Source organism: Halalkalibacter sp. HAAS-P014, assembly GCF_056619965.1.
Genome location: NZ_JBWQTV010000003.1, coordinates 115344 through 173014, shown reverse-complemented (window position 1 = coordinate 173014; position 57671 = coordinate 115344). Strand labels below are relative to the sequence as shown.

Sequence of the window (57671 nt, the reverse complement as noted above, 5' to 3'; positions counted from 1 at the left end):
GCATTTCATACACCTCATCTAAAACAAATTAAGATATTATTTTCTAGTACAACCTTTCCTCTTAAACGTATGCATGAGTAAGTAAAAACATGTCCATATTCGCAACTTATATATAACATCGTGTGTATAGGCTATTGAAGCTAGAAAAAAATCAATTGTTTTAGATTTTTTCAAAGAACTTATTTCGTAGCTGCATGCTCGTTCCCACAAAAAAAGCCGACTCATTAATAAAATGAGTTGACTTTTTTTTAAGATTTTAAGTTTTTGACGGCCTGTACAAACCGTTGTCCACGCTCCTCGAACGTCTTATACTGATCCCAACTTGCACATGCTGGTGAAAGTAGAATGATATTACCTGAATCGGAATTTTCAAAAGCCTTCGAAACCGCCTCTTCCATTTGCTCGGTAAACACAATTGTCTTAACATTTGCTTCTTTTGCAGTTTTGGCGAGTTTATTTTTTGTTTCTCCAAACGTAATAAGTGTTTTAACATTAGCAAAGTATGGTCTTAATTCATCAAATTCATTTCCTCGATCTAAGCCACCAGCTAACAGAACAATTGGTTGATTAAATGCTTCTAAAGCTTTTTGGGAAGCTAAAATATTCGTTGCTTTTGAATCATTATAAAAACGTCTTCCTTTGAATTCTGCAACAAATTGCAAGCGATGTTCAACACCACTAAACGTTTTTAGTACATGTTCAATCTGCTTTGGTTTTGCTCCCATCGTTAAAGCAGCTCCCATTGCAGCTAAAATATTTTCAAGATTATGGGCCCCAGGTAACACAATAGCTTCAATTGGGACAAGTGGTTGTCCATTATAGCAGACTGACCCATTCTGAATACACAGTCCTTGTTCCAACACCTTCTTAACTGAAAATGGAACCAATGTTGCCTTACTAGACTGTGCAACTTTTTCTACATACGGGTCATCAACATTATAGACCAAGTAATCATCTTCCGTTTGATTAGCTGTAATTTTCGCTTTTGCTAAACCATACTCTTTTTTTGTCCCATGATAATCAAGATGGGCATCAAATAAATTTAAAAAGACGCTTACTTTTGGTTGAAACTTTTCTGTACCCAACAATTGAAAGCTTGATACTTCTAGTACCATGACATCATCTTCCGTTGCTTTTTCCGCAACTTCACAAGCAACTGTTCCAATATTTCCTGCGATAAGAGGGGTACGCCTACTCTGTTTTAGCATTTCATTAATTAGAGTAGTAGTTGTTGTTTTGCCATTTGATCCAGTAATGGCCACTATTTCAGCTTCACTTATCAAAGAAGCAATTTCAACTTCCGTTACAACAGAAAGTCCTCTATGTAAAGCTTCAACAACAAGTGGGTTTGAATACGGTATACCAGGATTTTTGACAATTAAATCTAAAGAGTCATCTATTAATGATAATGGATGATGGCCACAAATAACTTGAATTCCTAGACGCTCCAATTCTTTTGCTTGCACATTTTCCTCATAAGGCTTTGAATCATTAACCGTTACATTAGCACCTAGCTTTAAGAGCAACCTTGCTGCCGCTTCTCCACTCTTTGCTAAGCCTAAAACTAAGATATTTTTACCTTTGAACTGTTCAATTGATTTCATTTACAACCACACCTCTAAATAAATTCCGATAACAGCTAGTATCATTCCAACAAACCAGAACGTTACAACAACACGCCATTCAGACCATCCCGAAAGCTCATAATGGTGGTGCAATGGACTCATTTTAAACACTCGCTTCCCTCTTGTTTTAAAAGAGATAACTTGGATAATAACAGAGAGTGTTTCAATGACAAAGACTCCACCAATTAAAACAAGCAGTACCTCCATTTTGGTCATGATTGCGATTGCTGCGATCGCTCCCCCTAATGCTAAAGACCCGGTATCTCCCATGAATACTTTAGCTGGGTGTGCATTATACACAAGAAAACCTAATACAGCACCTACAATTGCCGCACTAAAAATTGATACATCAATATAGCCAGCGTGCCAAGCAAGAACAGCAAATGCACCAAAAGCAATTGCCCCTGTTCCAGCAAGTAGACCATCTAAACCATCCGTTAAGTTAACAGCGTTGGAAGCACCCACAAGCATGATAATCACTAAAGGCAAATAAAACCATCCAAGATCAATCGAAATGTTTGTAGCCGGTATTGAGATAGCCGTCGAAAAATCCATCTGAATTAGACCAATATAAAAAAGAATCGCAATAAGTAATTGTCCAGCTAATTTCTGTTTAGATGTTAATCCCAAATTTCGTTTTAAAACCACTTTTATAAAATCATCTATAAAACCAACTATTCCAAACCCAACAGTAACTAGAAGCAATAATAAAATTTCTTGACTGAAAGATAAAAAGCGTAACGAAATAAATATAGTGGTTGCCAATACTGTAAGAACAATAACAATGCCTCCCATTGTCGGCGTACCACTTTTCTTTTGGTGTGATTTTGGACCTTCCTCTCGAATACTTTGCCCAAATTTAAGCCTTCTTAAAAAAGGAATAAATAATGGGGACAGGAGGACAGCAACTAGAAATGAAGCCAGTAAAGTAAGAAGTAAGACACGCTCTAACATCACTGATCATTCCTCCTTTCTAATACGAATGAGCTATTCATTTTTGTATATTTGATTTTTTATTAGGAAAGACACATAAATGTCTTTCCTATTTAATTTTCTATAACCATTGTTATCATCTAAGTGTAATTTATATGTCTTTGAATTTCCTAGAAAATAATAACTAATTAACTAGATGTTATTGTTTTTTAAGAAGGATTATGTTTGAGGCGCTCTTGAATCCCTTTTCGAGCTACTTCTCTATCGTCAAAATGAATTGTTTGATCACGTAAGATTTGGTATGTTTCATGGCCCTTTCCAGCAATTAAAATGATGTCATCTTTATGAGCTTCCTTCATGACTTTTTTAATTGCTTTTTCTCGGTCAATAATCACTTCATACCTACTTCCGTTAACACCCGCAATCATATCTTGGAGAATGTCCTCCGGGTCCTCTGAACGGGGATTATCAGATGTGAAAATGGCATGATCTGCATATTGTACAGCAATTTGTGCCATAACTGGACGTTTTGTCCGATCTCTGTCCCCTCCACAACCGACGATGGCAAATATACGCTCTTTTGAAAATTCCTTCACTGTTTTCAACACATTTTCTAGGCTGTCTGCAGTATGAGCATAATCGACAATGACTGTAAAATCCTGTCCTTCGTCTACTGTTTCAAATCGTCCCGCTACTCCTTTTACAGCTTCTAGACTAGCTTTTATGGATGCTAGTGACACACCTGAAACCAACGCAGCAGACGTTGCTGCAAGAGCATTATACACACTGAACATTCCGATCAACTGTAAAGAAATCGTCTCTTTTTCTCCGAAGGCAATCAAGTCAAACGTTGTACCAGAAGGGTTGATTTTAATATTCGTAGCCATGATATCTGCTTTTTCCTTTACGCCATATGTAACAACATCAACAGTTGTTAAGCGCGCTAGCTCTTCAGAAGCTGGATCATCTAGATTAAGGACAGCTACTTTACTTGAGAACGTGTTACCAAGCTGAGCAAATAGTAATCCTTTAGCATGTAAATACGATTCCATTGTCTGATGGTAATCCAAATGATCTGGTGATAAATTAGTAAAAACCGCAACATCAAAATCACAGCCCCGTACTCGACCTAAATGAAGCGCATGTGAAGAAACCTCCATCATTGCCGTTTCAACATTCTCATCCACCATTTCTTTAAACAACTTCTGCAAAGGTAATGATTCAGGGGTTGTATTTTTTGTATCAGACTGGCTTGAACCAATTTTGGTATACATCGTTCCAATTAAACCTGTTTTCTTATTGGCATTTTGCATAATTTGCTCAATCAGATGCGTTACAGTTGTTTTACCGTTTGTGCCCGTCACACCAATCAAGTGAAGTTTTTCTGTCGGGTTACCATAAAAGTGACAAGCTAGCTTAGCCATTGCTCGCGATGAATCCGGAACAACTATTACTGGAATTGATACAGGAAGAGGGCGCTCAGCTATAATCGCGACCGCCCCTTGGCCCTCCGCCTGTTTTGCATAGTCGTGTCCATCAACTGTATATCCTTTAATACAGAAAAAAACAGTTCCCTCTTCAACTTTCCTAGAATCCATCTCAATAGATAGAACCTCAGGGTTGATATCCAATTTATTTGTTTGAAACCTTAGTGGTACAAGGAGCTCTTGTAACTTCATCATGTTAATAACCTCTCAATCCATCCATTCACCATAATAACTTTTTTAAAATACCTTCATTATTTTAGACGTTTTGTCCTTATTTGTCACCCATATAAAGTCGGATTGTTGAACCTTCTTCTACTTTTATACCTGGGTCTGGAGATTGTGCTAAAACGTAGTTGCCTTCCCCTTCAGCTTCTACCTGCAGCTCGTAATACGATTCATGAAGCTCTCGCTTTGTCCGACCAACTAAATCCGGAACTTCAATTAATGGGGTATCACTCCATGTCATTTCTTTTTCTACTTGCCCATCACGTTTCTCTACACCCATTGAAATTAAACTATCTCCGATAATATTCCCTACAATTGGAGCCGCAACAATTCCACCAAATTGCAAGGTATCTTTCGGATTATCAATGGCCACATAAACAACTATCTGTGGGTCATCAGCAGGAGCAAAACCAATAAATGATACGATATGATTATTTTCTAAGTATCTTCCATCTTTGGCTTTTTGCGCTGTTCCCGTTTTTCCACCGACGCGATATCCATCAATATAGGCTCCTTTACCTGAACCAAGTGCAACAACATGCTCTAAGGCATAACGTACTTCTTTTGAAGTCTCTTCAGAAATGATCTGGTCTTTTAATATTGGTGACTGACTATCTACAACTTCCCCTGTTAAAGGATCTACCCATTCCTTAGCTAAGAATGGTTGATAAAGATAACCACCATTGACAGCTGCTGAAACAGCTGCTACTTGTTGAATTGGAGTAACTGCTACCCCTTGACCGAATGCCGTTGTAGCTTGTTCTAACGGACCAACACGATCTCGATCAAACAATATTCCAGTACCTTCACCTTGTAAGTCAATTCCAGTCTTCTTACCAAACCCGAAATCTTCAATGTAATCAAACAAACGATCCGTCCCTAATTTTTCACCTAACACAACAAATCCAGGGTTACATGAGTTTTGAACAACTTCTAAAAAGGTTTGATGACCATGTCCACCTTTTTTCCAACATCTTAAGTTTCTGCCCGCTACTTCAATATACCCAGGATCATTGAATGTGTCTTTCTCTAAGTCAACTTCTCCCTCTTCAAGTGCTGCAGCGAGTGTAATGATTTTAAATGTAGATCCCGGTTCATATTGCATCCAAACTGGCTTATTTTGATTGTAAATTTCCGGGGGAACGTCGCGAAAATTTTCCGGATTATAGTGTGGCCTGCTGCTCATTCCTAACACTTCCCCTGTGTTAGGATTCATTGCAATCGCAATTGCTCCATCAGGATTATAAGTCGCCTCAGCAATATCTAGCTCTCTTTCTATAATAGTTTGGACTTCGCTATCGATCGTTAATCGCAGATCAAGTCCATTTACAGGAGCTGTATATTCATCTGCCAAGTTTGGCATCCGGTTCCCTTTTGCTGTGGAGAAAAACGAAACATACCCACTTTCACCCTTTAGTTCCTCGTCATAGTATAGTTCAAGTCCTGTCAATCCTTGATTATCAATTCCTGCAAAACCTAATACATGGGAGAGATAACTACCGAATGGATAATGTCTTTTACTATCTTCGGCGATATACACTCCAGCTAAACGTAGTGATCGTACCTCACTAGCCTTCTCTTTTGTCACTTTTCGTCCTTCAGGATTAATCCGAACGATCGATTCATTTTTCGTTACATATTCATACGCTTTCTGATGATCCATATCCAATACCGATGCAAGTTTCTCTGCGGTGTTAACTGGATCTTTAACTTGCCTTGGAACTACAAGAATGGACGGAGCACTTACGTTCGTTGCTAGTACAACATCGTTCCGATCACGTATCTCACCCCGTTTTGCTTCAAAGGGAACATCTCTGCTCCAGGAATCCTCTGCTCTGTCCGTTAACCAATCACCTAGTGCAAACTGGACATAACCTAACCTCAGTGCAATGATCAAGAAGATAGCAAGTCCAAAAAAAAGGACAAGAATTAGTCTTTTTCGTACTGTCACGTTAGAAACTCGCACCGTAATACCTCCCGCATACTTTCAGTGCCGCCAACTTTAGACGGGCCTACTTAAACGTATGCTTGTACGCTATTGGTTAGAACAGCCGCAACGGTTTCTCTAAAGACAACTATTCGCCTACTTGCTCATCTTCCTCAAGTTCCTCATCCTCTTCATCAACCTCGCTAATTACGCGAGGTTGATTTAGCTCCACTACTAAATATTCTCCCGTTTGGAATTTCGTTCCTGGTTCAACACTTTGTTCGATTACAAAGCCATTCCCAAAAAATGTTGGGTTCAGTTCCATTACTTGTGCAAATCGACGAACATCACGATTCGACCAACCCGTAAGGTCAGGCATTTCAAACGTTTCGCCATCTGTTCTAATAAACAAGCGTTCACCAGGCAATAACCCCCTACCACTTAACGGTTGTTGGGCTTCTACCTTCGAACCTTCTCCTAAAATTACTATATCAATATCCTCTTCAATAGATTCTTTAATCGATTTTGTTTTCTCTCCTATATAGTCATCTGTTTGGAAACCTTCTTCTGTTTGTTCCACAACCTCTTCTACAGTTGGAGTTATATTTAAATATTGCAAACTGTGTTGCATAATCGTATTAAAAATCATCGATGTTGGTTTTGAGCCCGATTCATCTAAAGCTAGTTTTGGTCGTTCTACAGCTACATAAACAATTACTCTCGGGTCCTCTTTTGGAGCCATACCTAAAAACGAGAAGATATTTTCTCCATGGCCTCGAATATAGCCAGCTCCATTTGGATCATTGATTTGTGCTGTTCCTGTCTTACCAATTACATTAAACCCTTCTAAATAATATGGATGACCAGTACCTGCAGAATCGGTAACAACCCCCTCTAATAGATCCTTTACTTGAACTGCCGTTTCCTTAGAAATTGGTTCACTAACCAACTCAGGTTCATTTTCGTGAACCACATCATCTGTATTTGGATCAACGATACGGTCAATTACATATGGCTTCATCATTTTTCCGTCATTTGCTATAGCTGTTGCTGCTTGAATTTGTTGAATAGGCGTCACAGCCGTACCCTGACCATACGCAGTAGTTGCTGTATCTACACGACCATTTCTCGCAAGTAAACTATCTGCCTCGTTCGGTAAATCAATCCCTGTCTTTTGGTCAAATCCAAATCTGTGTAAATAATCATAGAATGTCTCTGGACCCAACTTCTCAAGGGCTAACTTAACCATAGCAACGTTTGAAGAACGATAAAACCCTTCATCAAACGAAATACTTCCCCAACCTCTTGCCTCGTTATGGTCTCCAATTCTACGATCTGCTACTTCAATCGTACCAGATTGATAGTGTTCTTCCCCGTTATAGACCCCTTCTTCAATCGCAGCTGCAACAGTAAACATTTTCGTTGTGGAACCTGGTTCAAATCTGTCTGAAATCGCATAATTTAAATAATTGGTAATTTGTTCATAGTGGTTCGGGTTAAAGCTAGGACGATTGCTCATAGCAAGGATTTCGCCCGTTTTAGGATCAGCAACAATCGCGATCATTTTCTCAGGGGTATATCGTTCCTCTACTTGAGTCATAACTTGCTCAAGAGCCGTTTGGATATTAGAGTCCAATGTCAAATAAATATCATGACCATTTTTAGGAGCTGTAATATGCTGCTTCGGATCTGGTAAAGGAAGCCCTTTACGATCCCTTTGGTAACTTACTGACCCATCTTCAGCTTCCATTAATTCATTTAAACTTAACTCCAATCCCATTCGAGGTTCTCCAGTATTACGTTCAGTAAAACCAAGAATATGTGATGCGTACGTTTGTTTCGGATAATAACGTCTAGACTCCTCTCTAAAATAAATTCCATCTAGCTCTAATTCACGAATTTCTAATATTTGTTCATATGTTAAATGTCTTGCTCCTTGACCTAACTCAATTTGAAACTTGCCACCTGCTTGTCCATCCGTTAATGCTTTAGCCAAAGCATCTTCAGACATATTAATATGTGGTGCAAGAAGCTCGGAGGTTGCATCAATATCGTTTACATAGCTTTGATAACCTTCATCCAACACCGCATAAACACTATATGAATTCACTTCTTGAGCAACAGGACTACCCGTTCGGTCATAAATCGTTCCCCGAACTCCTTTGATAACTTCAGTTTGAGTCCACCTTGCTTCTCCTAATGCCTGAAGATCTTGCCCGTTAATTTCTTTTGTCGTTTGAATGTAAATTACTCGTCCAAGCAAAATCAAAAATATGATAATCACACATACCATTAGCATAACGGCGCGTTTATTTGTAACCGATCGCTTAATTTCCACTCTTTTCACCTCTTTATAACTATGCCATAAATGAGACCTTATTGCAGCTATATAATGTCTCGTTTCGAGCGAAAAAACTAGCTCAAAAATTGAACTAGTTTTGCACGACCTTTACCTTATTGTCATCAAGAGTCATTCCAAGCTCCTCCGTTGCTATTTGTAAAATGCGATCTGGTGCACTTAATTCCACAACTTGTAATGATAGACCGTCATTTAATTCCTTTTGTTGATTGATCGTTTGCTCTAAATGGTACACTTCTTGATTCGCGCTATATAAAGTTGCGTAGTTGTGTACGATAAAACCTAGTACGATAAAAGCAAAAAAAGAAACCAAACCAATAATCGCCTTTTCCCCTACCGTTATCTTATGGCGAATAAGCCTAACTCGCGTTTTTGTTTGAACTTGCTTCTGTTCCTGCTCTTGAAATTTACGAGCCACCATACTCATACTATACTCCCCCTTAGCCTTTTTCTGCTATTCGCAGTTTCGCCGACCTTGATCGATTGTTCTGTTCCAATTCTTCATTTGAAGCAACAATAGGTTTTCTTGTAATTAATTTAAGTATTGGCTCATACCCTTCCGGTATAATTGGTAAGCCTGGTGGAAGATCTGGCCCTTTACTTTTCTCTCTAAAAAATTCTTTACATAACCTGTCTTCTAACGAATGAAATGTGATAACAGAAATTCTTCCACCCTTCTTCAGGAGAGCAATCGAATCTTCTAATGCTTCTTCAAAAGCCCCAAGTTCATCATTTACAGCAATTCTAATTGCTTGAAATGTTCTTTTGGCCGGATGTCCACCTGTACGTCTTGCTGGCGCCGGTATAGCTTCCTTAATAATTTCAACTAGTTGCCCTGTCGTCTCAATAGGTTTCTGGTTTCGATGCGCCTCTACTTTCCTAGCAATTTGTTTTGCAAATTTCTCTTCTCCATATCTTGAAATGATCTGAACAAGTCTTGCAAAAGGCCATTCATTTACAACATGAAATGCTGTTAACTCTGCCGTTTGATCCATCCTCATGTCAAGTGGAGCATCTTGATGATAGCTAAAACCTCTTTCAGCTTCATCTAGTTGAGGACTTGACACACCTAGGTCGAACAGTATCCCATCTATTTTTGTAACCCCTAATTCATCAAGTTTATCCTTCATATAACGAAAGTTGCTTTTAATTAGAGTTACCTTTCCCTCATAAGGCCGTAACGTTTGTTTCGCATTTTCCAACGCTTTATCATCTTGATCAAAAGCATATAAATGCCCATCACCGTTAAGCTGTGAGGCAATTAGAGAAGAATGTCCCGCTCCACCTAATGTACAATCAACATAGATTCCATTTGGATTAATGTTGAGCCCATCGACTGATTCCTTTTTTAACACTGTAATATGATGAAACATTCCATTACCTCCAAAAACACTCCTAAAAATCAAAATCCACAATATTTTCAGCTATTTCACTAAATGATTCTTCTGATTCAGCAAAGTATTCTTCCCAAATTGATTTACTCCAAATCTCCACTCGATTAGAAACACCAATTACAACGCATTCCTTATCAAGCTTTGCATATTCCCTAAGTGGAGAGGCTATATTTACTCTCCCCTGTTTATCTAATTCACATTCAGTAGCACCAGAGAAGAAAAAACGGGTAAAAGCTCTGGCATCTTTTTTTGTGAAGGGTAATGTCTTCAGCTTGTTCTCAAGCTTTTGCCATTCATCCTGTGGATAAACAAACAAGCAACGATCAAGACCTCGGGTCACAACAAAAGACGAGCCTAAATGATCCCGGAATTTAGCCGGAACTATCATACGACCTTTCTCATCCACGTTGTGGCGATATTCACCCATAAACATCGCTAACCCAACTCCCCCCACTTACTACCATTAAGTTACCACATTCCCCCACTTTACACCACACTAAATTTTCAATTTATCCACATCAAAAAAACCCTGCCAATAGACAGGGTTTTAATTATCCACATTTCGACGGAAAAACGTAACAATTATTTACAAATACACAACTTTGTGTATACTGTTCACCGACATATTTGTTGACAGCAATCGTCTAAATCCATCCTCACCAATGACATTCATCAACAAGATCGGATGAAATATGCGTTCTTGTGGCTTACTTAACGGAGAAAGAAAGTTACCAGCTTCTGTGAATTTTGAAAGAGTATACTCATGAGTTTGTCGAACGAAATTTTCCATTTTCTTTTCCATGAACTTTATTTGATTTTCTATTATGGTTACGTTTTTTTCACTCAACTGAGCTAAGGTAGGATCCATTTCGGATGCTAATTCCCGTAAAGGCGTATAATGATAGAGAATCGCCTCTCTAACTTCTTCTACCACTTTATTAACAGGATACTCATTTTCTTCTTTCAACCATTTCTCTCGCACTTCTTCCATTTGTCCTTTTAAGAATGGTTCGATGTCATGATTTTCTTCTTTTAGCCATTTATGAATGAAAGCTGGAACAAACGTCAATTGAATTCGTGGAATGACTGGTGGCATTTTCATTTCAAAGTGCGAAAATACATCTTTAAGAGTTGCCCAATACAGCAATTCACCAGGCCCGGAGATAAAAGCTAACACAGGCAATAACCATTCCTGCATCAAAGGCCTTGTAACAACATTATTGCTAAATCTCTCTGGTGTTGCATAAAGAATTGCTAATAATTCTTGTTTTGTATAGGTATAGTCGGTACCCTTTACTGTAAAAACACCTTGATCATAATCTAGCCTTCTCCGTTCTCCATTGACTTCTAGAAATAAGTGGGCATTCAAGTTATCAGTATCAATGGGCTCACCATATCCAGCCTTTGTAAAGGATATTGCCCCTTGTTGCTGAGAAGCTTGCACATACTCAACATCGTGTATCAAACGATCAAAGTACTCTACTTCTAGCTTACGTACTCCAGGGTCATGCGCGTCTAAAAGCAACAACCCTTCCTGACCAAAAAACCAGTTCATTACATTTCTAAAAAAATCAACGAACGTAACTGCATGCTCTTGAAAATACGATAACTTCTTAAAAATAGTCTTTGTATAGACCGTTTCAGGCAACGAAGCAAAAATCTCGTTCAACCATTTTTGTATTTCGACTTTATTTAGCTGTAAAGAAGAAGCAGATGATACCCTTAACGAGTCATTATACATGTGCTTTTTCCACAATCCAGCTTTCTCTTTGTAGACAAAACGAATCTCATCGACGTCGTGATCTTCACCAGCAATCCAAAAGATCGGAACGACAGGGACATTGAGTTTCTCTTCTTGTTGTTTAGCTAAAATAACGATAGACATTGCTTTATAGACAGTATAGAGAGGCCCAGTCAATAAACCAGCTTGTTGTCCTCCAACAACCACAACGGAATTTGGTTGACGAAGCTTTTCAATTTGATTGTGCGCCTCTTCTTTGTAATTAAGAGTCGAATGAACATTTAAGAAATAGCTTGCTAATTCCTCTCGTTTATACGTTTGCATTTGTAGGTGATCTACCCTTTTTTGGAACTTATCCGGATCATTATATGTATAATCAAAAAATGATTCACTTACCTTATTGCCACTGACATACCGATTCATAAACCCGTCGTCAGTTAGTAGGTCAATTTCCGTTACCTTCATATATAGACGTCCCTTCAATTACTAAATTCTCTTTCATCATAGCAAAGTATGGGGTAATGACCAAGTGATACGAACTTTTTTCAACTGAAAATTCTTAAAATTAAAGCGAACCCACTTAGTAGAAGGTAGATCACAAAGAACAACAGAAAGTTAAAGCGCCATATCCCCTTAAATAACTTACGAACATGAATATCTCCAGAGACCTTCCAATGGATCCAAGTAAATAACAAGGCAATACAGAAAAAGGTTGCGAGGATAATCCAAAGCAAAGACTGATTCCAAAGTTCGATAATAATAAAATAAACAGCCAGCATAAAAAGAATCAATGTCCAATCAGACGCTCGCCTCATAGACTTTGATTTATTCTTTGATATTTTCACAGACGTTATATAAATGAGATACCAACCTAATAACGGAAGGGTCACTATCGTAGCAATGATCCAAGCCACCATATTAATCATGAGTGAGCACCCCCTTGTCTTTTTCCTTGTTTCTTTGTTCGTTTGCTCGGATTCCTTCATATAGGAAGGTTAGAATTGGAACGTCTAGTTGCTTTTCTTCAGCAGCTCTTATCAGGAAACCGATAATGCTATCTATTTCAGTTTGCCGATTATTATTTAGATCGACTAACATTGAAGAATAATTATTGGCTGTATTTTTGCAAACCACACATACATTGTTCCACATTTCATTAACATCTTGATCTATAATTACTTGCATAACTTCTTTAAATGCGAGCTTCATAAGTTTGTGATAATGGTTGTTCTCTAACAAATCTCCATTGCGTATTCTAAACATAGCAGTTAATGGATTAATGCAAGCATTTATAATTAGCTTATTCTGAAGCATTTTGCTCCATTCTTCCTTTTGATGGATAAGAAAATTAGGATCTGTTATAGATTTAAAAGCAGCTTGGACCAATCCATCCTTTTTTTGCACATAACTCCATTTTAAACTCCCAACTCCAGTATGCCGAACTGTATTGTCATTCTTACGCAGGGCACCGTGTTCCATTATCCCAACCGCGATCTCAGGAATCGTTATTTCAGAAAATAATTCAGTATGTGCCATCCCATTTTGCAAAAAAAGTACAGACTTGATATCAAGTCTTAATAACCGAATCGTACTTAAAAGTCCTTTTACTTGATATGATTTCACTGCTACAATCATTAAATCAATCGATTCTGAACGTTTTAAGTCCATTAATGCTCTTACACGAACCTTTTGCTTCTCCCTCCCACCATCTTCATACTGTATATGTAAACCATTTTCTTGTACCTCCTTTGCTTGAGTAAGGCGATTGGTAATCATCAAAGGAGAACATCCTTGTTTTGTCAGATAAAATGTGGTTAACATCCCAATTGAACCAGATCCAATAATTACTATATTCACAATTAATACCCCTTGTTTTTTATAAAATTGTACCACACTCTCGGGCAAATCTTCTCAAAAAAATGTAATCAGCATCATTTCTAAAGTGCTGAATTTAAATCCAAATCACAGAGTTAAATATTACTGTGAAAGGATATTCGCTAATTTTTTAACTAAAAACTTTTCTCAACAAAAAATTGAACAAATATAAGCGTTCTCATCAGAAATGTAGTAAAATAGATTTGACTATGCTAGTAAGGAGGACATACTAATGAACAATTATGAAGTTAAGCGTTTACTTGTAAATTATAAAACGTTAGAAGAATTTAAAAACTTCCGTGAGTATGGCGCGGCTGAACTTTCAATGAAAGGTGATTTAGAATCAAATATCATTGAGAATGATAGCGAATCACCGTTTTACGGTATTTATTATGGGAATAAACTGGTAGCCCGAATGAGTTTATATCGCATTAGTGGAAAGTATGACCGTTACTTCGATCCTCCACAAGATTATTTAGAACTATGGAAACTAGAAGTATTGGAGCCATATCGTAAGAAAGGCTACGGTGAGACACTGGTTCGTTTCGCAAAATCATTTAAGTTACCAATAAAAACAAATGCTAGACAAGGTTCTAGTGCTTTTTGGGAACACATGGGATTTGAAGCTGCTACGTATGATGCTACTAGAGATCGTGGCGAAAGTCCTTACGTGTGGTATCCAGAAGGTGTTCATGAGCAGGTAGGAGACCAAGAACCCATTAATGTAGAATCGGAAGAAACAATTAACTAACATTACAATCTATAAAAAGGAAACACACACATGAAATTCATGTGTGTGTTTCCTTTTAAGAACTCCGTACGCTTTAAATAGACAACTTTCTAGCTCGATCCATAATAGACAACAACGAACGGTAATCTTCTGCCATTACTTTTTTCTCTTCTTTTACTTTTTCTAGTTGTTCCTTTAACATTGCATTTTCTTGTTTTAATTGTTCTATCTCTTCTGCAGGCCTATATTCTTTCACTTTTTCATGATAATTTGCTAAAAATGATAAAACCGACTCCATCGTTAAAAAGGTAGCTTGCTCTTGTGTTTGTTCTGACTCCACCTTCTCGTCTCTAACTTCTTCTGTAAACGTTGTTGACGGTTCGGTAATTTCATCACTAGTCTCTTCTTTCCACTCATCCTCAAACTGTGGTTGTTGCTGCTTCTTCCCTTTGGATCGCTGTTTTTTAGCTAACGCAATAGCGGATTCATACTTTTTTCTAATCGCAGAGTTCCACCTGAATCCACATGCTGCACTCGTCCTAGATAACCTCTCTCCAACTTCTTCAAAAGCGGAGAGTTGTGTACTGCCTTCTCGTATATGTCTAAGAACAACTTCAGCTAATATTAAATCTTCATCAGTGCTCCATGCATCTTGGCGAATCGTTGTCATAGAATCCCTCCTTAAAATCTCATTTACTTAATCATATGCATCTACTAGAGTAGAAAGACTCAAATTTGTAAAAAGAAGATATTTTCTTCCTGTTTTGAAATAGATTATGTTCTAGTATTCAATTATTACCGATTTTTCGATAACTATTCACTAGACCAACTAGAGCGACTGACACAAAAAGGAGACTGCCAAATACGGTCTTTCAACCTTTCTAACAGTCTCCTCTGCGTATTTGTTTGTTTTTTCTTTCAATTTAAGGTGATATACAAAAAGACGAAGAGAAATCTCTTCGTCTTTTTGTACTTATTCAAATTACTTGCTGATCACATCTTGGCCTTTGTAAGAGCCACACTCTTTACAAACACGGTGAGCAAGTTTTAATTCTCCACACTCAGGACATTTAGTCATACCAGGTACTGCTAATTTGTAGTGAGTACGACGCTTATTTTTGCGAGTTTTAGATGTTCTTCTAAATGGTACTGCCATCATTCCCACCTCCTTAAAAAATCTATAAAACCCAACTTCTATTCACTTTAGTTGGTTGTATGAAATGAAGGCCCGATCGGTGCCGGTGCTTCGATTTTCCTAATTCTTATCAAAAAACTTTGCTAAATCTGCTAACCTTGGATCGATTCGATTTTTACGATCTTCCTCTGTGATTAGCTCCCAATCTTTCCCTGCTGGTGGAGCAAGACGTTCCGCTTCAGTCTCCGCATACACTTGAATTGGTATTTCAAGAAGTATCCGTTCCTTTATAACCGGAAGCAAATCAATTGTTTCATCTTCAAGAAAATGAATATCATCATGTTCAACATCAGCTGTAACATAATCATTTTTCGGATGAAATTGTTCTGTTATTGAAAGGTCAATCGGAAATTTCACATCAGCCAAAGTTCTAACACACGGAAGAATTAACTCACCGGTAATAGACAATTGAAATGTAATCATAGAACCAGAATATTTAACATCGCCTTTTACCTTTATAGGAGATATCGACCTAATGTCTGGATTCATTTCTTTCAGGCTTGTTAAATCTACTTCTTCTTCAAATGTAAATGGTTTTCGTTTCGCAACCGACAATTGCTGTAATGACCATTTCATTTCTGATCACCTCTAAGACAACAAAATTAAGTATAGCTCTACAACATTTGATTGTCAACCTTTTTTCTTTACACTCTACATTCAAATATTGTAGCTAGTACTTGTTTAAAGCATGACGTTTATTGTAGCATGTCATAAAAGAAGAGTAAAGAAACTCTGTACATAAGAAATAACGTTTCAAAATCAATAAACAATTAAAAAAGTTAAAGGAGCTGAATTACAAGTGAAAGCAGTCGGTATAGTTGTTGAATATAACCCTTTTCATAATGGACATTTATTTCATGCTACAAAGGCAAGAGAAATAACAGGTGCAGACATAGTTATTGCTGTCATGAGTGGATCGTTTTTACAAAGGGGCGAGCCAGCCATTGTCTCAAAATGGCAGCGAACAAAAATGGCTCTCGCGAACGGAGTAGATTTAGTCATCGAACTTCCATATCCTTATTCTACCCAAAAAGCTGAATTATTTGCCACTGGTGCCATTTCCCTTTTAGCTGAAATGGGCGTAAACTTTATTAATTTTGGTAGCGAGTCAGGCAATATAGAAGAATTTAAAAGTTTGATTTCTTTTATGGAAGAAAATGAGTCAGCCTTTAACCTTTTAGTGAAAGAAAAAATGAAATTAGGGCTTAGTTACCCTCGTGCTACTTCCGAGGCTTTCAGGCAACTAGATCCTGATTCAACGATGCTCTCCCTAAGTGAACCAAATAACATTCTTGGTTTTCACTATATAAAAGCGATTAAAGACCAAGGATACTTTATTGAACCTACGACTACCCTGCGCCACAATGCGCATTACCATGACGAAACTGTACCGAAAGAATCTATCGCAAGTGCTACAAGCATACGACAGGCAATTTCAAAAAAAAACTTAGAAGATATTCAGCATGTTATGCCAAAGGAGACAATTCAACTTCTACAATCTTACCATCAAACCTTTTCACTTTATCATACTTGGGAACACTACTTTGATTTATTACAATATCGTATACTTTCTACTCCTATTGAACAGTTACGTCTAATTTATGAGTGTGAAGAAGGTCTTGAATACCGTGTTCTTGAAACAAGTAAACGCTCAAGTTCATTTACTGATTGGATGCACCAACTCAAAACAAAGCGTTATACATGGACTAGGTTGCAACGTCTAGCCACTCACATCTTAACTAATACAACAAAGTTGGAAATGAATGAGATACTACAACAAAAACCAACATACATTCGTTTATTAGGGATGAACAAAGAAGGACGAGCTTTTTTAAACCATACTAAAAAAGACCGTAACACTCCAATTGTTACTAACTTAGCAAAGTTGGACAGTGTTGCTGCAAAAGTCGAAGAAAGAGCTACAAATGTCTATTTAACACCACTCGATAAAAAAATGCGTCTGGATCAAATACGGCAGGAATTTTCAAGGTCGCCGATTCAACCCTAATGTCAGTTTTAAAGCCTGACTCTACACTACGTACAGAATCAGGCTTTTGAATTTATCGTATATTTGGTAACTCCTCTAAAAAAGCTAATGCCTCCTGAAAAGAATCAACAGGAACAATTTCCATGTCTGTCCCTATGTCTTTTGCCGCTTCAAGTGCTTCATTGTAATTTGAATCAATAGCTCCACCTTCATTGGGGACCAAAAAGTACTCAGCTCCTGCTTTATCTGCTGCGATTACCTTTTGACTCGCTCCTCCAATTCTGCCAACAATTCCTTCCTCATTAATAGTTCCTGTTCCTGCAATATTATATCCTTTTGTAATATCAGTATTTATCAATTGATTGTATATTTCCAAGGCGAACATGAACCCTGCAGAAGGGCCACCAATTTGACTTGTGTCAATGGTCACATCAGGATCAAAGGCAACTTCACGATCAGTTATTGGAGCTGACACCCCAATGCCTACCTGATCTTTGGGTACATCCATTTCTTCCGGGAATGCAGCAAAACCAATTTCTATTTTCTTCTCATGTCCATCGCGCAAAACGGTTAATTGGACGGTGGCAGTTCCATCCATTTTTTGCAATTGCTCAATTAACTGTTCTGCTGTTAACACTAATTCATCATCTACTGCTATTATATGGTCCCCTCTTTGTAAGAGCTCATGTGCAGGCATACCTTCTATTAACGTTGTTACTAAAACCCCTTTATATTCATATTCAACTTCCTTACCTGCTGCTTCATAGGCAACAATTTTGGCAATTTCTTGTGAACTAGTCATAGCCATTAATTGACGGTGGTGGTAATCTTCATCGGTTTCTCCTTCGTAACGAATCTGTTCTTCAGGGTAAATCATTCGATATGGACTTAAGTGAGCCCATGCATAAAAGAAAAGATTTGCTTTCCCCATCTGCACTGTTGTTAACATAAATGACCCCTTTTCGTCTGTATAACCACCTTCCACTTCTATTACCTCATCTAAAACTTTCGCCCCTCCCGGTTGTGAATAGTAGTAAGGCAACTGAAAAAAGTGTAGAAATAGCAGTAAAAGAATGAGGAAAACCCACCTTTTTTTAATCATCAATCCGTTCATCTTTTTTCTCCTTCCAACTTGCAATACAACTTTTGATTTCATTTAATTTTTCCCTAGTCGCCTCTTCCCCACGCTTGATTAAATTTTCTGCTCCTGAAAAGTCAAGGGAACTCGAATGTTTAACAATTGGACGAATCATAACTGAGCTATCAATTTCTTGCACCCTTACCATTTCTCTCGACATGATGTCCATACTTTGCATAATAACGTCAAAAATCGTATTCAGTTCTGGCTCTGTTTGAAAATTCGAGACATCAACTGCAATTGTAACATCCGCTCCCATTTCTTTCACTACAGAAACAGGCACACGGTCAATAACTCCCCCATCTATTAAAAGACGCTCACCGACTTTTTCCGGAACAAATATACCCGGTATTGAAATACTTGCTCTGACAGCTGATGCTACATCTCCTTTTTTTAAAACTACTCTCTCCCCATTTTTTAGATCCGTAGCAACGACTGTAACAGGTGGATTAAGTTGTTCCATGCACTTCCCTTTTGCAAGCATTTTTATAACTTCTTTCGCTCTTTGCCCAGCGACAAACCCTAACTTAGGAACAATAAAATCGATAAAATACTTTCTTCTAAAAAGTGTCGCGAATTGTTGCAAGTTAGCTGGAGAATGCCCAACACCATACAAACTACCAACTAGAGCTCCCATACTACTGCCTGCTATAAAATCAATTGGAATGTTTTCCTCTTCTAACACTTTCAATACACCGATATGAGCAAAACCGCGAGCTCCTCCAGAACCAAGTGCAAGACCTATTTTTGGTCGATCTTCCTTCATTCTATCCTCTCCTCACAATTTTTACCTATCTCAATCTAAATCATATGGTCTATTACGAGCTTGTATACGTATAGTTATATTATGGACATGTTCATTCCGACTTTACATATGAGGAGGCCGCTATTCAATGCAATTATCAATGATAAAAACACTCACTCTCGCTCTCATGAGCATTATATTAGCAGCCTCGCTAATGATTTACCCACAAGAAGCTCTTGAAGGTTCAATTAGAGGACTGAAAATTTGGTGGGAAGTTGTATTTCCGTCACTATTGCCATTTTTCATTGTATCAGAGCTTTTAATTGGATTTGGTGTCGTAACATTTATCGGCGTATTACTTGAACCTTTAATGCGTCCACTTTTTCGTGTACCAGGAGTGGGAGGATTTGTATGGGCAATGGGGCTGGCGTCGGGGAATCCAGCAGGTGCTAAAATTACTGCACGCTTACGACAAGAAAATAAATTATCAAGAATCGAGGCAGAACGCCTTGTTTGTTTTACCAGTTCATCAAACCCACTTTTCATTTTTGGTGCGATCGCAGTCGGTTTTTTTCATAATGCGGCACTTGGGATTCTTCTTGCTCTTGCTCACTATGTAGGGAACATATTTGTAGGACTCATCATGCGATTTCACGGTCTAAGGGAAGAAGCGACAAGCCCACCTCACAAACCTAAAGTTAGTGGAATTATTAATGCATTTAAAATGCTCCATGAAGAACGCATTCGAGATGGTCGTCCAATTGGTCAACTACTAGGTGATGCTGTTCAATCTTCAGTCCGAACACTACTGATGATTGGTGGTTTTATCATCTTATTTTCTGTTTTAAATAAAATTTTAAGTTTAGTTGGTATCGTTGCGCTCTTAAGTTCACTTTTTTCTATTATTCTTGCTTTCTTCCAGTTACCAACGGAGTTGAGTTCGTCACTCATATCAGGGTTATTTGAAATGACTCTTGGTGCACAAATCGCCAGTGAAACACAATCTGTTGGGTTATTGGAACAAGTTATTGTAACGAGTTTCATTCTTGCCTTTGGTGGTTTTTCTATTCAAGCACAAGTTGCCAGCCTTCTTGCAGAAACCGATATTCGATTCAAGCCGTTCTTCATTTCGAGATTAATTCATGGTTTTATCGCTTCCGTTCTTATCTTTATATTATGGAAACCCATATATCTTAATCAACAACAAACAGGAACTGACTGGCAAGTTATACCTGTTTTTCTGATGGATCAATCGAACACATGGCTCTCAAACACGTGGAATATCATTATTCAATATGGGTCATTATTTACACTCATCATGCTTATTTTGTTTATCCTTCTATCAGCTAAGCAAGCACTACAAAGAGCAAAATAAGGGGACTAAAAGAGGCTGACATCGACTGTCAACCTCTTTTAAACTTCTTTTTTAACGCTTTTGCTACTACTTCGGGGACAATATCTGAAACATCGGCGTCATATTTTGCTACTTCTTTTACTATACTTGAACTTAAATAAGAATAATGATTATTCGTCATCATAAAAAATGTTTCTATTTCAGGACCCAATTTTTTATTAATGGAGGCCGCTTGCATCTCATACTCAAAATCAGACACAGCTCTTAAGCCACGAATGATCGTATTCGCTTTCTTTTCCTTCACGTAATCAATTAATAAACCATTAAAAGAATCAACTTCAACGTTTACAAGATCTTTTGTTGCTTCCTGCAAAAGAGCAACTCGTTCCTCTACAGAGAACATCGGCTCCTTATTTCGATTATGAAGAACTGCAACGATTACTTTATCGAAGACAGAAGCTCCTCTTCTTATTATATCAAGATGACCTAATGTCACAGGATCAAAACTACCAGGACAAACTGCAATCGAACTCATTCCGTCACTCCATCCTTTCTATATGTATATATTGAAATCGTTGTATCACCATAAGTTTCGGTTCGAGATTTCACTCCACTTCCTATCTCGTTAGGTAAGCTAACTGAGCTTACATGTTCACAAACTATCATACCACTTTGCTCAAGTAAGTTGTAATCGAATATAATACTTACCTCGTTTATAATATTTTGTTTGGCGTAAGGAGGATCTAAAAATATAACAGAAAAGGATAGTTCACGTTTTATCAATGCTTTAAGTGCCCTATTTGCATCATTCCGATAAACCTCAGAACGCTCTTCAAAATGACAATGCTTTAAATTCACTTTAACGGTTTCAAGAGCCTTTCTGTTTTGGTCAATAAAAATAGCTTTATCAATTCCTCTACTAAGCGCTTCTATTCCTAAGCCCCCACTACCTGCATAAAGATCTAAAGCCATTCCTCCATTAAAATAGGGACCAACCATATTAAAAATTGATTCTTTCACTTTATCAGTTGTTGGCCTTGTTGAAGTTCCTGGTACAGCCTTTAATGACAAGCCTCGTTTTTCTCCTGATATAACTCTCACTATGCCACCCATCCTCTTTTCTAGATAATCCCTTTTATCCTATCATAAGTATCTCTAAAAAAGCATGAAGAAAAACACCTCAAAGATACTTTTGATTAAAATTAAAATTTTTCTAACCTTGATGTATGCAAACAGAAATTTATGGTCATACTTTCAACTAGTAACACTCTAATGTGTTGCTACAACCGCGGAGAAGGCTTACGTTTCCCCATAAGTTCTTCCTCCGGTTTCTCCTCTCCCATAGCCTCATGACATACATTAGTATGTTGTATGGGCACCTCGCAAGGGATTCCTTGCGGGGGTTTTTTTTATAATACTTCGCACTCGACAAGTTCTCAAATTCATGCTACATTTCATTCGTATTCCATAGAAAGAGGGTTTTTAATTATGATTCAACGATTTATACTCTTAGGTGAAGGGTACAATGATTTATATGAATTGCTTGAGCTTGCAAAATCGAATCAATCTAGGGTTCATATGCTATTGCGCTTAGATACTACAATCAACAATATAGAAAGAACCTCTCTGGCAGTAATTTTACAACCTGCAGCACCTGGAAAAATGATGCCTATTTATTTATGTTTAGAAGGCATTCATAATCCAGATATCAAACCATCTGAACGATATCGGTTATTTGAAACATTATCAAATGAAATCGAAGAACCAATTCACAAACTTGAAGTAAAGCCTTCAAACCAATTTAAGGAAAACGAATTATATTATCATTATTTGATCGGTGTACTTCGAATGAACCGTTATATTCCTGCACTGCATTAACCATTATTTGACCTATACTTCTATTTTTAAAAACAATACATAACTAAACGCCGACGAGCCCCAAATGTTTTAGTAGAACACTTGGGGCTTGTCGTTTACATTTGAGAGGCAATCTCTTCGTTCTTTCTCCTTTGTTGTTCTTGTTCAAACACTTTATTTGAAATTGGTAAAATTTTAAATTTAACAATAAAAATATTGACTAGTAGGAAAATAGTACACACAATAAATAAACCTCTTATTCCAACCCCTGATACAACTAGACCACCTAAAATAGGCCCCAACATATTCCCCAAATACATTGCACTATTCGAGAATCCATATGTCCTACTCTCCATTCCTTGTGGTGCGTGAAGTCTAATCAGTGTGTTTGCTGCTGGTAACAACCCTCCTAAACATAATCCAATAAAAAATCGTAACAAAACTAATTGCCATATTTCAGTCACAAAAGCTTGTGGTAGTGAAAAAAGTGCAACACCTAAAATGGAATACAGTAAAACCTTTTGGGCTCCTTTTTTGTCACTTAACTTTCCTAAATAGGGAGAAGTCAGCATATTGGCAAAGCCCATTACAGAAATAACTAATCCAGCATAAAAAGCAACCGTCGCTGGTGAAGTTAACTCTTCGACAAATAACGACAATAGTGGATTTACACCCATTACAGCAAATTGTATAAAGAAAATAGCAATAAATAATGACAAGAGTGGCTTCCTATTTGTAATCATACTAAACTCTTGAACAGTACTTGTTCTCTCCTTAGCTTTAACAGGGGTAAATTGTTCTTTCACAAAAAAGAAAACAACCATCGTCGCAATAAAAATACAAGCTCCGGTAATTAAAAAGACTGTTCGATACCCGAAATTTTGTGCTAACACTCCCCCTATTAACGGTCCACAGATAGAACCTGATACTGAACCAGACTGCAACAGACCAAGCGCATATCCAACTTTTTCTTTAGGCGTGTTGGTTGAAACTAATCCTATTGAAGCAGGAATAAATCCAGAAACTACTCCATTTAGCAGGCGTAATAGAAGAAGAGTAATTGGACCCGTTGCAAAACCTGTTAAACTTACAAATAAAGCCATACCAAATCCAGAGCGTAAAATCATCATTTTACGTCCGTATTTATCACCCATTCTTCCCCAAAAAGGAGAAAACAAAAAAGCTGTTAGGAAATTAGCACCAAAAATAGCACCTGCCCAAATACTTAGTGTCTTAGGATTATCGACTCCTAACTCCTGTAAATAAAGAGGTAAAAAAGGAATGATCATTGTCATTGCACTGATGACAAGAAATTGACTAATTACCAGGATCCATAAATTGCGTTTCCAGCTAACCACGTTACCACTTCCTTTACTTCTAGATCCATTATATGTTTCGCCAAACGAAATAATCAAACGCGAAAACTCGATCTATAGACGATAAACCTGCAGAAACATATGATCTCTTGCCAATTGCTCGATTTTTCATAAAAAAAAGACACTCGTTCGGTTGCTAATTAGCAGCCTACTTAAGTAGCCTTAAATCCCCATCTTATAATCATACTCTTTTGCTTTATCTGGCTTTGCATTTTGGAATTCTGTTTCAATAAATGGTCGCATCGAAGGTTTCACATCACGAACAAAAGGAAAGGTATGTAACTTTTTTATTGTATCATCCACTTTTTCTTGATCGCAGTAAAAAATGACATATTTCATTTTCTTTGATACATAGTGAACATTCCCAAATCGACGTAGTTGTCTAGCAAATTTTAACGATGTTAGCCAAACAGCTATTCCTTGTCGCTTTCCATTTAGCATATAATGTTCTCCTCCTGAATAATCTTTTATCAATTCAGTCTAGCATGTTCTACCTTAACCATCAATAGTGCACGTTCATCTTTAGTTTAAGTATACTTTTATACCACACCTAATTAAAAGAAGAGAAGCTCATGCTTCCCTCCACACTAACTACAACTGCACCCTCCACCAGTGCCACAACCCCCACTGCAGGACATATTGTCGAAAAAAGGATTGCCAGTAGGAACTTTTATTGTTTTAGATACTGCCCGAGCTAGTATTTCACTAATTTCGTTCAATAATGACTCAAGCTCTTTCTCCGCTTGTTTAAAGTCTGAAACACTTGGTGTTAGATCAACCTCGCGTTTGACTTTCCGTATATTAGTTGAAACTTTATCGTAATCTGGATGATATCTCCCGAAACGTTGTACTTCTTCATATTGGTCCTTTAATTTAGTAAACTTTTGAATTCGCTCTTGTGCTTTCGAATCGGCTTGCAGCTCTTTCTTAGCTATCAAATATTGCTGATAGGTCTCAGATTGAATTACTGCTTGTCCAAGTTCGCTTGCTTGGTCAAGCAACTCAAAAGTTGTCATAGTTGCGAGCATTACTCACACCTCCTACCAATCAGTATAGCACACCAAATCAAAATTCGATAACTTCTTGTTTCTTAACTATATATGAATGGATGCTGGTGTATTGACTTCAATGTGACTATATTGTTTTAGTTCTGATGTTAATTTAAGTAATGCTGCATCTTTTTGTTTTGCTTCAATCATTATGTCAACGTGGTCAACTGTACCTTTAATCATCTCAAGAAAATTATAAAGCCTATCACTATTAATATAATCATGATGTCGCCTGTCCTTCTCACCTTCTTTAGGACTCGAGATGTGAATTTTAACAGGTAGTGGACTACTTTTCCATAAATTAACTATCCGTTCCCAAATTAGAAGAAGATCAGATGATTTTTGATAAACATCAAAATGATGAAGGTCGAGAATGACTGGTACATCTAACTTTTCTCCTAAGTATAATGCATCTTCAATTGTGTAATTAAGATCATCATTTTCAATCATTATCATTTCTTGGATTGGCCTAGGTATGTTAGCGAAATTGGAAATAAACTGCTCTAACCCTTCTTCCCTCCCTGCCTTTTTACCACCAATATGGAGGACACAACGATGGGTATGATCAATTCCCATGCCCTTTAATAATTTGTAATGCATTATAAGTGTACGTAATGACCGTTCTAAAATGTCTTTTGACCGATTATTTAACACAACGAAATGATCGGGGTGGAAATCTACTCTCATTTTGTTTTTCTTTATAAATTCTCCTAATTCCTTTAAAACCGAAGCAAGTGACCGTTCGAACTTCCATCCCTGTGTCAATGGGTGGTTAGCCAGTGGAATAAGCCTGGATGACATACGAAAAAAACAAATATCATGTGCTTTATTGTGCTTTAATAATCTAAGACAATTATTTAAATTGGATGTAGCAATTCTCTCTAATTTGCGAATGCCAGCATCATGATCGGCAATTTTTTCGAATTGTTTAGCTGTCATCGTTTGGGACGGAGATGCATTGGATAACAATACACTCATAGCTACATACCCTAAGCGAATTGAACACTGGTTGTCCATGTTGACTTCCCTCCAAACTTTGTCTATAATTCATTCGTCTTATTTAAATGTATGAAGAGAAAGGTGCGTGAGTAATGAAGATTGTTACATTTAATCCTTTCAGAACAATTGGCATGCCAGGAATAAAATATGTTAAACCTGAACGCATGTTTGAACTGGAAGAACGAAAAAAAATTGAAGAAGCTGACGTTTGTTTATTCCCTGAAAATTGGCAAGTTAATGCCCTTATGTATGGAATGAAAAAAAAGATATTTCCAAGTATTCAATCTATACAAATGGGTTTTAACAAGATTGAGGTAACTAGAGCCCTATGGAGCGTTACCCCTAATCATGTACCCAAAACACTCATTTTAGGGCGCAATCATGATAATATTAATCGTGTTTTTGCAGAGTTTCCTTTTCCTTTTGTAGCAAAAGAAAATCGAAATTCTATGGGAAAAGGTGTCTTTCTAATCGAAACTCACAAACAATTTCACGATTATGCTGAGAAGAACGAGTACTTCTACATTCAGGAATATTTACCAATTGATCGAGATCTACGAGTTTGTTTTGTTGGAGATGATGTCGTTACTGCTTATTGGCGTATTAATGAACGAAATACATTTCGAAATAACGTCGCACAAGGTGCCCGTATTTCCTTTGACAACATTCCAGAAGAAGCCATCGAACTCGTTCGTACAACAGCTCGCAATTTAGGGATTAACCACGCTGGTTTCGATGTAATTTCCGTTGATGGAAACTTTTACTTTTTAGAATTTAATACACTCTTTGGAAACCAAGGGTTTCAACAACTTGGAATATCGATAGAAAAAAACATTTATGAGTATCTTCAAAATAACATCACTAAATTGTAACAACAAATGATTCTTCCAAATTCTCATAAGGCGTTCGATCATTCTTCACAACGACAACTTTTATTTCATATTCCCCTAAAGGTAGATCTTCAATGAGAAAAGCGGGTTGAAATAATGTGTCAACATGCTCTCCGTTTATATAAAGTCGGATATGCCCTTCTCCATCTTGATGGAGATTTCCGACTTTTTCTTCTTTAAATTGAAACCGATTGAGAAAACACTCAATAAGCACATCATTTTTTCTTACTTCGTGATGAATTGTTAATTTTTCTTGCGTTTTAGTTTGAACAGTTACGACACCAGTACTTTGAAGAGGGACGACCTGAAATCGCTGTAATGAGTCTAGCTGACTCGCACAAACATTAACAGGTATAAAGAATAATATTAAACAGGTTAAAAAGACAATATGCTTATGCATCCGTTTCCTACTCCTCTATCAATTTATATAAATAGGTTTCCTCCAATCAACTCTTTTATTCATCAACAATTTTATAGTAAATACAAAAAAGACCTGTCAACATTTATTGAACAGGTCCTTGTGATTCAGCCCCCATTGCTTGCCCCTTTAACATCTCCATCATCATCATAATGAGACCGAGGGAATTTTGCACTTTTTCTACGCGTTGGGGTAAAGTACGGCCATAAAATTGGTTGGCTTCCTTTTCTAATGTGACGATTGAGTTCGGATCTCTTGTTAAATGTCGATACCACTTAGGGTGTTGTCTTATATACTGACGTAAATCTGGCCTCTCGTGTAAGAACTGTTGAATATCTGCTCTCATATAGTTCCTCCTCACATTTCATTAATCGCGTCGAAAAGAAAAGGGATGTTCTTGTTGATTTTGAGTAGGTTGATCAGAAGGCTTCTGAAATGATTGGATAACATTTTGAATATTTGAGAGGACCGCACTAAATTGTGTCAAATGATTTTGCACATCCTCAACATTCATTCTTTTAACAAGTCCCATAATTTGTCCAAAAGCATCTAGTGCACTATTGGTCGATTTCTCCTCTTTTTCATTGCCTTCATCATCACTAACTTCAATGTCTTCGTTAGTTAAATACGTCTTCCAATGCTCATGATCGTCTCCAAACACGCTCCATTCTTCAAATAATTCTTGGAGTGTCTTTCTTTCCTCTTTCACTTCTTTTAATAAGTTTGGGTTTCTTTTCATAAATTTCTTAAACTCTTGCACGGAAGGATGTAACCCCTGTCTTTGTGTCATTTATTTCACCTTCCTTTTAATTTTCTTTATAATAGCTTACACAAATGCCCAGTCCAATGTTCCCATTTCAACAAAACAGTTTGCCTTGTAAGGTAATTTTGCTACAATATGTAAGATTAAAATAAAACAGGAGGATTTTTATACATGCTCAATACAACTCATAACATCCTAGATAAAACAAATCAATTTCTTTCCAACGCAACTGAGGAAGAACAGGCCTTAGTTTCAAATATTTTAGATAGGTTACTAAAGAAACAACAAGGCTCTTACAATACGTATTTAACAGCGATTACCGGAATTAAACATCATCTTCTTGAAAATGATCATTATGAAGTTACTATTCCCATTCAGCCCCTTATTGAAAATGGGTTAAAAATAGTTCATGGAGGGGTTATAGCTACGCTTCTAGATGAGACAATGGGCTCAATGGTGAATCAATCCCTACCAATTGGTTTAGCAGCAGTAACATCAGAAATGAATATCCACTATATTAAACCTGGATTAGGTGAATATTTACAATGCAAAGCATCGGTGATCCATAAAGGGAATAAGGCTTGGGTAACAGAGGCTAAGGCATATAACGAAGACGAAAAACTAGTAGCCATGGCTACAGCAACTTTCTTTGTTATAAAAAAAGACCGAGAAAAAGGTTAATCTTTCCTTTTTCTCGGTCTTTTTAGCATTGACAAAATTATAATTGCCAAGGAGTTAAAAAATTCTGCGTGAAGTGTTCTCTATATACTCCTACTCCTAAATGACTAAATTCTTCATGTAACAAATTCACCCGATGCCCTTCGCTATTTAACCATCCTTCTACAGCAGCTAAACCATCGATATATTTCGCAGCTATGTTTTCACCAGCTAACATAAAAGGTACATCACCGTTTTTAAAGCGATCACCTACTTCACCAAATGTCGGAGATGTATGGGAGAAAAAATCATTTATACTCATATCTTTGCTATGAAGATAAGCAACATCTGATACTGTCTCGTCCCATTCAAAAGGTTCTAGACCGTGACGATTCCTTATAATATTTGTATAATCAAATATTTGCTTAGCATTGCTATCTTCAATCTTTTCCCACTCCTCATTCGTAAAAGACGGTTGTGTTGGTGGTTCTCCTATATAAGAAACTGAATATGGTCTTTTCCTTATTAACACTTCACTAGCTAACAATCGCATACTAGATAACTCCTCTGTATGTGTATCAAAATAAAATTGGACCCATATATCTTCTATTTTTCCTAATGGTCTCATTTTGACATCCTCTCGCGTCAATTCAAACTGATACATTCCACCTGTACTAGATGTTACATCAACACGTTCCTTAAATTGAAGGAGTTCGTTTATTTCACTGTACGTCTTACCTAATGATAACTCTTGTCCTCGTATATCTCCAGTTAAGAATGCTGTCACAACCTCCCCATCTTCAATACCAATTTGCATATAAGAATCATCAATTGATTGATAGATCCACCATTCATAACCATATGCAGATAAATCAATTCGATCAGGTTCCCCAAATTCTGCTTTAATGTCATTTACAGAGATCCCTATAAAATGTTCATGACTTGCTAGTTGAATTGGATCATCCTCTGTTACTTTCTCTTCTACTATGGAATAGACTTCTTCACTAGATAGAATCTCTTCCTCTTCCAAGACAGGTTGTTGAAACCACTCATTTATCTCAACCTCGTATACACTTTCAAAAATAATAATAGAAATAAAAAGTATCATACTACCGATTATCACATGCTTTTTTTTCATATTAACCCCTCTTTCCAAACCTAGAAGTTCCTTTCTAAGAAGTGGTGCTATTTCCTCCTCGATCCCTTATAGTAAAATTCGAAATTCACTATGTCATTTCCTTTAACTAACTATGTAAGGTTCTGTCGCTTATAACAATAAATCTGTCGAAGGTGAAATTATCCATAAAAGTTTCATGATTAATCCATTGCAACTGAAGACATTTCATACTATCATAAATAGAGTACATATATGATGAATTGGAGGCGTATTCATAGTGAAATTTGAACATATCGAGCTTGCAGATAAAGAAGTGAAATTTGAAACATTTCGTCACGCTGCGGAATCAATTGGCTTTGTCCATGCTGGTCAATGGGATTATCAACGAGTAACATTAGATTACAAAATCGTTAACCAAGGGGATGTATATTACCTTAGGGTTCCAGCTTATGCGATAAAAGGCGATATCCCAAAGGAAGATGCAATCGTAAAACTTATGCCACCTATGCTTGGTAAACATTATTACCCCCATGGTGTAGAGTACGACGGCGAAGACTTCCCTCAAGCTATTATTGATAAGTGTAATAATAAACTAGAGTTACTTAAGAAAAACATCGAAACCAATTAATAAATAACACAAAAATAAGACAACTAGGCTATTATCCTTGTTGTCTTATTTTTGTGTTATTTTCTCTCTTTAATAATGATAACTCTTAATGAATCATCACCACCACGTACTAACTCAAACCGTAATTGTCTTGAAACCTTGTTTTCTTCACCATACTCAAATAATGTAACAACTTCATTTACATCAGCATGAAACTCTCCCAGTTCATCTTCATATACAGTCAGAACTTCAAAATCATTGAGTTCTTTCGTTATACGCTCCCCATGCAAGTCGCTTATATAGCGCCTTACTGAATGGTAGTAACTATTATTAGTAATCAAATATGGTTCCAATAAGTTAAAATCGCCAGTATTAACCGATTCAATCATTTTTTCTTTATACTCTATCAAGAAGTTAGCTACTTCTTCACTTTCTTCAGCGTTAAGTGGAGTTAATTGCTCAGGCTCTGACGAAGCACACGCTGCAAGAGAAAGGAAAAGTAGAAACGATAGTATATAGCTTAATTTATGCATTCTTACGCCCCTAAATATTATTTTGATTAGACTTTATTATAGCATATTCAAACTAAAAAGAGGAAAAGAGTCATCTTTTTGTGATCGACTTCAATGAATTTGACCCTTTAACCTGTTCATCTGATTGCGTTCGTAATATAATAAAAGGAGTACTTTTTATGAGAGAGGAGTCTCAAATTGACAGCACTAATGACAAAGCGCAGCTTAATTATCATCTTAACCATTATTGCAATCGTAATTGCAGCTTATTTTATATTACCTGTTTCGATTCCACTTATTGTCGCTTTTGTAACAGCACTTATTTTGACACCAGCAGTAAACGCTCTACATAAACGAGCTAAGATAAAAAGAAATATTGCCGTAATGATTGTTTTTACTTTATTTGTATTCTTTATTGGATTAGGTGGTTATTACATAACAACCCAAGCAGTTACACAAGGAACACAAATTGTTGAGAACTTACCACAATACGTAAATGATCTTAACCGTGCTTGGCTGAATTTTCAACGAACCCTAGAAGATGAGTATGCAAATCTTCCACCAGACTTAGTACACGAAATTAATTTACATGTAACAAATGCTTTAAACTCATTTAGAACAACGATTGCAGAGCGAAATATTATCAATGATGCCGCTTCAATAATTACTAGTATTCCCGGATACTTAGTGACATTTGTTGTCTATCTCATTGCTTTATTTCTTTTCATGCTTGAACTACCATCTTTAAAATATAAAATATTTACGTATTTATCTGATCGTACGAAAGATAAAGTTAACTTTATGACTTCGCGATTAACATACGTTATTTGGGGGTTTTTCAAGGCTCAATTTTTAGTTAGTATCATAATCTTTATTGTCTCATTGATAGGATTGTTACTAATTGTTCCTGAATATGCCCTCTTAATGGCATTTATTATTTGGCTGATTGACTTTATCCCTATAATCGGTTCTATCGCTATTTTAGCACCATGGGCTATTTTCCAATTAATCGCTGGAAATATGAATATCGGTACTCAATTACTTATTCTTGCAGCTGTTTTACTTATCATTCGTCGGACAGTTGAGCCAAAGGTTATGGGGGAACAAATCGGTTTGTCTCCACTTGCTACATTAATTGCAATGTATATTGGTTTAATGTTATTTGGAGTTATAGGCTTTATCGTTGGCCCTCTTATTGTTATCGCATTTACTTCTGCTAAAGAAGCAGGAATCATCAAACTAAATATAAAGATTTAATTTAAAAAGAACTTGGTCAAAATATGACCAAGTTCTTTTTAATAATATGGAGAAATCATAATATAAACAACAACCCCTGTAAAACTAACATATAGCCATATAGGCATCGTCCATCTAGCTATTTTCTTATGCCTCTCATTTTCCATGTTCCAAGCCCTAGCAACAGATGTTAAAGCAAGTGGAACAATTACAGCTGCTAATATAATATGTGTGATCAATATGAAATAATAAACCCCTGCCATGAAGCCTGTCCCCCCATAAGGAGTTGAAGCAGACAAAAAGTGATGTGCTACATAAGTGACAAGAAATAAAGTTGTTGTAATAAATGCTGCGTATATAAAACGACGATGTACAGTTACATTCTTTTTCAGTATCGCAATAAGAGCACCAACTAAAAATAAAAACGTAAAACTATTAAAAATCGCATTCATCATTGGTAGAATTTTAACATCGAATGCAGTGAAATTGTCTACTCCTGGTAAACCAGCTAGCAATGCAACTAGTCCATTTATAATAATCGTAATTATTATAATTGCAGGCTTATAATTTCTCTTTTTAAAAGAGTTATTTAGAACACTTTCGTTATTGGATTGGTTCATTTCATCACGCCTTTACATAAAATTCATACGTATTTATTATACACCAATCACACCAAAAAAAGAGTAGCCCCTCTTTACAATCTGTTGAACAAATTTAACCATTAACAAAATACAAAATCGTACAAAATACAGCTTTTTTTCCAGAAAAAAAGAAGAGGATGATTCTAATCATCCTCTTCTTGAGCTATATTAGTATTTTGTAATACCAAGTAGCAACATTAATGCTGCAATGGTTGGAACGGTAACAAAAATACCAGAGATCATAAATGCCGTTGCCCAACCGTGATCCTTATCTTTTAGATGCATAAAGAAGATCAACTGTAGCGCAAATTGAATTGCAGCTAAGATCAGAATAAACGGAATTGCAAAAGACCGTGGAAATATACCTGCTCCGACAGCTAAAAACGATAAGATCGTTAAGAAAATCATTAAAGCAAACACAACTACTTGCTTACGAATTTCTTTACTTGTCTGACGTTTTTCTTCATCTGTCATTGCACTTTTCTCAAATGGTGTACTTAAGTTATCTGCCATCTATTAGCCCCCCTTATACTACTCCCATAAGATATACAACCGTGAAGATGAATACCCACACGACGTCAATGAAGTGCCAATATAAACTAGCCACATAAAATTTAGGAGCATTCGTTAATGTAATGCCACTTTTATTGTAACGAATAAGTAGGACAATAATCCAAGACAAACCAAAAGCAACGTGGGCACCGTGTAAGCCGACAAGTGTATAGAATGATGACGCAAATGCACTTGTTGTATAACCTAAACCATGATGCACATACTCATAGAACTCATAGATTTCAAAACCTAAGAATGCTAAACCGAGTAATACTGTAATCCACATCCAAATTTTGAAAGTCCCAAACTTGTTTTTCTTCATCGCAAACATAGCTAGAACACTTGTCAAACTACTTGTTAAAAGTATCATTGTCATAATGAAGACAAGTGGTAGATGAAACATCTCTTGAGAAGAAGGTCCATCAGCAATACCATTACGAAGCCCTAAATACGTTCCAAAGAACGTTGCAAATAGAATTGTTTCACCACCAAGGAAGAACCAGAAGCCGAGAAATTTGTTTTTACCTTCTAATGTAGCTCTCTCCGGATGAGAAGGAAGCCCCTTTGAAGTATCTACATGACCCGCCATATCTTAGTTTCCTCCTTTCTTAAGATCTTCTTTTACTTTCTCAACTGGAACGTAGTAGCCATGATCTTCTTTCACTGAACGAACAAACATCGAACCAAATGTAATTACTAGACCACCAATTGCAACGATCCAAGGGTTAATAATAGGATTATCCATGTTCATCATAATGAAACCAAACCCTGCAAAGAAAAGACCTATAGAAATAATTATTGGTAGAATTGAACCATTTGGCATATGAATTGGTTGAATAGGTTCAGCCGGCTTCATAGTCCCATCACCATGTACTTTCTCATAGAATAAAGGATCTAGTGAGCGCACTTGTGGTGTTTGTGCAAAGTTGTACTCTGGTACTGGAGTAGGTGTCGACCACTCAAGAGTACGAGCATCCCATGGGTCAGCAACTGTAACACGCTCACCTTTAAATGCTGAATAGATAATATTAATCACGAGAATAATTACCGCTGCAGACATGAAGAATGTTCCAATTGTACTAATAAAGTTAAATGCATCTAACCCTTGGTCGCCAAGATACGTGTATACACGACGTGGCATACCCATAAGACCTAATAAATGCTGTACGAAGAACGTTAAATGGAAACCGATATAGAATACCCAGAAAAATAACTTTCCAAGTGTTTCATTTAACATGTGTCCAAACATTTTTGGATACCAATAGAAAAGTCCAGCAAATATCGCCAATACAATACCACCAACAATTATGTAGTGGAAGTGGGCAACAACAAAGTATGTGTCATGGTAAAGATAATCTACTGGTGCCATTGCAAGCATGACCCCTGTTACCCCACCAAGAACGAATGTTGGTACAAATGAAGAAGCAAATAACATTGCTGTATTGAATGTTATTTTTCCTCCCCACATCGTAAAGAGCCAGTTGAAAATCTTAATACCTGTAGGAACAGCAATCGTCATTGTTGCAATCGCAAAGATAGAGTTCGCTACTGGTCCCATACCTACTGTAAACATATGGTGAGCCCATACCATAAATCCTAAGAAAGCAATAATCATTGTTGCAAATACCATTGCTGTATAACCAAATAGACGCTTTCTTGAGAATGCTGGTATAACCTCTGATATAATACCAAAAGCTGGTAATACAAGAATGTAAACTTCTGGGTGTCCAAAGATCCAGAAAATATGTTGCCATAAAACTACATTACCACCCATACTCGTAATAAAGAATTGTGCATCGAATATACGATCTAACATTAAAAGCGCTAGACCAGCAGCAAGTGGTGTAAATGCGAATAAAATTAATGTAGATGAAATAAATGATGTCCAAACAAATAATGGTAGGCGCATCATTGTCATTCCAGGTGCACGCATATTAATAATTGTTACTAGAAAGTTAATAGCAGAAATAAGTGTACCAATACCTGATACTTGCAAGCCTAGCACGTAAAAGTCAAGACCTATCCCTGCGTAATCACGACTTGATAGTGGTACATATGCTGTCCAACCAGCATCTGGTCCCCCACCAAAGAACCAACTCATACTTAGTAACAACCCACCTGATAAGAAAATCCAAAAACCAAGTGCATTGACAAATGGGAACGCAACATCACGTGCTCCAATTTGCAATGGTATGACATAGTTCATAAATGCAAATAATAACGGTGTGGCAGCTAAAAATAGCATGATTGTACCATGCATTGTAATGAATTCATTAAATGTTTGACCACTTAAAAAATTCATCTCTGGATACATGAGCTGGATTCTCATAAATAGCGCCATCACACCAGCTTTTACAAAGAAAAGCGTCCCTGCAATCAAATACATGATTCCAAGCTTCTTATGGTCAACCGTTGTTAACCAATCCCAAATAACGCTCTTTTCCTGTTTTTGTGCAGCCAAAGGGTTTACCTCCTTTTAAAACGAATTTTAGTTGTTTTGTACATCTAGCGAACGAAGGTAAGCAATTAATGCTTCCATGTCCTCATTGCTCATATCTGGATATGCAGGCATATTATTTCCTTGTTTCAATGATTCAGGATCACGAATCCAAGCTTCAAGATTTTCATCAGTATTTTCTAAATATCCTGCAATTACCTCACGGTTAGCAAAGTCCGCTAATGCCGGGCCAGCAGCTGTTCCCATTCCACTTGTAGCATGACAGCCGATACAACCCTCAACTTCAAATACATCACGGCCTTGCTGTGCTACTGTTTCAGTAGGCATTTCAACTTCAGCTTGCATTCCAGCTACCCATGCATCGTACTCATCACGTTCAAGAGCAATAAGCTTAAAGTCCATTAATGCATGTGAAGGTCCACAAAGCTCAGCACATTTCCCTTTAAATACTCCAGGCTCATCAGCCTCTAACCACATGTGGTTTGTAATTCCAGGAACTGTATCCAACTTACCACCTAAAGCAGGTACCCAGAATGAGTGAATAACATCTTCTGCTTTCAGTTCGAAAATTACTTTTTCTCCTACAGGAATGTAAACTTCTTGACCTGCAGTAAATCCTTCATCTTCATAATCAAATTGCCACCAGAACTGGTGACCAGTAACTGTGATATGGACTGTATCATCTCCAATTTCTGGATCTGGTTCTGTATCAGCTAACATAAATTGTCCAGTAATCGTTGGAACAGCTAAAATAGTTAACAAGATAATAGGAATAACAGTCCAAGTAATTTCTAGTGCCGTATTACCATGTACTTGCTTAGGAATCTCATCATCTCCTGGAGAACGACGGTACTTTGCAAGAATAATGAAAAAGATTGCGAATACGACAATTGTCACTAAGGCCATGATGTACAACGATAAAAGCATGTTGTCAAAAAGCCATTGTGATTGTGGACCCTTTGGATCAAGGGCAGTTAAGTTCGTCTCTCCCAAACAGCCCGTTAATACAAATACGAGCAACGAGAGAGGTAGAAAACGCCATGTAGTTTTCCAAAGTTTCATCTGACAATCCAACCTCACTTTCGTTAAGTAGTTAATACTACATTTAAGATATATATCTACAATCATTATTCAAATTAATTTTCCGATAAGAATTATCAACAATTAAATATGAACAATGACCATAAGAACAAAAAGAATAGTTAAATAATTGAGCGAGTATACAAACATTAACCTAGCCCATTTAATATCATCTTTCATTTTAAAACCAGCAAAACCTAGGATAACCCATCCTATACCTAAGGCTGCTGTAATAATCGTGTAGACAATGCCAAAAGGATATAGCATTAAGGAAACAGGTAAAAGCGCAAGGACATATACAACCATTTGCCTTTTTGTCACTTCAAAACCTGCAACAACTGGTAACATTGGAATTCCAGCAGCGCGATATTCCTCAACACGTTTCATTGCAAGAGCAAGAAAATGAGGCGGCTGCCAAAAGAACATTATAAGAAATAAAATCCATGCATATGTGTGTAAACTTCCATCAATAGCCGCCCAACCAATTAATGGTGGAACAGCACCAGAAAAACTACCTACAATTGTATTTAGTGTCGTTGTACGTTTTGTCCACATTGAGTATAGGACAACATAGATAAACAATCCTACTAATCCAATAACAGCAGCTGTAGCTGTTGTAAGTGCTAAGAATGCAAGCCCAACTGCAGATTGTACTAATCCGACAATCAGCACATGTTTGGCAGAAAAACGCCCTGTTACTGTCGGTCGCTCTTTTGTACGTTCCATAATATGATCAATATCTCGATCAATATAATTATTTAATGTACAACCACCTGCCATAACAAGAGCTGCACCAATAAGCGCAAAAAACATTGTTGCTAGGTGTGATCCCAGCCCAACACCTGTATAAACTGCCGCTAAATAGATCCCGGCAAATGTTGTAATTAAATTAGATGTAACAATACCTTGCTTAGCAAGAACAAGATAGTCCTTCCATGACTTTTGCTGATTAACAGCAACTGATGAATCTGGACTAGCTATAACCTTTGATGGTTCCAAAGCGGTATTAGTCTTATTCATCAATCTTTCACCCCCTTTGTAGAGTCAACGAATTCGAGCACTCTTACAAAAACGAAATAAAGTATTTCTCTCTCACATAGTGTGCTTCAAATCACATTATATCTTAAAATCTATTTAGTTTCATTAAAATCATGAGTTTCACATTATCTTCACATTTAAACAATGTCCATAAAATATTCACTCTAGTAAAATTGACATTTTTCATATTTGTTTTTAAGATCAATTGAGAAAGCAATAAAATAACCATTGCTCACTCTAGCATAGATTTTTACAATTTTATAGAAGGAAAGGTGATTTGAATGCATAAAGGATTAAAAATCTTCGGCATTCTGTCCTCTATCGGCCTATTAATCGTTCTCCTGCAAGGTGCCCTTGTGACAAAGACGGGTTCTGGGGAAGGGTGTGGCGCAACATGGCCATTATGTTTCGGAGAGGTTATTCCAGTCAACCCGGCTATTGAAACGATTATCGAATATAGCCACCGAATCGTCTCCGGCTTAGTCGGTGTCTTGATTATTATTCTTGCAATTTGGTCTTGGAAAAAGTTAAAACATGTTAGAGAAACGAAGTTCATGTCTATAGCAGCTGTTTTATTGATTATTTTCCAAGGGTTACTCGGTGCAGGTGCAGTTGTATTTGGCCAATCTAAGGCAATTCTGGCCCTTCACTTCGGAATTTCAGCTATGTCCCTAGCTTCTGTTGTGCTACTAACGATCTTAGCATTCGAAGATGGGAGAACGCGACGAATTGCCCCTAAAGTAACAAAAGGTTACAAGAGTTTTTTCTTTTTCGTCATCACGTATTGCTATCTAGTCATTTATACAGGTGCCTATGTAAAACATACGGAATCAGCTCTTGCTTGCGCAGGTTTCCCTCTATGTAATGGAATGTTATTCCCTGGACTATCAGGACCAATCGGAGCACAATTTTTGCATAGAGTATCAGGAATTACTCTCGCAATATTCTTGCTTATCCTGATGATATGGACAATCAGTCGCTTCCGATCCGAATTAATACTCGTATGGACAAGTGTAATTGCTTTTATCTTAATTATCCTTCAAGCGATGACAGGAATTTCAGTTGTGTTCACTCAAAATGAATTAATATCAATTGGCTTGATGCACGCACTTATTATTTCTGTTTTATTCTCGAATTTAAGTTATATGGCAATGATTTTATTACGTAAACCAAATAATTAACATGAAAAAATGACAGCATAACAGCTGTCATTTTTTCATTTATTACCCAATTTTTATCACTTTATACTAATTATTTTTTTATTCTATCACAAGTTCAATTAATAAATCATCATTTATTATAGGATCTCCATCACTAACAAATACATCTTTTATAACTCCATCAAATTGCGCTTGAACGGTTGTCTCCATTTTCATCGCTTCGGTTATCATTAAATGATCTCCCTTTTTCACTTTATCTCCCTTAGAAACAAGGGTTTTCACAACGGTCCCCGGCATAGTTGCCCCTATTTGATTTGGGTTATCCTTATCAACTTTCGGACGAGTAACAGTACTGGTTTGCACATTCACATCTTTAATGATTACTTCTCGAGGCTGACCATTAAGCTCAAAATAAACAATACGTGTCCCATCTTCCTTTGGTTTTGAAATGGAAACTAGCTTTACAATTAACGTTTTTCCCGTTTCTATTTCAACTTCAATTTCCTCGCCCAGACGTAAGCCGTAAAAGAATGTTGGTGTATCAAGAACCGATACATCCCCAAACTGTTGACGGAACTGTTCAAAATCGATAAAGACTTTCGGGTATATCGCATAAGACAGCATATCATGACTTGTCACTTGACGCTCTAACTTTTTAAAGAGAGTCTCTTTAATATGCTGGAAATCTACTGGGTCCATTGATTCACCAGGTCTTCCTTCGGTCGGTGTTCTTCCTTTTAGAATAATATCTTGTAACTTTTTAGGAAATCCTTGATATGGTTGACCTAGCTGTCCTTGAAACAGTTCAACAACAGAATCTGGGAAATCTAATGTTTCACCTTTTTCATAGATATCTGTTTCACTTAGGTTATTTTGAACCATATATAGAGCCATATCCCCTACTACTTTTGAAGATGGAGTCACTTTAACAATATCACCAAACATATCATTAACGATTCTATACATTTTCTTCACTTCATTCCAACGCGCACCTAATCCGACTGCTTTTGCTTGTTGTTGTAGATTACTATATTGACCACCAGGCATTTCATGCTCATATACTTCAGTATGTGGAGCATTCATTCCACTCTCGAATCCAGCATAATACTTCCTTGTATAATCCCAGAATTCGCCTAGTTGCTCAAGTGAACGAATATTCACATCAGGCTGACGTTTCGAGCCACTTAAAGCATAATATAAACTGTTTGCACTTGGTTGTGAGGTAAGTCCAGCCATAGAACTTACAGCGACATCAACGATATCGACTCCTGCTTCAATCGCTCTGGCATACGTAAATACTCCATTCCCGCTTGTATCATGCGTATGCAAATGAATAGGTATATCAACTGAGCTTTTTAATTCCGTAATAAGTTGATAAGCAGCTTCCGGCTTCAATAACCCTGCCATATCTTTTATTCCTAGAATATGAGCACCCGATTGTTCTAACTCTTTTGCCAAATTAATATAGTAATTCAAATCATACTTTGAACGTGATGGGTCTAGTATATCCCCCGTATAACACATAGAGGCTTCGGCAATTTTGCCACTTTTACGCACAGAATCTATCGCTAGTGTCATCCCTTGTACCCAGTTTAAACTATCAAAAATACGGAAAACATCAATTCCTGCATCTGCTGACTTCTCTACAAATTCTTCTATGACATTATCCGGATAGTTCTTGTAGCCAACTGCATTAGACGCGCGCAACAACATTTGGAATAAGACATTAGGCGCTTTCTTCCTTAGAATCATTAATCGTTCCCACGGATCCTCATGTAGGAAACGCATTGTAACATCATAGGTCGCTCCACCCCACATCTCCATTGAAAATAAATTTGGAAGCATTCTTGCGGTAGGCTCGGCTATTTGCTTCAGGTCATGAGTTCGAATTCTCGTTGCAAGTAACGATTGATGCGCATCTCGGAAAGTTGTGTCCGTTAACAAGACTTCATTTCGATTCTTTACCCAGTTTGCTAAACCCTCTGGACCCTGTTCGTCTAAGATTTGTTTCGTCCCATTTGGGATTGGATCCGTATACTTCAATTTTGGAATAGGTGCCTTGTCAAAAATCGGTTTCTTTTCTTTTTCCAGGCCCGGATATCCATTTACAATTGTTTCACCTAGAAAAGAAAGCATTTTTGTACCACGGTCTTTTCGTTTTGGAAACACAAAGAGTTCTGGTGTATTATCGATAAAAGAAGTATTATATTCTCCATTTAAAAACTGTTGATGTTGAACTACATTTTCTAAAAAGGCAATATTAGTTTTAATGCCACGAATTCGGAATTCACGTAAATTACGTAACATCTTCGCCGCTGCACTTTCAAACGTAAGTGCCCAAGTTGAAACTTTTACAAGCAGCGAATCATAATACGGTGTAATGACCGCACCTTGGAACCCATTACCTGCGTCTAGTCTAACCCCAAAACCTCCCCCGGATCGATACGCGTTAATACGTCCGGTATCTGGCATAAATCCATTACTAGGATCTTCTGTTGTAACACGTGACTGAATTGCGAAGCCACTACAAATAATTTTATCTTGATCAGGAATACCTACTCTTGCACCATGTAACTTTTCTCCATCTGCTATTAATAATTGTGATTGAACAATATCAATCCCAGTCACCATCTCTGTTATCGTATGCTCCACTTGCACTCGAGGATTAACTTCAATAAAATAAAATTCCCCTGATTCTGTAACAAGAAATTCGACGGTACCTGCATTGACATATTCAATCTTTTCCATTAACTGAACAGCTGCATCACATATTTTTTTGCGAACATCTTCACCTAGTGCGACGCTAGGTGCAACCTCAACAACTTTTTGGTGTCTACGTTGGACGGAACAATCACGTTCATACAAATGAACAATGTTTCCATGCTTATCTGCTAATATTTGTACTTCAATATGTTTAGGGTTTTCAATGAACTTTTCAACATATACTTCATCATTTCCAAAAGCCGATTTCGCTTCTGATTTAGCACGTTCATATGACTCCGTGAGATCTTCAGCTTTTCGGACAATTCGCATCCCACGTCCACCACCGCCTAGCGATGCCTTAATGATAAAAGGAAAACCATGTTTATTGGCAAAAGTTTGCACTTCCTCAACATTCTGAACAGGACCATCACTTCCCGGTATAACTGGTAAATCAGCTTTTAACGCTTGTTCACGAGCTTGTACTTTATCTCCAAACATAACTAGATGCTCAAGTTCTGGACCGATAAAAATAATTCCTTCTTCCTGACAACGTCTAGCAAAATCGATGTTTTCCGACAAAAATCCGTACCCCGGATGGATTGCATCTATTTCATGTAACTTAGCAATTTCAATGATACCCTCAATATCTAGGTATGCTTCAATAGGCTTTTTTCCTTCACCAACTAAATAAGCTTCATCTGCTTTATAACGATGATAGGCACCTGAATCCTCTTTTGAATATATTGCAACGGTTCTAATATGTAATTCTGTACACGCTCGGAATATCCGAATGGCAATTTCGCCACGGTTTGCTACTAATACCTTCTTGATACTTGACAGTCCGTTCATCATACTCCTCCTTCGTTCTATAAAAAGGTCTTTTTGTAATAAACATTTGTCTTTTATCACACCTGTTTCTAGTATAGATAAAAGTATTTGTACTGGCAATGATATTTTTTCATTCTTCAAAAAATTCAAAGTGCTCACAAGACAAAAAATAAAAAACAAGCTACTTTTAATAGCTTGTTTTTTATTTTTTAAAAGATGCCTCATGTAAGTCATCTAGTTTCCGTTGTAATTCTCCTAAAATTTGCTTACCGTCTTCTTGATTTACTAAATCTAAACGCACAGCAAAATCAATTTCTCTTGACAGTCCAAACATTTGTGTATCGAGAACCTCTTCATACAGAGGACATTGAGGCATAGTTAAATTCTCAAGCTGCACTTCAATGAGCTGACGAATTTTATCCGCATCTGATTTCAGAAGGGCAATTGCTCTATCTTTATCTCCAGTCACCATTTCGGCTGACATGTGGACCCCCTCCTTATGTGAATTATCCTTGTCTTAATAGTATCTTCTTCAAAGAAAAATTGCAACGATTTTCACACCGGAGAGAACTCCATATATTAAAAGATACTTAATTGGTATTTTGCTGATAATTTTTCTAATAGTTTCATTCCTGCTACACTGTTACCCTTTTCATCTAATGCAGGTCCGTATAAGCCGATGCCTATTCCTCCTGGCACAGCACCAACTATTCCTCCAGAGACACCACTCTTTGCTGGAATTCCAACACGTATAGCAAATTCCCCAGAAGCATTATACATTCCACAAGTAACCATAAATGTTTTTACTAATCGAGCTATATCAAAAGGAATTATTGAGTAATTTTTATCAGGATGTTCCCCATGATGTGCTAGCGCATAACCAATTTTAGCTAAGTCTTCACAATCAACTTCGATTGCACATTGTTTTGTATAAAATTCGAGTAAAACATCAACATCACCTGAGATGATACCATGTTGTCTCAGGAAATATGCCAACGACCGATTTAAATCTGCAGTTTCAAATTCAGACTTTGCGACCTCTTTATTATATGAAATTTGATCATTTCCACTTAATTCCCTTACGAATTGTAAAAGTCTGTCTAATTTTTCTTGATTTGAATTCCCTTTAATAAGTGAACTTACTGCTAAGGCTCCTGCATTTATCATTGGATTGAGTGGTTTTGACGGGATATGAGATTCTAATTTTGCAATTGAATTAAAAGGATCTCCAGTTGGTTCCATTCCTACTTTTTCGAATACAACCTCTTCGCCGTTATCCATTAATGCTAAGGCTAAGGCAAGAACCTTCGAAATACTTTGTAGTGTAAATAATTTTTTATAATCACCTTCACTAAAGCATGTTGCGCTTCCATCAAAAATTGCAACAGCAACATCATCCTGATTTGCTTTGGATAGAGCAGGGATATAATCAGCTACCTTTCCACTTTTTGTATAGCGTCTCACTTCATCTACTAGTAATTTTAAATCATCTCCATACCTACAGACCACAAAAATCACCTCAATTTATAGATCATTACGGTAATATCCTTTACCAAAAGTGACAAAAACATTGAAACACTTTATACTTTAAGAGGTTGATTTAAAAAATCGTTTTTCTTCTTTTCACATCATGGCTTGTAAACGCTCTTTTAAAAGTTACTTGTAGCTATTTTAGATTTCACGTAGAGAGATAAAGGATTTACTTAGGAGGAGATATTATGCAAGAATTTGTTTTTTTTATTGAGGGGGATGTGAATCATCCGCTAACAATCGATCCAACCGTTTGGATTTTTGATGAAAGAAAGGTTGACCTTATAACGTATTTTGATGATGTTCATAATCGGGAAGATGAAGAAACTGCGTATAAAAAAGCAATTTCAGCTCAATGGGATAAAGAAATCACAGAGGGATCAAGTCCACCGAACCCGAACTCAAATGGTAATGAGATTAAGTATGAAAAACAAAAATTAATTAATGGTTCGTTTGGAATGCCTATTAAACCCTTTCTATTAAATTCAGAACCAAATAAGGACGTTACGAAAATCGACATCATCCAAAAAGATGGTAGTAAACACTCATATAACCTTTCAGATATCCTATCTGGAATTGTTGGCTTTTCTCATGAAGGAAAACCGTTAAAAGAAGACGGGCCTGTTCATTTCTATTTTGGCGATGGTTCGAACAAAAAAAGCCCGATTAAGAATATATGTAAATTCGTTCTTCTTGAAAAGTAACTATATAAGTTTATTAAAGCCCTAACCCATGAGGTTGTCTCAAAATTAAGTTACTGATCCCCAAACACACAATAGTGTATGTGATACATATCCTGTGGCGTGGCTCTTAATAGGGGGCAGGCCCTTATGAAACAACCTCATGGTTAAACTTTATAATAAATCTGCTGCTAATTGCGCTAAGCCCGAACGTTCACCCTTCACTAATTTGATATGCCCACTTACGGTCTGGTCTTTAAACTTTTCCACAACATATGTCAGACCATTATTATATTCATCTAAATACGGATGATCAATTTGTTGAGGGTCTCCCATTAATACAATTTTACTTCTCTCACCTACACGTGTTAGAATCGTTTTCACTTCATGTTTCGTTAAATTTTGAGCTTCATCTATAATAATAAACTGATCTGGGATACTGCGACCTCTGATATACGTCAAGGCTTCGACCTGTATTGATCCCATTCCAGCAAGAATTTGATCTAATTCTCCTGGCTTTTTTGTATTGAACAGAAACTCTAAATTATCATAAATTGGTTGCATCCATGGCCTAAGCTTTTCTTCCTTCTCCCCAGGTAAATATCCGATATCTTTGCCCAGAGGTACGACTGGCCTCGCGACAACAAGCTTCTTATATTTTCCTAAGTCTTCTGTCTGCATCAGTCCGGCAGCTAGCGATAATAGCGTCTTTCCCGTACCAGCCTTTCCAATCATTGTAACAAGACTTAGGTCATCTCGAAGCAATAGTTCAAACGCCATGCGCTGTTGAACGTTGCGAGATTTGATTCCCCATACATGATCTGGTTCACTTATAAACGGTTTTACTTTTCTTCCATCCGGCTCTACCTTACCAAGCGCTGAACTTGAGCTTCCTAAAGCATCCTTCATGATGATAAATTGATGAGGATAAAACGGATGTTTGGTCAATTCAGAAATGGCTATTTCACCATTAGTATAAAATCTCTTCATAATATCGGCATCTACAAAAATTTCAACATACCCCGGATATACATGATCAAATTCAACTACTCGATCATTTAAAAAATCTTCGGCAGGTAATCCTAAAGCATCAGCTTTTACCCTTACTAAAGCGTCCTTACTTACAAGAATAACATCTCTACCATCAATCCTCTCTTGCTCCTCAAGCATTAAATTAAGAGCTACAGCAATAATACGGTTATCGTTCGTCATTTCTGCAAATGAGTCTTTCAATCTAAGGAACGACCTATGATTCAATTCAACTCTTAATTTTCCACCTGACTCAATCGGAACCCCTTCATGTAACTTCCCCATCCCTCTAAGGTTATCTATTAATTTTGAAAATTGACGTGCATTTCGTCCAATCTCGTCCATATAGCGTTTTTTTGAGTCAACTTCTTCTAACACAACTGCTGGAATTACTACTTCATTGTCTTGAAATGAAAAGATGGAGTAAGGATCCTGTAAGAGTACGTTCGTGTCTAATACGTAGATTTTTTTCAACATTCCGCCTCCTGACTAAAGAATCGTTTTCAACTTCCTATTATTAAGTTATGCAAATTGAACATGTTGGTCCATAACTTTACTAGTTGTTCAAATCACGTTCTTATTACTGAATGTATGTTCAAGCATTGAAAGTTAGACGAACGAATCCTAACAGCAGAGCATTTTAATGTAAAAAAAACCAAATAATGGACCGAATCGTCAACATTATTTGGTTTAAACTTTAAATATTAAATTTTCTTTATAGCTTCCATCACTTGACGATCCAACTTAGCTGCAGCTTCAGCGTCATAAGTTTTCTCATATGATGGGGCATTATTTATTTTAGCACCATAGAACATAACGTCTCTTACCTCATTTATATCCACCTCGATCAATGCTAAGCGTAAAGGTACCCCTTCCATTTTTTCAGTTATAACTTTAGCTGAACCGGTAATTGAATAAGTTGATCCGTTTGCAATAACTGTAATGACAATTCCATCATTGGCCTTAATATTTTCAACTATGCGCGAGCGATTATCAATGGAAAGTCGCAGTGTTTGCTTATTTACAGCATAGACCCAAGATATAGCATTTACGTTTGGAATGTTTTTTTCGAAGTCAATAGTCGCAATCGTGACATACGATTCTTTTTTCAAGTATGGCATTAATTCATTTGTTAACTCTTTCTCTACTCGGTTGGCCATTACATAACCCTCCTAAATCTGTTTTATCTGTTATACCCTTATCATACCATTTTTAAAAATAAGTTTCACAACTGTAGTTATTTGAATTAAAATTTCAGTTAAATATGTTTGAAGATAGATTTTTTAAAACTTTTTGTCTAGAATGAGAAGAAGAACGGAGTGATATTTCCATGCGAGTAAAATGTGTTCTATGTGATAAAATCGATAATTTAGATGACCAATTACCTTTAGCAAAGCGTTTACGCAATCGGCCTATTCACACTTATATGTGTGATACATGTTATGAGCGTATTAAAATGCGAACTGAAGAAAAAAGAACTTCCGGTTCATTTCAATTAGCTTTTAAACAAGAAGAGAGCGAATGGAACTAACTCCATCGCTCTCTTCTTTACTTACGCTTGCTCTTTTTCTTTTCGATGCCTATGGAGCCTAAAGCGATACATCCCAAGTACAATCCCTGAAATGATCAATACAGCCACTATAGGAGCCCCAAAAGCAAATTCTAAAAACCAAATCACAAAGCTACCGATTATAAGCATTACATAAACAATAACTTTCTTTAATACAGGTAATTCCCTTGCAAATCCTAAATTAAATACAATTATGGTTAGAGCGACCACAACGAGAAATGACAAGAATCCGTACCAAGGATTTTCGACCGTCAGCCGCATCATCCACGTTAATGCATCTAGCTCTTGTTCAGTAAATTCATTGTTCATAATGATGATCACCTAGCTTTTTCTTACTTTGCAGCAAGTTTTCTCCGTTTCTCTTCACGTTCACGTTCAGATTTCACAAGAATTTTCTTACGTAATCTAATTGATTCAGGTGTCAATTCACAATACTCATCTTCATTTAAATATTCAAGTGCTTCTTCAAGTGTCATGATACGAGGCTTTTTCATCGTAACAGTTGTATCTTTCGTCGCAGAACGAACGTTGGTTTGTTGTTTCATTTTAGTGATATTAACAGCTAGGTCATTATCGCGAGTATGCTCACCGACAATTTGACCTTCATAAATTTCAGTACCTGGTTCCACAAAAATAGTTCCACGATCTTCAACCTGCATGATTCCATACTGGCTAGATTTACCTGTCTCCATTGAAACAAGAACACCTTGACGTCGTCCCCCTACTTGCCCAGGAGTAAGTGGTGCATAACTATCAAAGGAATGGTTAATAATTCCATACCCACGAGTTTGCGAAAGAAACTCCGTCGTATATCCAATTAAACCTCGTGCTGGAACTAGAAACTCAAGACGAACTTGCCCGCTGCCGTTATTTGTCATATTAAGCATCTCGCCTTTACGCTCTCCAATCGATTCCATTACTGCTCCAGTATACTCTTCCGGAACATCGATTTGCACTCGCTCCATTGGCTCAGATTTCACTCCATCAATTTCACGTATGATTACCTCTGGTTTAGATACCTGAAGCTCATATCCTTCACGGCGCATATTCTCGATAAGAATCGACAAATGCAACTCACCACGTCCTGAAACAACCCAGATATCTGGTGAATCAGTGTTATCAACACGCAGACTAACATCTGTTTCAAGTTCAGATTTCAACCGTTCTTCAAGTTTACGGCTTGTAACAAACTTCCCTTCACGGCCAGCGAATGGACTATTATTCACAAGGAACGTCATTTGTAAAGTAGGCTCGTCAATTCGTAAAATCGGCAATGCTTCTTGCTGCTCTATTGGGCAAACTGTTTCTCCAACATTGATCTCTTCCATTCCGGAGATCGCAATTAAATCTCCAGCTTTCGCTTCTTGAATTTCAGTACGTTTTAACCCTAGGAAGCCGAACATTTTTGTTACACGATACTGCTTTACAGAGCCGTCAAGTTTCATTAAAGCAACTTGTTGACCCACTTTGATCGTACCTCTAAAAACACGACCAATTCCAATACGACCTACATAATCGTTGTAATCTAGCATTGTAACTTGGAATTGTAAAGGCTCATCACTATTATCAATTGGTGCCGGTATCGTACCAATGATTGTTTCGAACAAAGAATTCATATTTTCGTCTTGTTTTTCTGGGTCCATACTAGCTGTGCCATTAATAGCAGATGCATAAACAACAGGAAATTCTAATTGATCTTCATTTGCTCCTAGATCAATAAACAAGTCAATTACCTCATCAACTACTTCAGCAGGACGGGCAAAATCACGGTCGATTTTATTGACAACTACAATCGGAGTAAGGTTTTGCTCAAGTGCTTTTTTTAGAACAAAACGTGTTTGTGGCATGCACCCTTCATATGCATCAACAACTAATAGCACACCATCAACCATTTTCATAATACGCTCAACCTCACCACCGAAGTCAGCATGTCCTGGTGTGTCCATAATATTAATACGTTTATCGTTATAATTAATTGCTGTGTTTTTAGCAAGGATTGTAATTCCACGTTCTTTTTCAATAGCATTTGAGTCCATAGCACGCTCATCAACTTGTTCATTCTCACGGAACGTACCTGATTGTTTTAATAATTGGTCAACAAGGGTTGTTTTACCGTGGTCAACGTGGGCAATGATCGCAATGTTACGTATATCGTTACGAATGGTCATAATTTTCTCTCCTTATTTGTTCATTAACTGTACAAGTATATCATAAATTTATTTTAAAGAAACAATTATCGACAAATACATGACGCAAATATTCAAAATTCCTAGCTTAACTTCTCATTGCGAACATGCACTTATCATAAAATATTTATATAATTTATTATAAACTTGTTGTTAAATTGATAAACGGTTTATTACTATCTGTAACATGTTTAACGTATTTGTCACAATGTTGGGGTTTTGCTTTTTTATAATTCGAGTTACACTAAGATAAGATGTTTTTTGAGGGGGATCTTCAGATGAAAAAAGAGAATATGTTATTTTTATTACTTTCTGTTATAACAGTTATTTGTATTATGAGTATTGGAGTTGCTGTAGCTGAAAGAAGCATCCTCATTGCTATACTTTCTATTGCCGGAGTTGTTATTGCTACTGGATTAGGTTTTACACTAAGAAAAAAAGTCAGAGAGTCAAACGAAATGTAAAAAAAGGTTCGTAAAAAGGTTGGGTTTTAACCTTTTTACGAACCTTTTTGCATTTTGTCATAATTAATTATAAATCAGCAAATGTTTCGTTATACGTTAATTAGTTACCTCTTCTTTTTAACGTTGTTCCTGTCTTATTTTCCAACGGACGAACGATAGCAGCAACATCTTGTTCCCCATACATTTCTTTTGCTTCAGCTACTTTTTCTTCACCCAATTTTATCATGTCTAAAGGCATGTCAATTTGCTCCGCTAATTCCAATGCTAAACGAATATCTTTATGTAGAAGGTTGATAGAAAATCTCGGTTCAAACTTACGATCAAGAATTGCATCAACAGACCAATCCATGCTACTAGAAAAACCAGCGCTTCTTTTAATTAGATCATAAGCAATAGCAGGATCTACCCCTGCCTTTTCTGCCATAACATAACATTCTGCTAAAGCAGACTGATGAACACCAATTAGCATATTGTTTAACAATTTTACTACGGTTCCACTTCCAGTTGGTCCAACATGAACGATGTATTTTCCATATGCCTCCATCACAGGCAGTGCTTGTTCAAATGCTCGTTCTTCTCCTCCACACATAATCGTTAGTGTTCCAGCCACTGCTCCCATAGGCCCTCCACTAACTGGTGCATCTAAAAAAAACGCACCCTTTTCTTCTAATAATTTTGAAACCCGATCGTTCGTTTCACGATTAACGGTAGAATGATCAATGACAATCTTTCCTGCACTCGCACCAGCAATCAACCCAGCTTCTCCTTCATAAACATCTATGATCGTTTGTGGGACTGGTAAGCAAGTCATGACAATTTCAACATTCTCCATTAACTCTTTTGGCGATGCAGCTTCTATAGCCCCATTCTCCACAGCCTGTTCAATAGGCCCCCTACTTCGACTAACTACATAAGTCTTATAACCTGAATCTATTAAATGTTTCATCATTGGTAATCCCATTGTACCAAGACCTATAAAACCAACAGCTTTCATAATCTTATAACTCCTCTCCTACATAGGATGAAACCATTTCTTTATGGAGACGTGGTTTTCCTACAATCACTGTACTTTTTTGCAAACAATCTAAATGCTCTCCCTTAAATGTTGATGCCTTACAACCCACTTCGTCTAATAGTACAATTGCAGCTGCATAATCCCATGGCGAAAGGTTAACACTTATGTAACCATCTAAACGATCAGCTGCTACATAGGCAATTTCCAGAGCTGCAGATCCATATGATCGAATGCTTCTAACATCCCTTACTAATGCTTTTAGAGGATTACGATATGGATTGTTTTCTTGAATTAACCATTTAGCATTTAGCCCTATTATTGATTCATGTAAAGGTCGCTCTTTAACTGGTACAAGTTCTTCGTTGTTTATATAAGCACCACGGTCTCGAATAGCATGAAATAATTCATCATTCATAACATCGTAAACGAGCCCAATCATTCCAACTCCTTCATGATAAATCGCTACCGAGATTGCAAAATTATACTTTTGATGAACAAAGTTCATTGTTCCATCTATTGGGTCAATGATCCAAACAACCCCTTGTAAGGAATCAAGTTCGTCTGCAATCCCCTCTTCTCCCAAGAAATGATGATCAGGAAATTTATTTTGAATTTTATGATAAAAAAATGATTCAATTGCTCGATCGACCTCAGTAACCAAATCATCAGGATTAGATTTGGCTTCTATATGTATTGTCTTCGCAAGTGATTCTTTTATTAAGCCAGCTGCTTCATACGTCCATTCTCTAGCAATTTTTTCAAGCTCTACCCAATCGACTGACATCTCCATGACCTCCTAAAATGGTACTCACTTTTCACCATTATGACATACATTTTCCATTTAGAAAAACCGTAGCAATTTACTAAATAATTTATTTAACTCTTGAAACCTCAAAAAGAATCAGATCGCACAATAAAACAAATCTTTAATATATGTAACCAAGATTCCCCTTACTTTTTTCAAAAAAAGAAGGCGACCCAATAGCATTAGGTCACCCCTTGAACAAACACCATTATACTTCTAATAAAATAAGTTCTTTGCGGAGCTGTTCAAGTCGTTGTTTCGTTTGATTTATCAAAACTAAGTCTTCATCGAGTAAAGCGTCATGTAGAGTTGCGAGCTCATAATCAATTTCGAGACGCAACACAGGGATTCTCATTTCACCATCTTCACGAATAAAAGCTTGCACAACTTGTTCCATACGACTTCACTCCCCTTTATTAGTTGAGATATAAACGAAATTAAATAAACTAAATTTTCTGTTATTTATATTAATTTCATTATAGCACATTTTCACACCAGAAGGAAATGTTTATTTACAAAACACAATCAATGAAATAAGTTCTGAATTATAGACGTTTCATATGTCTGTTCACTGTGCATATAAATCGAGATAATAATTAAATATATGATAAAATAAATATATAAATGATAAAGTGAGGTTAGATAATCATGAAGTTACAAGGTTTTTCAAAGTCAGACTTCGACACATTTCATATCGATGGTTTAGAGGCAAGAATGGAGGCAATACAATCGAGAATTCAACCAAAATTCAAGCAATTCGGTGATATCTTAACGGATGAGTTATCGATGTTAGTTGGGAACGAAATGTACCTGCACATTGCTAAGCATGCACGAAGAAAAGTAAATCCTCCGAATGATACTTGGATGGCAATCGGGCATGATAAGCGAGGTTACAAGAAGCACCCCCATTTTCAATTAGGCCTATTTGATGACCACTTATTCATCTGGTTTGCATTAATTTATGAAGCACCCCACAAAAATGCTATTGCTGATGCATTTTTGACTAATAGCAACCTTATCATGGACTTACCAAATGATTTTGTCATTTCATTAGACCATATGAAAAAAGCCGCAACCTCGCTTTCTGATAAAAATGAAAGTGATGTAGTTAAAGATTTAGAACGGTTGCGAGATGTCAAAAAGGCAGAATTTTTAGTAGGACGTCATCTTGCACCAGATAATCCAATCGTTCAAGATGGACAAGCACTTTTAAATTATACAAAAGAAACGTACAAAAAACTGCTTCCACTCTATCAAGTTGCAATGGGACAAACTAAATAAACTATAATACATCTTAACGCCAAAATGGAAAGAGGCACGTTAACCTCTTTCCATTTTGATTATACTTACTGTCCCTTCTCTGGCCTTTTTAATTACATGGTAACTCGATATTTGCAACTCTTCATCATATTGCTTAAATAGCTGCTTTTCTTCGCTTTTACTTGGCACTATTTCTTTAAAACGACGGTAGGCTGAAAGAAGTCTTTCTCTCTCCACCCCTCCTTTATAGGCTCTATCTATCACCTCAAAAAATTGAATGACATCTATTACCTCTTCTGTAGACCAGTCAAGTGAAATTGGCAATTTTGATTCCATTATTCTCTCCTCCTAAATCATCCATTGCTTTCTGATACCCTTAGCTTCATTCATCATTCTCGTTATTAATTGAGAGACTGTCAACTCTTCTTTGATATTTCCTACCACTTGACCAGCCCAACCAAAACCTGCATCTTGTTTACCTTCATATATATAATTTTTGTTTGCTTCGCCACTTATATACTCTTTTAGATCTTCATAAGTGGGCTCATTTGCTTCTAACTCAAGTATTTTTTTTGACCAAGGTGTGGTCAAAACGCGCCCCGGAGCCCCTAATGATCGCTTTATCACACTCGTATCATTCTCAGTTGCTTCTATAATATCCCTCTTATAAGTCGAATGAGCATGTACACATTCTTTTGTAACGATAAACCTTGTACCCATTTCCACTCCCTCTGCTCCAAGAGCCAGTGCCGCCATAAAGCCCCGTCCATCCCCTATACCACCTGAAGCAATAACAGGGATGGTAACAGCATCAACGACTTGAGGAACTAATACGAATGTTCCTGTGTCAGACCTGCCGATGTGCCCTCCCCCTTCTTGACCTACAACCATCACTGCATCTGCTCCTAGTTCCTCTGCTTTTTCAGCTTGTCTACGCGCTGCTACTAAGACTAACTTTTTGATCGTTGTATGTTCTAGCTTTTTAAGAATAGGAGCTGGATTACCTCCAGTCATTGTTATAGCCGGAACATTTTCTTCAATTGCCACATCTAGCATATGGTCGAATCTTCGACCATGTTCTCCGATTGCAAAATTCACCCCAAAAGGTTTATCTGTACTCTTCCTCACTTCTCGAATTTCATCTCTTAACGCTTGTGGAGATGGTAACGTCATCGCGGTAATTTGTCCCAAACCTCCTGCCTCAGATACAGCAGAAGCTAGTTCAGAATACGCCAAATAAGCAAGGCCCCCTTGAATAATGGGAAACTCAATTCCTAATAATTTAGTTACCCTCGTTTTTAACATATATACCTCCTTAATTATCCAACCTTACCAAAATCGTATCATAAACCAACGAAGAACGTTGTCAAATTCTTGCAAGAAATAGTAGAAATCTTTGCTTTCATGTGCTTTTTTGATATACTCAATTTTGTTTTAGTAAATTAATAAAAGGACGGCCCTTTCCTTTTGTAATGATAAGTAAATAAAAAAATGAGGTGAACCTGTTGTCCCTACAACATCTTACTCCACTGTTCACTGGTGTTCGTAATCACGCCAAGAAACAGCCAATTCAATTTCATATCCCTGGACATAAGCAAGGAAGAGGCATGGACCCTGATTTTCGAGAATTTATCGGTGATAATGCCCTTTCTATTGATTTAATAAATATTGAACCTTTAGATGACCTTCACCACCCTCATGGGATTATAAAAGACGCTCAACAATTAGCTGCTGAAGCTTTTGGGGCAGATCATACATTCTTTTCCGTACAAGGAACCAGTGGGGCCATTATGACAATGATAATGGCGGTTTGTGGACCAGGAGACAAAATTATTGTTCCTCGAAATGTTCATAAATCAATTATGTCGGCAATTATTTTTTCAGGAGCTACCCCTATCTTTATTCACCCAGAGATTGATCCGGTTTTAGGAATCTCTCATGGAATCACAACAGATTCAGTAGAAAAAGCTTTGAGTTCCCACCCTGATGCAAAAGGACTTCTGGTTATTAATCCTACCTATTTCGGCATTTCAGGTAATTTAAGGAAGATAGTTGAAATTGCTCATTCTTACAATGTACCTGTACTTGTCGATGAAGCACATGGTGTACATATCCATTTTCACGATCAATTGCCTATATCAGCTATGCAGGCTGGAGCAGATATGGCTGCAACAAGTGTTCATAAGCTCGGTGGTTCGATGACTCAAAGTTCTATTTTAAACGTCAAAGAGGGACTAGTATCACCGAAACGCGTGCAATCAATTATTAGTATGCTTACGACAACTTCAACATCCTATTTATTGCTATCTTCTCTCGACGTTGCCAGAAAACAACTTGCAACAAAAGGAGAACAACTTATTACTGAAGTTATTGATTTAGCAGAAACAACTAGAAAGCGTATTAATTCGATAAATGGTTTAGTTTGTGTAGGAAAGGAAATACTCGGAACAAAAGCGACTTATGATATGGATCCTACGAAATTAATAATTACAGTTAAAGATTTAGGAATTAATGGTCATGAAGTAGAGATCTGGCTCAGGAAGCATTATTCAATTGAAGTAGAAATGTCCGATTTGTACAACATTCTATGTATTGTTACACTGGGTGATACAAAGGAAAAAATGGACATTCTCGTGAATGCCTTAACCCAACTTGCTGAAAAACACCGTTCTAATAATAAAGCACACCAGAGCTCATCTGTTTATGTACCTAATATTCCAACACTAGCCCTATCACCTCGTGATGCATTTTATGCTGAAACAGAAATTGTATCATTCAATCAATCTGCCGGGAGAATAATCGCTGAATTTATTATGGTCTATCCACCAGGAATTCCTATCTTAATCCCTGGAGAAATTATCACCGAAGATAATCTTTCATATATTGAAAAAAACCTAAAAAGTGGACTGCCCGTACAAGGCCCAGAAGATGAATCATTTAAAACAATACGAGTAATTAAAGAACATAGAGCCATACAATAAGAAAAAGGACTTCATAATGAAGTCCTTTTTCTTATTATTTTTTCTGTTCAGTTGTTTGACAATGTTTGCAGTTGTTTCCCTTAGCATAAAGCTTAGTGACTTTTTCACCTTCAAAAACATCGATCGTCTTATTACATGTTTGACAAATGATAATACCCATTTTTAAGCCATCCCCTTTATGCATTTTTATATTTTTGTAAACGATTTAATTTCCTTAAGTACATAATAATACATACTAATGGCCCCGTCAACCTTTAAATTGTATGTCACATTTAATTAAACTAAATAAATAAAGAGGCTGATTCCATGGAATCAGCCTCTTTATAATGCATGTGGAGGATAAAAAGTCTCATGTTGAACCTCAATGAAACGGCCTACCTCTTTAATGAAAATGAAATCGTCCTCTGTCACACAGTAATGCTCTATCGGGATATGAATGACCATTATACCTAGCAGATGGTGTTTTTTATAGAACGGCAAATACATTTTTTGAAATCCACCTTCTACTTTGTAAACAAGCTTTCCTCTTATCGCAACTTGACTTAGAATCCCCTCACCAAAAGGAATGCTGCATTCTAAATAACAAGGACCGACACACACATTTAATGTAAAGGTATAATTTTTAACTTCATATATAGAAAAAGAGGAGCATTCAAACAGAAAATTTTCAACCTTTCTTGCAATCCCAAGATAAAAGCTAGGTAGTGATTGTACTTGTTCACGCACAAGACCAATTTCTAGACGTAATTCATCAAGAAAATTCGACTTATCCATTTTAACCAACCTCCAACTAAGCAAAATTGACTAATCAAGACCATTCTAAATTGAATCAAAGTTTATCAATTTTTCTTCACAGAAAATTTCAGACTGTTAAAGTCACTCCCAAATACGTTCCAGTATTTCTAACACCTCTTCTTGTGAAAAAGGCTTCCAAAATAACTCTCCGTAAATAAGCAAATCTTGATGTAAATGCAAGCCAGCCTCAAAATTCTCTATTACACCATCACTTGTCCCAGAGTTACCGACATAGCCTATAATCGTTTCAGCTGTTACGTGGTCCCCCACTTGTAAATCACTTGGAATTTCATGAAGATGCGCAAACCGATTCATTACACCACCATCATACTCCACCCACACTTGTCTTCCCCTTAAGCGATCAAAAATATATTCTGGAGTCTCTTCAATTTCAGCAGTAAACGCTAAGTCTTTGTTTCTCTCTTCAGCAGAAGGATATTCGACAAAATCATGATCGGCTCTAACAACTACTCCGTCTCCCATAGCATAAATAGGTGTCTCAGTTGTAATTGCTCCTCCTGTAGCAAAACCATACCAGTCAATTCCTTCATGAAAACCATTTCGGTATGCTCTTGGTGCACCAGGTAGATGACTCGGAACTTTACTTACTTCAGCATTTTGAATCGGCTTCTCTAAAAAAGACAAGTATTCTACCATTTCATCAACGTCCCAGTCATCAATTGCAAACGTTTCAGGTGGG

General features: G+C 36.9%; 63 protein-coding genes (2 of these 63 cut by a window edge). 14 read left to right on the top strand and 49 right to left on the bottom strand.

The annotated features are described in order from the left end of the window. From spoVE to AC1FXZ_RS03400, 12 genes are all read right to left on the bottom strand, one after another. On the bottom strand, positions 1–4 hold the 5' end (the start) of the coding sequence (gene spoVE / locus AC1FXZ_RS03455; protein WP_480051009.1) for a stage V sporulation protein E. Its footprint begins 1094 nt before the window's first position; 4 of the gene's 1098 nt are visible here — the first part of the coding sequence; it begins with the start codon at positions 2–4; the stop codon falls past the left edge of the window. A 244-nt stretch (positions 5–248) separates the two neighbouring features. Further along, the gene (gene murD, locus AC1FXZ_RS03450; protein ID WP_480051007.1) at positions 249–1604 is read right to left on the bottom strand and encodes a UDP-N-acetylmuramoyl-L-alanine--D-glutamate ligase; all 1356 of its coding nucleotides are present in this window, start codon (positions 1602–1604) and stop codon (positions 249–251) included. Continuing rightward, positions 1605–2579, bottom strand: coding sequence for a phospho-N-acetylmuramoyl-pentapeptide-transferase (gene mraY, locus AC1FXZ_RS03445; protein WP_480051106.1), 975 nt, complete (start codon positions 2577–2579; stop codon positions 1605–1607). 188 nt (positions 2580–2767) lie between these two features. After that, positions 2768–4237, bottom strand: a complete 1470-nt coding sequence (locus AC1FXZ_RS03440) for a UDP-N-acetylmuramoyl-L-alanyl-D-glutamate--2,6-diaminopimelate ligase (protein ID WP_480051104.1) — start codon at positions 4235–4237, stop codon at positions 2768–2770. 79 nt (positions 4238–4316) lie between these two features. Further along, entirely contained in the window at positions 4317–6236 is a 1920-nt protein-coding gene (locus AC1FXZ_RS03435; RefSeq protein WP_480051005.1) for a stage V sporulation protein D, read from the bottom strand. 109 nt (positions 6237–6345) lie between these two features. Continuing rightward, on the bottom strand, positions 6346–8535 hold the full coding sequence (locus AC1FXZ_RS03430; protein WP_480051003.1) for a penicillin-binding transpeptidase domain-containing protein: 2190 nt from the start codon (positions 8533–8535) through the stop codon (positions 6346–6348). Between the two features lie 94 nt (positions 8536–8629). Next, positions 8630–8983, bottom strand: a complete 354-nt coding sequence (gene ftsL, locus AC1FXZ_RS03425) for a cell division protein FtsL (protein ID WP_480051001.1) — start codon at positions 8981–8983, stop codon at positions 8630–8632. Between the two features lie 13 nt (positions 8984–8996). After that, positions 8997–9929: a 16S rRNA (cytosine(1402)-N(4))-methyltransferase RsmH gene (gene rsmH, locus AC1FXZ_RS03420; RefSeq protein WP_480050999.1), complete on the bottom strand. Its 933-nt coding sequence runs from the start codon at positions 9927–9929 to the stop codon at positions 8997–8999. 22 nt (positions 9930–9951) lie between these two features. After that, entirely contained in the window at positions 9952–10383 is a 432-nt protein-coding gene (gene mraZ, locus AC1FXZ_RS03415; RefSeq protein ID WP_480050997.1) for a division/cell wall cluster transcriptional repressor MraZ, read from the bottom strand. A 153-nt stretch (positions 10384–10536) separates the two neighbouring features. Beyond that, a complete protein-coding gene (gene bshC, locus AC1FXZ_RS03410; RefSeq protein WP_480050995.1) occupies positions 10537–12156 on the bottom strand; it encodes a bacillithiol biosynthesis cysteine-adding enzyme BshC in 1620 nt (539 codons plus the stop codon). A gap of 80 nt (positions 12157–12236) precedes the next feature. After that, on the bottom strand, positions 12237–12617 hold the full coding sequence (locus AC1FXZ_RS03405; RefSeq protein WP_480050993.1) for a DUF3397 domain-containing protein: 381 nt from the start codon (positions 12615–12617) through the stop codon (positions 12237–12239). Beyond that, a complete protein-coding gene (locus AC1FXZ_RS03400; protein WP_480050991.1) occupies positions 12610–13548 on the bottom strand; it encodes a 2-dehydropantoate 2-reductase in 939 nt (312 codons plus the stop codon). The genes AC1FXZ_RS03405 and AC1FXZ_RS03400 overlap by 8 nt, the downstream gene beginning before the upstream one ends. Positions 13549–13798: 250 nt before the next feature. Here AC1FXZ_RS03400 and AC1FXZ_RS03395 point away from each other — a divergent pair, with 250 nt between their 5' ends. After that, complete coding sequence (locus AC1FXZ_RS03395) at positions 13799–14317, top strand: N-acetyltransferase (RefSeq protein ID WP_480050989.1); 519 nt, start codon at positions 13799–13801, stop codon at positions 14315–14317. A 73-nt stretch (positions 14318–14390) separates the two neighbouring features. On the opposite strand, the gene AC1FXZ_RS03390 is transcribed toward AC1FXZ_RS03395, so the two are convergent. From AC1FXZ_RS03390 to AC1FXZ_RS03380, 3 genes are all read right to left on the bottom strand, one after another. Next, positions 14391–14966, bottom strand: a complete 576-nt coding sequence (locus tag AC1FXZ_RS03390) for an RsfA family transcriptional regulator (RefSeq protein ID WP_480050987.1) — start codon at positions 14964–14966, stop codon at positions 14391–14393. A 312-nt stretch (positions 14967–15278) separates the two neighbouring features. Continuing rightward, the gene (gene rpmF / locus AC1FXZ_RS03385; protein ID WP_012959505.1) at positions 15279–15452 is read right to left on the bottom strand and encodes a 50S ribosomal protein L32; all 174 of its coding nucleotides are present in this window, start codon (positions 15450–15452) and stop codon (positions 15279–15281) included. A 99-nt stretch (positions 15453–15551) separates the two neighbouring features. Further along, positions 15552–16067, bottom strand: coding sequence for a YceD family protein (locus AC1FXZ_RS03380; RefSeq protein WP_480050985.1), 516 nt, complete (start codon positions 16065–16067; stop codon positions 15552–15554). A 223-nt stretch (positions 16068–16290) separates the two neighbouring features. Here AC1FXZ_RS03380 and AC1FXZ_RS03375 point away from each other — a divergent pair, with 223 nt between their 5' ends. After that, positions 16291–17499: a nucleotidyltransferase gene (locus AC1FXZ_RS03375; RefSeq protein ID WP_480050983.1), complete on the top strand. Its 1209-nt coding sequence runs from the start codon at positions 16291–16293 to the stop codon at positions 17497–17499. Between the two features lie 52 nt (positions 17500–17551). On the opposite strand, the gene AC1FXZ_RS03370 is transcribed toward AC1FXZ_RS03375, so the two are convergent. Together AC1FXZ_RS03370 and AC1FXZ_RS03365 are read right to left on the bottom strand one after the other, a co-directional pair. Beyond that, entirely contained in the window at positions 17552–18592 is a 1041-nt protein-coding gene (locus AC1FXZ_RS03370; RefSeq protein ID WP_480050981.1) for a SepM family pheromone-processing serine protease, read from the bottom strand. Further along, a complete protein-coding gene (locus tag AC1FXZ_RS03365; RefSeq protein ID WP_480050979.1) occupies positions 18573–19382 on the bottom strand; it encodes a patatin-like phospholipase family protein in 810 nt (269 codons plus the stop codon). Before AC1FXZ_RS03365 ends, AC1FXZ_RS03370 begins: the two co-directional genes overlap by 20 nt. 127 nt (positions 19383–19509) lie before the next feature. Between AC1FXZ_RS03365 and ylbJ the strand changes: the two genes are divergently transcribed. Continuing rightward, on the top strand, positions 19510–20736 hold the full coding sequence (gene ylbJ / locus AC1FXZ_RS03360) for a sporulation integral membrane protein YlbJ (protein ID WP_480050977.1): 1227 nt from the start codon (positions 19510–19512) through the stop codon (positions 20734–20736). Positions 20737–20764: 28 nt separating this feature from the next. On the opposite strand, the gene coaD is transcribed toward ylbJ, so the two are convergent. Next, the gene (gene coaD, locus AC1FXZ_RS03355; protein WP_480050975.1) at positions 20765–21250 is read right to left on the bottom strand and encodes a pantetheine-phosphate adenylyltransferase; all 486 of its coding nucleotides are present in this window, start codon (positions 21248–21250) and stop codon (positions 20765–20767) included. Next, positions 21247–21816, bottom strand: coding sequence for a 16S rRNA (guanine(966)-N(2))-methyltransferase RsmD (gene rsmD / locus AC1FXZ_RS03350; RefSeq protein WP_480050973.1), 570 nt, complete (start codon positions 21814–21816; stop codon positions 21247–21249). The genes coaD and rsmD overlap by 4 nt, the downstream gene beginning before the upstream one ends. 387 nt (positions 21817–22203) lie before the next feature. Between rsmD and AC1FXZ_RS03345 the strand changes: the two genes are divergently transcribed. Then, a complete protein-coding gene (locus AC1FXZ_RS03345; RefSeq protein WP_480050971.1) occupies positions 22204–22593 on the top strand; it encodes a DUF7147 family protein in 390 nt (129 codons plus the stop codon). A gap of 95 nt (positions 22594–22688) precedes the next feature. Here the strand turns inward: AC1FXZ_RS03345 and AC1FXZ_RS03340 are convergent, their stop codons facing one another. The 4 genes from AC1FXZ_RS03340 to uvsE all read right to left on the bottom strand — a co-directional run bounded on the left by AC1FXZ_RS03340 (position 22689) and on the right by uvsE (position 26014). Then, entirely contained in the window at positions 22689–23930 is a 1242-nt protein-coding gene (locus AC1FXZ_RS03340) for an MFS transporter (protein ID WP_480050969.1), read from the bottom strand. Positions 23931–24110: 180 nt separating this feature from the next. Then, positions 24111–24389, bottom strand: a complete 279-nt coding sequence (locus tag AC1FXZ_RS03335; RefSeq protein WP_480050967.1) for a YlbG family protein — start codon at positions 24387–24389, stop codon at positions 24111–24113. A 146-nt stretch (positions 24390–24535) separates the two neighbouring features. Beyond that, entirely contained in the window at positions 24536–24976 is a 441-nt protein-coding gene (locus tag AC1FXZ_RS03330; RefSeq protein WP_480050965.1) for a YlbF/YmcA family competence regulator, read from the bottom strand. A gap of 66 nt (positions 24977–25042) precedes the next feature. Next, on the bottom strand, positions 25043–26014 hold the full coding sequence (gene uvsE / locus AC1FXZ_RS03325) for a UV DNA damage repair endonuclease UvsE (RefSeq protein WP_480050963.1): 972 nt from the start codon (positions 26012–26014) through the stop codon (positions 25043–25045). 74 nt (positions 26015–26088) lie between these two features. Here uvsE and AC1FXZ_RS03320 point away from each other — a divergent pair, with 74 nt between their 5' ends. Then, a complete protein-coding gene (locus tag AC1FXZ_RS03320; RefSeq protein ID WP_480050961.1) occupies positions 26089–26868 on the top strand; it encodes an ATP-grasp domain-containing protein in 780 nt (259 codons plus the stop codon). On the opposite strand, the gene AC1FXZ_RS03315 is transcribed toward AC1FXZ_RS03320, so the two are convergent. From AC1FXZ_RS03315 to AC1FXZ_RS03305, 3 genes are all read right to left on the bottom strand, one after another. After that, positions 26858–27286: a hypothetical protein gene (locus AC1FXZ_RS03315; protein WP_480050959.1), complete on the bottom strand. Its 429-nt coding sequence runs from the start codon at positions 27284–27286 to the stop codon at positions 26858–26860. The genes AC1FXZ_RS03320 and AC1FXZ_RS03315 overlap by 11 nt on opposite strands. A gap of 103 nt (positions 27287–27389) precedes the next feature. Then, complete coding sequence (locus AC1FXZ_RS03310) at positions 27390–27650, bottom strand: YlbE-like family protein (RefSeq protein ID WP_480050958.1); 261 nt, start codon at positions 27648–27650, stop codon at positions 27390–27392. A gap of 21 nt (positions 27651–27671) precedes the next feature. After that, positions 27672–28094: a YlbD family protein gene (locus AC1FXZ_RS03305; protein ID WP_480050956.1), complete on the bottom strand. Its 423-nt coding sequence runs from the start codon at positions 28092–28094 to the stop codon at positions 27672–27674. Positions 28095–28238: 144 nt separating this feature from the next. Between AC1FXZ_RS03305 and AC1FXZ_RS03300 the strand changes: the two genes are divergently transcribed. Next, the gene (locus AC1FXZ_RS03300; protein WP_480050954.1) at positions 28239–28748 is read left to right on the top strand and encodes a PaaI family thioesterase; all 510 of its coding nucleotides are present in this window, start codon (positions 28239–28241) and stop codon (positions 28746–28748) included. Positions 28749–28785: 37 nt separating this feature from the next. Here the strand turns inward: AC1FXZ_RS03300 and AC1FXZ_RS03295 are convergent, their stop codons facing one another. After that, positions 28786–29862: a CAP domain-containing protein gene (locus AC1FXZ_RS03295; RefSeq protein ID WP_480050952.1), complete on the bottom strand. Its 1077-nt coding sequence runs from the start codon at positions 29860–29862 to the stop codon at positions 28786–28788. Positions 29863–30118: 256 nt separating this feature from the next. Here AC1FXZ_RS03295 and AC1FXZ_RS03290 point away from each other — a divergent pair, with 256 nt between their 5' ends. Then, positions 30119–30469 (top strand): YugN family protein, encoded by a 351-nt coding sequence (locus AC1FXZ_RS03290; protein ID WP_480050950.1) that lies wholly within the window; start codon positions 30119–30121, stop codon positions 30467–30469. Between the two features lie 56 nt (positions 30470–30525). Here AC1FXZ_RS03290 and AC1FXZ_RS03285 read toward each other — a convergent pair whose 3' ends face one another. Further along, the gene (locus tag AC1FXZ_RS03285) at positions 30526–30981 is read right to left on the bottom strand and encodes a TcaA NTF2-like domain-containing protein (RefSeq protein ID WP_480050948.1); all 456 of its coding nucleotides are present in this window, start codon (positions 30979–30981) and stop codon (positions 30526–30528) included. A 177-nt stretch (positions 30982–31158) separates the two neighbouring features. On the opposite strand from AC1FXZ_RS03285, the gene ytvI reads away from it, so the two are divergent. Beyond that, positions 31159–32217: a sporulation integral membrane protein YtvI gene (ytvI, locus tag AC1FXZ_RS03280; protein WP_480050946.1), complete on the top strand. Its 1059-nt coding sequence runs from the start codon at positions 31159–31161 to the stop codon at positions 32215–32217. 38 nt (positions 32218–32255) lie between these two features. On the opposite strand, the gene AC1FXZ_RS03275 is transcribed toward ytvI, so the two are convergent. From AC1FXZ_RS03275 to cyoE, 6 genes are all read right to left on the bottom strand, one after another. Beyond that, the gene (locus AC1FXZ_RS03275; RefSeq protein WP_480050944.1) at positions 32256–32816 is read right to left on the bottom strand and encodes a DUF420 domain-containing protein; all 561 of its coding nucleotides are present in this window, start codon (positions 32814–32816) and stop codon (positions 32256–32258) included. A gap of 189 nt (positions 32817–33005) precedes the next feature. Further along, complete coding sequence (locus tag AC1FXZ_RS03270; RefSeq protein WP_480050942.1) at positions 33006–33350, bottom strand: cytochrome C oxidase subunit IV family protein; 345 nt, start codon at positions 33348–33350, stop codon at positions 33006–33008. Positions 33351–33363: 13 nt separating this feature from the next. Next, positions 33364–33978 carry a cytochrome (ubi)quinol oxidase subunit III gene (locus AC1FXZ_RS03265; RefSeq protein WP_480050940.1) on the bottom strand — a complete coding sequence of 205 codons (615 nt, stop codon included), beginning with the start codon at positions 33976–33978 and terminating at the stop codon, positions 33364–33366. A gap of 3 nt (positions 33979–33981) precedes the next feature. Next, the gene (ctaD, locus tag AC1FXZ_RS03260) at positions 33982–35850 is read right to left on the bottom strand and encodes a cytochrome c oxidase subunit I (RefSeq protein ID WP_480050938.1); all 1869 of its coding nucleotides are present in this window, start codon (positions 35848–35850) and stop codon (positions 33982–33984) included. 27 nt (positions 35851–35877) lie between these two features. Beyond that, entirely contained in the window at positions 35878–36909 is a 1032-nt protein-coding gene (gene coxB / locus AC1FXZ_RS03255) for a cytochrome c oxidase subunit II (protein ID WP_480050936.1), read from the bottom strand. A 102-nt stretch (positions 36910–37011) separates the two neighbouring features. Beyond that, complete coding sequence (gene cyoE / locus AC1FXZ_RS03250; RefSeq protein ID WP_480050934.1) at positions 37012–37947, bottom strand: heme o synthase; 936 nt, start codon at positions 37945–37947, stop codon at positions 37012–37014. Between the two features lie 299 nt (positions 37948–38246). Between cyoE and AC1FXZ_RS03245 the strand changes: the two genes are divergently transcribed. Then, on the top strand, positions 38247–39146 hold the full coding sequence (locus AC1FXZ_RS03245; protein ID WP_480050932.1) for a COX15/CtaA family protein: 900 nt from the start codon (positions 38247–38249) through the stop codon (positions 39144–39146). Positions 39147–39224: 78 nt separating this feature from the next. Here the strand turns inward: AC1FXZ_RS03245 and pyc are convergent, their stop codons facing one another. From pyc to glsA, 3 genes are all read right to left on the bottom strand, one after another. Beyond that, complete coding sequence (gene pyc, locus AC1FXZ_RS03240; protein ID WP_480050930.1) at positions 39225–42677, bottom strand: pyruvate carboxylase; 3453 nt, start codon at positions 42675–42677, stop codon at positions 39225–39227. Positions 42678–42858: 181 nt separating this feature from the next. Further along, complete coding sequence (locus tag AC1FXZ_RS03235) at positions 42859–43140, bottom strand: Fpa/YlaN family protein (RefSeq protein WP_480050928.1); 282 nt, start codon at positions 43138–43140, stop codon at positions 42859–42861. A gap of 95 nt (positions 43141–43235) precedes the next feature. Next, positions 43236–44165 carry a glutaminase A gene (gene glsA / locus AC1FXZ_RS03230; RefSeq protein WP_480050926.1) on the bottom strand — a complete coding sequence of 310 codons (930 nt, stop codon included), beginning with the start codon at positions 44163–44165 and terminating at the stop codon, positions 43236–43238. 209 nt (positions 44166–44374) lie between these two features. On the opposite strand from glsA, the gene AC1FXZ_RS03225 reads away from it, so the two are divergent. Beyond that, complete coding sequence (locus tag AC1FXZ_RS03225; protein ID WP_480050925.1) at positions 44375–44890, top strand: peptidyl-prolyl cis-trans isomerase; 516 nt, start codon at positions 44375–44377, stop codon at positions 44888–44890. Between the two features lie 150 nt (positions 44891–45040). On the opposite strand, the gene AC1FXZ_RS03220 is transcribed toward AC1FXZ_RS03225, so the two are convergent. Continuing rightward, positions 45041–46372, bottom strand: coding sequence for a PhoH family protein (locus AC1FXZ_RS03220; protein ID WP_480050924.1), 1332 nt, complete (start codon positions 46370–46372; stop codon positions 45041–45043). 227 nt (positions 46373–46599) lie between these two features. Further along, complete coding sequence (locus tag AC1FXZ_RS03215) at positions 46600–47055, bottom strand: pyridoxamine 5'-phosphate oxidase family protein (protein ID WP_480050922.1); 456 nt, start codon at positions 47053–47055, stop codon at positions 46600–46602. A 170-nt stretch (positions 47056–47225) separates the two neighbouring features. Here AC1FXZ_RS03215 and AC1FXZ_RS03210 point away from each other — a divergent pair, with 170 nt between their 5' ends. Further along, positions 47226–47426 (top strand): YlaI family protein, encoded by a 201-nt coding sequence (locus AC1FXZ_RS03210; RefSeq protein ID WP_480050920.1) that lies wholly within the window; start codon positions 47226–47228, stop codon positions 47424–47426. A gap of 21 nt (positions 47427–47447) precedes the next feature. Here the strand turns inward: AC1FXZ_RS03210 and AC1FXZ_RS03205 are convergent, their stop codons facing one another. Both AC1FXZ_RS03205 and typA read right to left on the bottom strand, forming a co-directional pair. Beyond that, positions 47448–47774, bottom strand: coding sequence for a YlaH-like family protein (locus AC1FXZ_RS03205; RefSeq protein WP_480050918.1), 327 nt, complete (start codon positions 47772–47774; stop codon positions 47448–47450). A 23-nt stretch (positions 47775–47797) separates the two neighbouring features. After that, positions 47798–49633, bottom strand: coding sequence for a translational GTPase TypA (gene typA / locus AC1FXZ_RS03200; RefSeq protein WP_480050916.1), 1836 nt, complete (start codon positions 49631–49633; stop codon positions 47798–47800). A 296-nt stretch (positions 49634–49929) separates the two neighbouring features. Here typA and AC1FXZ_RS03195 point away from each other — a divergent pair, with 296 nt between their 5' ends. Next, positions 49930–50115: a DUF5325 family protein gene (locus AC1FXZ_RS03195; RefSeq protein WP_480050914.1), complete on the top strand. Its 186-nt coding sequence runs from the start codon at positions 49930–49932 to the stop codon at positions 50113–50115. Positions 50116–50215: 100 nt separating this feature from the next. Here AC1FXZ_RS03195 and AC1FXZ_RS03190 read toward each other — a convergent pair whose 3' ends face one another. The 3 genes from AC1FXZ_RS03190 to AC1FXZ_RS03180 all read right to left on the bottom strand — a co-directional run bounded on the left by AC1FXZ_RS03190 (position 50216) and on the right by AC1FXZ_RS03180 (position 52332). Continuing rightward, on the bottom strand, positions 50216–51109 hold the full coding sequence (locus AC1FXZ_RS03190; protein ID WP_480050912.1) for an NAD(P)-dependent oxidoreductase: 894 nt from the start codon (positions 51107–51109) through the stop codon (positions 50216–50218). A 4-nt stretch (positions 51110–51113) separates the two neighbouring features. Beyond that, on the bottom strand, positions 51114–51914 hold the full coding sequence (locus tag AC1FXZ_RS03185; protein WP_480050910.1) for an inositol monophosphatase family protein: 801 nt from the start codon (positions 51912–51914) through the stop codon (positions 51114–51116). A gap of 229 nt (positions 51915–52143) precedes the next feature. After that, positions 52144–52332, bottom strand: a complete 189-nt coding sequence (locus tag AC1FXZ_RS03180) for a hypothetical protein (RefSeq protein ID WP_480050908.1) — start codon at positions 52330–52332, stop codon at positions 52144–52146. A 251-nt stretch (positions 52333–52583) separates the two neighbouring features. Between AC1FXZ_RS03180 and AC1FXZ_RS03175 the strand changes: the two genes are divergently transcribed. After that, complete coding sequence (locus AC1FXZ_RS03175) at positions 52584–53216, top strand: YktB family protein (RefSeq protein WP_480050907.1); 633 nt, start codon at positions 52584–52586, stop codon at positions 53214–53216. A gap of 39 nt (positions 53217–53255) precedes the next feature. Here the strand turns inward: AC1FXZ_RS03175 and AC1FXZ_RS03170 are convergent, their stop codons facing one another. Both AC1FXZ_RS03170 and AC1FXZ_RS03165 read right to left on the bottom strand, forming a co-directional pair. Beyond that, the gene (locus tag AC1FXZ_RS03170; protein WP_480050905.1) at positions 53256–53531 is read right to left on the bottom strand and encodes a UPF0223 family protein; all 276 of its coding nucleotides are present in this window, start codon (positions 53529–53531) and stop codon (positions 53256–53258) included. A gap of 12 nt (positions 53532–53543) precedes the next feature. Further along, entirely contained in the window at positions 53544–54500 is a 957-nt protein-coding gene (locus AC1FXZ_RS03165) for an NAD(P)H-dependent flavin oxidoreductase (RefSeq protein ID WP_480050903.1), read from the bottom strand. 200 nt (positions 54501–54700) lie between these two features. Between AC1FXZ_RS03165 and AC1FXZ_RS03160 the strand changes: the two genes are divergently transcribed. Then, the gene (locus AC1FXZ_RS03160; RefSeq protein ID WP_480050901.1) at positions 54701–56176 is read left to right on the top strand and encodes an aminotransferase class I/II-fold pyridoxal phosphate-dependent enzyme; all 1476 of its coding nucleotides are present in this window, start codon (positions 54701–54703) and stop codon (positions 56174–56176) included. A 34-nt stretch (positions 56177–56210) separates the two neighbouring features. Here AC1FXZ_RS03160 and AC1FXZ_RS03155 read toward each other — a convergent pair whose 3' ends face one another. The 3 genes from AC1FXZ_RS03155 to AC1FXZ_RS03145 form a co-directional block, all read right to left on the bottom strand. Further along, a complete protein-coding gene (locus tag AC1FXZ_RS03155; RefSeq protein ID WP_480050899.1) occupies positions 56211–56336 on the bottom strand; it encodes a GapA-binding peptide SR1P in 126 nt (41 codons plus the stop codon). A gap of 161 nt (positions 56337–56497) precedes the next feature. After that, a complete protein-coding gene (locus tag AC1FXZ_RS03150) occupies positions 56498–56950 on the bottom strand; it encodes a hypothetical protein (protein ID WP_480050897.1) in 453 nt (150 codons plus the stop codon). 102 nt (positions 56951–57052) lie between these two features. After that, positions 57053–57671, bottom strand: the 3' portion of a protein-coding gene (locus tag AC1FXZ_RS03145; protein ID WP_480050895.1) for a M23 family metallopeptidase. 473 nt of this gene lie beyond the right edge of the window; the window shows 619 of its 1092 coding nt (coding positions 474–1092); the start codon falls outside the window, past its right edge; the stop codon is at positions 57053–57055.

Coding starts and splice junctions, on each gene's coding strand:
- murD (WP_480051007.1), bottom strand. CDS start 1,604: ATGAAATCAATTGAACAGTTCAAAGGTAAAAATATCTTAGTTTTAGGC.
- mraY (WP_480051106.1), bottom strand. CDS start 2,579: ATGTTAGAGCGTGTCTTACTTCTTACTTTACTGGCTTCATTTCTAGTT.
- AC1FXZ_RS03440 (WP_480051104.1), bottom strand. CDS start 4,237: ATGAAGTTACAAGAGCTCCTTGTACCACTAAGGTTTCAAACAAATAAA.
- ftsL (WP_480051001.1), bottom strand. CDS start 8,983: ATGAGTATGGTGGCTCGTAAATTTCAAGAGCAGGAACAGAAGCAAGTT.
- rsmH (WP_480050999.1), bottom strand. CDS start 9,929: ATGTTTCATCATATTACAGTGTTAAAAAAGGAATCAGTCGATGGGCTC.
- mraZ (WP_480050997.1), bottom strand. CDS start 10,383: ATGTTTATGGGTGAATATCGCCACAACGTGGATGAGAAAGGTCGTATG.
- bshC (WP_480050995.1), bottom strand. CDS start 12,156: ATGAAGGTAACGGAAATTGACCTACTAACTGACGACGGGTTTATGAAT.
- AC1FXZ_RS03405 (WP_480050993.1), bottom strand. CDS start 12,617: ATGATTAATATGGTGGCTTGGATCATTGCTACGATAGTGACCCTTCCG.
- AC1FXZ_RS03395 (WP_480050989.1), top strand. CDS start 13,799: ATGAACAATTATGAAGTTAAGCGTTTACTTGTAAATTATAAAACGTTA.
- AC1FXZ_RS03390 (WP_480050987.1), bottom strand. CDS start 14,966: ATGACAACGATTCGCCAAGATGCATGGAGCACTGATGAAGATTTAATA.
- rpmF (WP_012959505.1), bottom strand. CDS start 15,452: ATGGCAGTACCATTTAGAAGAACATCTAAAACTCGCAAAAATAAGCGT.
- AC1FXZ_RS03380 (WP_480050985.1), bottom strand. CDS start 16,067: ATGAAATGGTCATTACAGCAATTGTCGGTTGCGAAACGAAAACCATTT.
- AC1FXZ_RS03370 (WP_480050981.1), bottom strand. CDS start 18,592: ATGAACGGATTGATGATTAAAAAAAGGTGGGTTTTCCTCATTCTTTTA.
- AC1FXZ_RS03365 (WP_480050979.1), bottom strand. CDS start 19,382: ATGAAGGAAGATCGACCAAAAATAGGTCTTGCACTTGGTTCTGGAGGA.
- ylbJ (WP_480050977.1), top strand. CDS start 19,510: ATGCAATTATCAATGATAAAAACACTCACTCTCGCTCTCATGAGCATT.
- coaD (WP_480050975.1), bottom strand. CDS start 21,250: ATGAGTTCGATTGCAGTTTGTCCTGGTAGTTTTGATCCTGTGACATTA.
- AC1FXZ_RS03345 (WP_480050971.1), top strand. CDS start 22,204: ATGATTCAACGATTTATACTCTTAGGTGAAGGGTACAATGATTTATAT.
- AC1FXZ_RS03335 (WP_480050967.1), bottom strand. CDS start 24,389: ATGCTAAATGGAAAGCGACAAGGAATAGCTGTTTGGCTAACATCGTTA.
- AC1FXZ_RS03330 (WP_480050965.1), bottom strand. CDS start 24,976: ATGCTCGCAACTATGACAACTTTTGAGTTGCTTGACCAAGCAAGCGAA.
- uvsE (WP_480050963.1), bottom strand. CDS start 26,014: ATGGACAACCAGTGTTCAATTCGCTTAGGGTATGTAGCTATGAGTGTA.
- AC1FXZ_RS03320 (WP_480050961.1), top strand. CDS start 26,089: ATGAAGATTGTTACATTTAATCCTTTCAGAACAATTGGCATGCCAGGA.
- AC1FXZ_RS03315 (WP_480050959.1), bottom strand. CDS start 27,286: ATGCATAAGCATATTGTCTTTTTAACCTGTTTAATATTATTCTTTATA.
- AC1FXZ_RS03310 (WP_480050958.1), bottom strand. CDS start 27,650: ATGAGAGCAGATATTCAACAGTTCTTACACGAGAGGCCAGATTTACGT.
- AC1FXZ_RS03305 (WP_480050956.1), bottom strand. CDS start 28,094: ATGACACAAAGACAGGGGTTACATCCTTCCGTGCAAGAGTTTAAGAAA.
- AC1FXZ_RS03300 (WP_480050954.1), top strand. CDS start 28,239: ATGCTCAATACAACTCATAACATCCTAGATAAAACAAATCAATTTCTT.
- AC1FXZ_RS03295 (WP_480050952.1), bottom strand. CDS start 29,862: ATGAAAAAAAAGCATGTGATAATCGGTAGTATGATACTTTTTATTTCT.
- AC1FXZ_RS03285 (WP_480050948.1), bottom strand. CDS start 30,981: ATGCATAAATTAAGCTATATACTATCGTTTCTACTTTTCCTTTCTCTT.
- AC1FXZ_RS03275 (WP_480050944.1), bottom strand. CDS start 32,816: ATGAACCAATCCAATAACGAAAGTGTTCTAAATAACTCTTTTAAAAAG.
- AC1FXZ_RS03270 (WP_480050942.1), bottom strand. CDS start 33,350: ATGGCAGATAACTTAAGTACACCATTTGAGAAAAGTGCAATGACAGAT.
- AC1FXZ_RS03265 (WP_480050940.1), bottom strand. CDS start 33,978: ATGGCGGGTCATGTAGATACTTCAAAGGGGCTTCCTTCTCATCCGGAG.
- coxB (WP_480050936.1), bottom strand. CDS start 36,909: ATGAAACTTTGGAAAACTACATGGCGTTTTCTACCTCTCTCGTTGCTC.
- cyoE (WP_480050934.1), bottom strand. CDS start 37,947: ATGAATAAGACTAATACCGCTTTGGAACCATCAAAGGTTATAGCTAGT.
- AC1FXZ_RS03245 (WP_480050932.1), top strand. CDS start 38,247: ATGCATAAAGGATTAAAAATCTTCGGCATTCTGTCCTCTATCGGCCTA.
- pyc (WP_480050930.1), bottom strand. CDS start 42,677: ATGAACGGACTGTCAAGTATCAAGAAGGTATTAGTAGCAAACCGTGGC.
- AC1FXZ_RS03235 (WP_480050928.1), bottom strand. CDS start 43,140: ATGTCAGCCGAAATGGTGACTGGAGATAAAGATAGAGCAATTGCCCTT.
- AC1FXZ_RS03225 (WP_480050925.1), top strand. CDS start 44,375: ATGCAAGAATTTGTTTTTTTTATTGAGGGGGATGTGAATCATCCGCTA.
- AC1FXZ_RS03220 (WP_480050924.1), bottom strand. CDS start 46,372: ATGTTGAAAAAAATCTACGTATTAGACACGAACGTACTCTTACAGGAT.
- AC1FXZ_RS03215 (WP_480050922.1), bottom strand. CDS start 47,055: ATGGCCAACCGAGTAGAGAAAGAGTTAACAAATGAATTAATGCCATAC.
- AC1FXZ_RS03210 (WP_480050920.1), top strand. CDS start 47,226: ATGCGAGTAAAATGTGTTCTATGTGATAAAATCGATAATTTAGATGAC.
- AC1FXZ_RS03205 (WP_480050918.1), bottom strand. CDS start 47,774: ATGAACAATGAATTTACTGAACAAGAGCTAGATGCATTAACGTGGATG.
- typA (WP_480050916.1), bottom strand. CDS start 49,633: ATGACCATTCGTAACGATATACGTAACATTGCGATCATTGCCCACGTT.
- AC1FXZ_RS03195 (WP_480050914.1), top strand. CDS start 49,930: ATGAAAAAAGAGAATATGTTATTTTTATTACTTTCTGTTATAACAGTT.
- AC1FXZ_RS03190 (WP_480050912.1), bottom strand. CDS start 51,109: ATGAAAGCTGTTGGTTTTATAGGTCTTGGTACAATGGGATTACCAATG.
- AC1FXZ_RS03185 (WP_480050910.1), bottom strand. CDS start 51,914: ATGTCAGTCGATTGGGTAGAGCTTGAAAAAATTGCTAGAGAATGGACG.
- AC1FXZ_RS03180 (WP_480050908.1), bottom strand. CDS start 52,332: ATGGAACAAGTTGTGCAAGCTTTTATTCGTGAAGATGGTGAAATGAGA.
- AC1FXZ_RS03175 (WP_480050907.1), top strand. CDS start 52,584: ATGAAGTTACAAGGTTTTTCAAAGTCAGACTTCGACACATTTCATATC.
- AC1FXZ_RS03170 (WP_480050905.1), bottom strand. CDS start 53,531: ATGGAATCAAAATTGCCAATTTCACTTGACTGGTCTACAGAAGAGGTA.
- AC1FXZ_RS03165 (WP_480050903.1), bottom strand. CDS start 54,500: ATGTTAAAAACGAGGGTAACTAAATTATTAGGAATTGAGTTTCCCATT.
- AC1FXZ_RS03155 (WP_480050899.1), bottom strand. CDS start 56,336: ATGGGTATTATCATTTGTCAAACATGTAATAAGACGATCGATGTTTTT.
- AC1FXZ_RS03150 (WP_480050897.1), bottom strand. CDS start 56,950: ATGGATAAGTCGAATTTTCTTGATGAATTACGTCTAGAAATTGGTCTT.